This window comes from uncultured Bradyrhizobium sp., assembly GCF_936928535.1.
In the GTDB taxonomy this organism is placed as follows: domain Bacteria; phylum Pseudomonadota; class Alphaproteobacteria; order Rhizobiales; family Xanthobacteraceae; genus Bradyrhizobium.
In genome coordinates, this window is sequence record NZ_CAKZHY010000074.1 from 1 (window position 1) to 46,646 (window position 46,646).

Here is a 46,646-nt window from a genome sequence, read left to right on the forward strand (position 1 = left end):
ATGGTGTTGCGTTGGTAGGTAGTGCCTTTGGCGACAAGTTGAGTTACTCCTTCGGCGCATTTGAAGGCGACAAAATATTCTTCTTCAGTGGTGTGAATGCACAGTCGCAGAATAGTACGGCTGCTACAACAGCACGGGCTTCTGACTCCTTGATGTATGCAGGCCGTGTTCAAGTGGACTTCTGGGATCCAGAACCAGGCTACTACGGCACAGGTAACTACCTGGGTACCAAGGATATTCTGGCTGTAGGTATTGCAGGTCGCTACAAGAAAGACGGTGCAATTTCTGCCGCTGCCGACAAGGGTGATTACTCATCATACAGCGTTGACTTCCTGCTTGAGAAAAAAGGTGTTGGTCCGGGTGCAGTCTCTGTAGAAGCTGCTTACTACGACTATGACACGGATGGCGTATTCCTGAGCGAGCAAGGCAAGGCGTACTCCGCTGGCGCTGGTTATATATTCAACGACACAGTCGGTGTTGGTCGCTTCCAACCTTTTGTTCGGTATCAAAAGTTTGATGCTGACAGCAAAGTTGACACCAAAAAATACGACTTGGGTACGGCTTACATTATTGATGGCTACAACGCCCAGGTCAGTGCTTTCTATTCCAATCTTGATGTGACGGGTGCATCCAAGGTCAATAGCTTCAACGTCGCTATGCAGTTCCAGTTCTAACCTTCAATTAGAGGAGATGCCACAAGATGAAAACCCTTGTAAAACTCGATCTTGATAAAAAGCCATGGGAACAGGACGGCCAGATTCACAATCGCTGGCATCCCGATCTGCCGATGATTGCCATGGTGAAGCCTGGTGATGAATTCCGGGTGGAGTGCATGGATTGGACTGGCGGTCAGATCAAGAACGACGACAGTGCAAACGACATTCGTGATGTGGATCTGTTGCAAGTGCATTACCTGAGTGGCCCGATTGGCGTCGAAGGTGCCGAGCCGGGCGATTTGATGGTGGTGGAGATTCTGGATGTAGGCACGCTGGAAGATTCGCAGTGGGGTTTCAATGGTTTGTTTGCCAAGGAAAATGGCGGTGGTTTCCTGACCGATCATTATCCTGAAGCACGCAAGTCGATCTGGGACTTCCACGGCATTTACACCACTTCGCGCCATGTGCCCAACGTCAAGTTCGCCGGCATCATGCACCCAGGTCTGATCGGTTGCCTGCCATCCCGCGAGTTGCTGGATACCTGGAACAAGCGCGAAGGCGAGCTGATTGCAACAGATCCTGAGCGCGTGCCACCACTGGGCCTGCCACCAAATGCGCAAGCTGCCGTGATGGGCAAGATGACCGGTGAAGCTGCCAAGGCGGCTGCGATGGAGGGTGCGCGTACCGTGCCGCCACGCGACCACGGTGGTAACTGTGACATCAAGAACCTGACCAAGGGTTCCAAGGTATTTTTCCCGGTCTACGTCAAGGATGGCGGTCTCTCCATGGGCGACCTGCACTTCTCGCAGGGCGATGGCGAAATCACGTTCTGCGGCGCGATTGAAATGGCTGGTTACCTCGATATCAAGGTCAGCCTGATCAAGGATGGCGTCAAGAAATACGGCATCAAGAATCCGGTGTTCCAGCCTAGCCCATTGACCCCCAACTATCGCGATTACCTGATTTTTGAAGGTATTTCGGTGGATGAGCAGGGCAAGCAGCATTACCTGGATGTGCATGTGGCTTACCGTCAGGCCTGCCTCAATGCCATCGAGTACCTCAAGAAGTTTGGTTACAGCGGTGCGCAGGCCTTGTCGATTCTGGGCACAGCGCCGGTAGAAGGCCATATCAGTGGCGTGGTGGATATCCCGAATGCGTGCGCCACCTTGTGGTTGCCGACCGAGATCTTTGACTTCGACCTGAAGCCTAATGCCGATGGACCGAAAATCATGGTCGCCAGCGGTCCTGACCTGGCCAAAGCCAGCTGATCAGAACGTCGTCGACTAGCGTAAATAAAGGGGAAGCCGGTATGCCTGTATATGAGTATCACTGTGAAAGTTGTGGCGTGTTTTCTGCACTGCGCAAGATGTCCGAATCCAGCCAGCCTGCCGTCTGCGAAAGCTGTGGCGGCATGGGCGAGCGGATTCTGTCAGCACCCAACCTGGCCATTCTTGGCAAGGCACAGCGCAGCGCTCACGAGCGCAATGAGCCAGGCGTACGCCGTCGCTCCAGTTGCGGGTGCACGGGTTCTCATACCTGCAAGCCATCCGGTGGCGCCACCAAAGAGAAATCAGCAGGTGGTAACAACGGTTTGCAGATGCAAACCAAAAAAACGGCAAGGCCGTGGATGCTGGGGCACTAGCCCCTTTATCCCCGCCTTTGCTGCAAGCAGTTTTTCGTAGGGCAGATAAGGTTAGCTTCACTTTCAACTAGGAGAAATTTATGAGTACCAATGATAGACGTCGATTCATGACTAAAGTGGGCGCCCTGACCGGCGCACTGCTGGCGGTCAGCATGGTTTCCGGCATGGGCAGCGCTTTTGCCGAGGACTTTCCTACTGCCAAGGTGAACACCACCAAGCTGGCCGTGACCGACAAGACCGTCAAGGTCGGTATTCTGCACTCGGCTACCGGCACCATGGCCATCAGTGAAACGGGTTCTATCCAGGCTGAAAAGCTGGCGATTGCCCAGATCAATGAAATGGGTGGCGTACTCGGCCGCAAGATTGAAATCATTCAGGAAGACGGCGCCAGCGACTGGCCGACCTTCGCGGAGAAGGCCAAGAAGCTGCTCGTCAACGACAAGGTTGCGGCCATCATGGGCTGCTGGACTTCGGCCTCGCGCAAGGCCGTGCTGCCGGTCGTCGAGCAGTACAACGGCATGCTCTACTACCCGACCTTCTATGAAGGCCTCGAGCAGTCCAAGAACGTGATCTACACCGGCCAGGAAGCAACCCAGCAGATCCTCGCCGGCCTGAACTGGATCGCCAAGGAGAAGGGCGCCAAGAGCTTCTTCTTCATCGGCTCCGACTACATCTGGCCGCGCACCTCGAACAAGATCGCGCGCAAGCATGTCGAGAACGTGCTGAAGGGCAAGGTCGTCGGCGAGGAGTACTATCCGCTCGGCAACACCCAGTTCAACTCGGTCATCAACAAGATCAAGCTGACCAAGCCCGACGTCATCTTCACCGACGTTGTCGGCGGCTCCAACGTCGCCTTCTACAAGCAGCTCAAGGCCGCCGGTATCGACCTCTCCAAGCAGGCGCTGCTCACGATCTCGGTCACCGAAGACGAAATCGACGGCATCGGCGGCGAGAACATCGCCGGCGCCTATGCCTGCATGAAGTACTTCCAGTCGCTCGACAATCCGAACAACAAGGCTTTCGTGCCCGCGTTCAAGAAGATGTGGGGCGAGAAGACCGTGATCGGAGACGTCACCCAGGCTGCCTATCTCGGCCCGTGGCTGTGGAAGTTGACGGTCGAGAAGGCCGGCTCCTTCGATGTCGACAAGATCGCGGCGGCATCGCCCGGTGTCGAGTTCAAGGGCGCGCCGGAGGGCTATGTCCGCATCCACGAGAATCATCACCTCTGGTCGAAGACCCGGGTGGGACGCGCCAAGCTCGATGGCCAGTTCGAGCTGATCTACGAGACCGCCGACCTCGTCGAGCCGGATCCGTTCCCCAAGGGCTACCAGTAAGCGACACGGCGTCGAGCGCTGTTTCCCTAAAGCTTAAGCAGCTCCCTGGCGTGGACAGCAACTCCACGCCCAAGACCCCCGCGTCGCGAATTTTCTCGCGGGACCCTATTCCCTGACGGAGGACATCGATGTTCGGCGACTATTCGCTTGGTGATCTTGGCTCCATCTTCGTCATGCAGGGCTTTGCAGGACTGATCCTGTTCTCTGTCTACGTCCTGATGGCGCTCGGTCTTGCGATCATCTTCGGCCAGATGGGCGTCATCAACATGGCCCATGGCGAGTTCATGATCCTCGGGGCCTACGTCACCTGGATGACCTCGAACTTCTTCCAATCCTACTTGCCGAGCATGTTCAGCGGCTACTTCTTCCTCGCGATGATATTAGCTTTCGTCGCCTCGGGTGCGCTTGGAATGCTGGTGGAATGGGTGCTGATACGGCACCTCTACAAGCGTCCGCTCGATACGCTGCTTGCGACCTGGGGCCTCAGCCTGATGCTCCAGCAGGCCTATCGCTCGGTGTTCGGCGCGCGCGAGGTCGGTGTCGAACTGCCGCAATGGATGCTCGGTTCGCTACAGGTCACTGATAGCATCGAAGTGCCGATCAACGGCGTCTTCGTGATGTGCCTGACCGTGCTGATCACCATCAGCGTCGCCTATGTCATGTACAAGTCGCGCTGGGGCCGCCAGGTCCGCGCCGTCGTGCAGAACCGCATCATGGCCGGCGCGGTCGGCATCAACACCGAGAAAGTCGATCGCTACACCTTCGGTCTCGGTTGCGGCATCGCCGGCGTCGCCGGCAGCGCCTTCACCATGATCGGCTCGACCGGACCGACCTCGGGCCAGCTCTATATCGTCGACACCTTCCTCGTCGTGGTGTTTGGCGGCGCCGCGAGCTTGCTCGGCACCATCGCCTCGGCCTTCTCGATCTCGCAGACGCAATCCACCCTCGAGTTCTTCATGTCGGGCTCGATGGCCAAGGTGCTGACGCTGCTCGCCGTTGTCGGAATCCTGATGCTGCGGCCGCAGGGACTGTTCGCCCTCAAGGTCCGCAAGTGAGAAACAGAGGCTGATGCAATGACCGACAATCGGTTCTTCAATCGATCGGAGCTCATCGGAATTCTGGCGCTCGCGGTCTTCCTGGTGGTGGTGCTGCCGCTCACGCTCGACGTCTTCAGGCTCAATCTGGTTGCGAAATACCTGACCTATGCCTTCGTCGCGCTGGGACTGGTGATCTGCTGGGGCTATGGCGGCATTCTCAGCCTCGGCCAGGGCGTGTTCTTCGGCCTCGGCGGCTACTGCATGGCGATGTTCCTCAAGCTCGAGGCCTCGAGCGTTGAGAACACCAAGATCCAGTCTACGCCGGGCATCCCCGACTTCATGGACTGGAATCAGATCACGGCGCTGCCGTTCTTCTGGAAGCCGTTTCACAGCCTCACCTTCACCATCGCGGCGATCGTCCTGGTGCCCGGCATCTTCGCCCTGATCATCGGCACCGCGATGTTCAAGCGCCGCGTCGGCGGCACTTACTTCGCCATCATCACCCAGGCGGTCGCGGCGATCCTCACGATCCTAATCGTGGGCCAGCAGGGCTACACCGGCGGCATCAACGGCATGACCGATTTGCGCACGCTGAAGGGATGGGACATCCGGCCCGACCACGCCAAGATCGTGCTGTATTTCTTCGAGGTCGGCTGCCTGTTCGTCTGCATCATGGTCGCGCAGTTCGTCCGGCACTCCAAGCTCGGGCGCATCCTGGTCGCAATGCGCGAAAAGGAAGATCGGGTCCGCTTCTCGGGCTACAGCGTCGCGAACTTCAAGATCTTTGCCTTCTGCATCGCTGCTGTCTTCGCTGCGATCGGTGGTGCGATGTTCGCTCTCAATGTCGGCTTCATGTCACCGTCCTTCGTCGGCATCGTGCCGTCGATCGAAATGGTGATCTACACCGCGGTCGGCGGCCGGCTGTCGATCCTGGGCGCGGTCTACGGCACGCTGCTGGTGAATTTCGCCAAGACCAGTCTCTCAGAGACCTTCCCCGAATTGTGGCTGTTCGGCCTCGGCGGCCTGTTCATCGCCGTGGTGCTCGCGTTCCCGAACGGTCTTGCCGGGATCTGGGGCGATTACGTGCAGCCGCGCATCGATCGCCTGATTTCGTCGCGCAAACCCAAGCCGGAAGGTTGGACCGACAGCTCGGTCGCCGACGGCGCCCCGGCCGAGTGAGGATATCATCATGCTTGTAGGCCACCAGCCAAAAGAGTTCCTGCTCGCGGTCGAAGCCCTGACGGTCTCGTTCGACGGCTTCAAGGCGGTCAACGATCTCTCTTTCTACGTCGACGAGAACGAGATCCGCGTCATCATCGGCCCGAATGGCGCCGGCAAGACCACCGTGCTCGACCTGATCTGCGGCAAGACCAAAGCAACATCAGGCTCGATCCAGTTCCGCGGCAAGGAGCTGACGCGGATGAGGGAGAACGAGATCGTGAAGGTCGGGGTGGGCCGCAAGTTCCAGAACCCGTCGATCTACGACGATCTCACCGTGTTCGAGAATCTCGAGATCTCCTTTCCGCGCGGCCGCTCAGTGTTCGGCGCGCTGACCTTCACCCGCGATGCCGCCGTGCGCGACCGGGTGCACGAAGTCGCCGAGATGATCTTCCTGAAGGACAAGCTGAACATGAGCGCCGATCTGCTCAGCCACGGTCAGAAGCAGTGGCTCGAGATCGGGATGTTGCTGATCCAGGACCCGGATCTGTTGATGCTCGACGAGCCCGTTGCCGGCATGAGCGTGTCCGAACGCGCCAAGACCGCCGAACTCCTCAATCGCATCATCAAGAACCGCTCGGTGCTGGTGATCGAGCACGACATGAAATTCGTCGAGGACATCGCGCACAAGGTCACCGTGCTGCATCAGGGCCAGATCCTCTCGGAGGGGACCATGGAGAAGGTGCAGAACGATCCCAAGGTCATCGAAGTCTATTTGGGACATTGATCATGGTGAACAAGTCTGAAGCGGCCGCGACAGTGCACCTCTCCCCTTGTGGGAGAGGTCGGATCGCGCAAGCGATCCGGGTGAGGGGTATCTCTCCGCGAGTCAAACTGCCTGCCGTATTCGCGGATGCAGACCCCTCATCCGTCGCGGGCTACGCCCGCGCCACCTTCTCCCACAAGGGGAGAAGGGAGAAACACCAAGCCTAAGGAGCAGGTCGATGCTGGCAATTTCCGATCTCCACGTCGCCTACGGCCAGAGCGAGGTGCTGCACGGCCTCAACGTCAAGGTCGCACCCAATGAGATCGTCGCGATCATGGGCCGCAACGGCATGGGCAAGACCACGCTGATGAAGTCGCTGATGGGCATCCTTCCCACCAGGAGCGGTTCGGTGACGATGGACGGCGCCGAGCTCGGCGGCCTGCCGAGCTATGAGCGTGTCGCCAAGGGCCTCGCTTATGTGCCGCAGGGGCGCATGATCTTCTCCACCATGACGGTGAAGGAGAACATCGAGACCGGCCTCGTCGTCTCAGGTGGCGCCGATGTGCCAAGCGATATCTATGAGCTGTTTCCGGTGCTGCTCGAGATGAAGGGCCGTCGCGGCGGCAATCTTTCCGGTGGCCAGCAGCAGCAGCTTGCGATCGCCCGCGCGCTGGCGACCAAGCCCAAGGTGCTGCTGCTGGACGAGCCGACCGAAGGCATCCAGCCATCGATCATCAAGGACATGGCGCGGACGCTGAAGCGCATCCGCGACGAGAAGGGTCTGTCGATCGTCGTGTCCGAACAGGTTTTGAGTTTCGCGCTCGATATCGCCGACCGCGTACTGGTGATCGAGAACGGCGAGATCGTGCGCGACGATCCACGTGACGCCGTCGATGCCGCACAAGTCTCGAAATATCTGTCCGTCTAACCAACCGTAGTAAAGGGGAGCTTCTCGATGCCAGAGACACTGATCAAGGTCGATCTCACCAAGTCGGCTTACGAAAATGACATGGTGCACAACCGCTGGCACCCCGACATCCCGATCGTGGCCTGGGTCAATCCCGGTGACGACTTCATCATCGAGACCTACGATTGGACTGGCGGCTTCATCAAAAACAACGATTCCGCCGACGACGTCCGCGACATCGACCTGTCGATCGTGCACTTCCTGTCCGGCCCGATCGGCGTCAAGGGCGCCGAGCCCGGCGATCTTCTGGTCGTCGATCTGCTCGACGTCGGTCCGATGAAGGAGAGCCTGTGGGGCTTTAACGGCTTCTTCTCCAAGCAGAATGGCGGCGGCTTCCTGACCGACCATTTCCCGCTGGCGCAGAAGTCGATCTGGGACATCAAGGGCCTCTACACCTCGTCGCGCCATGTGCCCGGCGTGAATTTCGCCGGCCTGATCCATCCCGGCCTGATCGGCTGTCTGCCCGACCCGAAGATGCTGGAGACCTGGAACAAGCGCGAGGCAGAGCTGATCTCGACCAATCCGACCCGCGTGCCTGGCTTGGCCAATCCGCCGTTTGCCGCGACCGCGCATGGCGGCCGTGCCAAGGGTGATGTCAAGGCCAAGATCGGCGCGGAAGGCGCGCGCACCGTGCCGCCGCGCGAGCATGGCGGCAATTGCGACATCAAGGATCTCTCCCGCGGTTCGAAGATCTACTTCCCGGTCTATGTGCCGGGCGCGGGTCTCTCGATGGGCGACCTGCACTTTAGCCAGGGCGACGGCGAGATCACCTTCTGCGGTGCGATCGAGATGGCCGGCTGGTTGCATCTGAAGGTCGAAGTGATCAAGGACGGCATGTCGAAATACGGGATCAAGAATCCGATCTTCAAGCCGTCGCCGATCACGCCGAACTACAAGGACTATCTGATCTTCGAAGGCATTTCGGTCGACGAGGCCGGCAAGCAGCATTATCTCGACGTCCACATCGCTTATCGCCAGGCCTGCCTCAACGCGATCGAGTATCTCAAGAAGTTCGGCTACTCCGGCGCCCAGGCCTATTCGATCCTCGGCACCGCACCGTGTCAGGGCCACATCTCGGGCGTGGTCGACGTGCCAAACGCCTGCGCCACGCTGTGGCTGCCGACCGAGATCTTCGACTTCGACGTGATGCCGTCGTCGGCGGGACCGATCAAGCACATTACCGGCGATATCCAGATGCCGATCTCGCCAGACAAATGACGACGCCGCGCTCCCTCTCCCCGTCCTCAAGGGGAGAGGGGCTTTCTCCGCGCGTCCTGTCACCAAATGCGTAGGAATCAATCATGCCGGTCTATGAATATCTCTGTGACAATTGCGGACCCTTTAGGGATCTGCGCCCGATGGCGGAATGCGACGATCCGCAGGACTGCCCGCATTGCGAGGTCTCATCGCCGCGCGTGATCCTGACCGCGCCGAACTTCTTCTGCATGCCGGCGGACAAGCGCAAGGCGCACGCCGTCAACGAGCGCAGCTCGCATGCGCCGCAGACGCTGGCGCAATACAAAGCCTCGCATGGCCCGGGCTGCGGCTGCTGCTCGTCGGGCAAGACCCTCAAGGACAAGAACGGGACGGACAGGAAGAAGCCCGCGCGGCTGATGACCAAGAGCAGGAGTGGCGCCAAGGGCTTTCCCACCGCGCGGCCCTGGATGATCAGCCACTAACCCCAAGCAAAGAAAAAACAGGAGCGTCCACCATGCTTCACGGCGATATCTCCAGCAGCAACGACACCGTCGGCGTCGCGGTCGTCAATTACAAGATGCCCCGCCTGCACACCAAGGCCGAGGTGCTCGACAACGCCCGCAAGATCGCCGACATGCTGGTGGGCATGAAGGCAGGCCTGCCCGGCATGGACCTGGTGATTTTCCCCGAATATTCCACGCAAGGCATCATGTACGACTCCAAGGAGATGTACGAGACGGCCTCCGCCGTGCCCGGTGAGGAGACCGCGATCTTCGCGGAGGCTTGCCGCAAGGCAAAGGTGTGGGGCGTGTTCTCGCTGACCGGCGAACGCCACGAGGAGCACCCGCACAAGGCGCCGTACAACACGCTGATCCTGATGAACGACAAGGGCGAGATCGTCCAGAAATATCGCAAGATCATGCCGTGGGTGCCGATCGAGGGCTGGTACCCCGGCAATTGCACCTATGTCTCCGAAGGTCCGAAGGGGATGAAGGTCAGCCTGATCATCTGCGACGATGGCAATTTCCCGGAGATTTGGCGCGACTGCGCCATGAAGGGTGCCGAGCTGATCGTGCGCTGCCAGGGCTACATGTATCCCGCCAAGGAGCAGCAGGTCCTGATCTCCAAGGCGATGGCCTGGGCCAACAATGTCTATGTCGCGGTCGCCAATGCCGCCGGCTTCGACGGCGTCTACTCTTACTTCGGCCATTCCGCGATCATCGGCTTCGACGGCCGCACGCTCGGCGAATGCGGCGAGGAGGAATACGGCATCCAGTACGCCCAGCTCTCGAAGCATCTGATCCGCGATGCCCGCCGCAACGGCCAGTCGCAGAACCATCTCTACAAGCTGGTTCATCGCGGCTACACCGGCATGATCAATTCTGGCGAGAGCCCGCGCGGCGTCGCGGCCTGTCCCTATGATTTCTACAAGAACTGGATCGCCGATCCCGAAGGCACGCGCGACATGGTCGAGGCGATGACGCGCTCGACCGCGGGCACGGCCGAATGCCCGATCGACGGCATCCCGAACGAGGCCGCGCCGAGCAATTACTAGGAGCGCTTTCGCGGCGTCGACGTTCGGCGACGAGGTCTCGAGCCTCACGCGCACCTCGACCGGCAAGGGTGTCGTCCGCTACAGCTGGTAGGCTCTATCGCTTCGGCTGCGTCGGCTTGCGCGGTGGGCGCGGGGCGGCCGCGGGAGCCGGCGTTCCGCTCATCTTGTTGGCGGCTTCGCTGACATCGAGCAGCGAGCGACGGGTGTCCTCGAGGAAGCTCGCCGATTTCTTCTTCATGGTGTCGGCGAGCTCGTGCAGCCCCTTCACCTTGTCGAACAGCTCGTCGGCCTTGCCGTCGACGAAACCCGGCACCGCGCCCTCGATTTTCGAGACCGCCTTGTCGAAGCCTTCAAATGCATTGTCGACCTTGAGCATCACGGCGTCGATCTCCTCGCCCTTGCCGGTGAGATCGGCGGTGTAGTTCTCGAACGTACGCAGGCCGTCCTTGATCGCGGGCGCGTTGCTGACGATCGTGCGGTCAACGCTATGCAGCGTGTCGACAATGGATTCAGCATCGCTGAGATCGGCGGTCAGCACGGGGATGCCGTCCGAGTCCAGCGGCACCGATGGCGCCGAGGGGGCGCCGCCAATCAGCGAGACCGCGGCAACGCCGGTAAGGCCCTGGAACTCGATGCCGGCGACCGTGTCCTTGCGGATCGGCGCGGTGTTGTCCAGCGACACCAGCGCCACGACCTTGCGCGGACTCTGCAGCTGGATCGACAGGATCTGGCCGGCGGGCACGCCGTCGAAATTGACCGGACCGCCGCGGCGCAGGCCGCTCGCCGAACCGCCTTCGAAAACGACGCGCAATTGGCTGCGGCTCTGGCTGGCCCGCCATTTCTGCACGCCGAGCAGGCCGCCGAACGCGACGGCGATCACCGTCAGCGTCGCCGTTCCGATCACAAGATTGCTCGCGCGTGCCATGAAATCGAGTCTACGGCCAATGCCGGGAAGTTGGAAGGAGGCAGTCATGGTACGTAGGCCGGGTTAGCGAAGCGTAACCCACCCTTGGTCGCCGCATTTCTTGCTGAAAAGGGCGGATTACGCTGCGTTAATTCGCCCTGCGCGACATCAATGGCCGGCGGCGCGCTTCGCGGCGGCGTTGTTCAGCACGATCAACGCGTCGACGGCCACGCCCGTCCTGGCATTGATCAGGAACGGATTGACGTCGATCGAGGCGATCCGGTCGCCGGCATCCGCGATCAAATTGGACAGACCGACCAGCGCCTTTACGGCCGAGGTCTCATGCAGCGCAGGCTTGCCGCGATAGCCGCGCATCTTGATGCCGGCCTTGGTCCGGCCGATCAGAAGCCGCGCCTCGGCCTCGTCCAGCGGGGCGCCGGCGAGAGCCACGTCCTTCATCAGCTCGATATCGATGCCGCCAGTGCCGAACAGCACGACGGGCCCCATCTCGGCATCGAGCGAGGCGCCGACCACGAGCTCGAGATCCGCCTTGACCTGCTGCGCGATCAGGATGCCGTCGAGCTTCGGTTTGCCCTTCAGCTTCTTGACCCGCGCCGTGATGTCGGCAAACGCCTTCTTCACCTCAGCCGCGCTGTTGAGATTCAACACCACACCACCGATGTCGGATTTGTGCAGGATCTCGGCGCTGACGACCTTTGCCACGACCGGAAATCCGATCTGCTTGGCGATCTCTGCGGCTTCCGCGGCGGTCTGCGCGATCGCCTCCTTCGAAACCGGGATGCCATAGGCCTTCAGCAGCCTCTTGGAAGCGACCTCGTCGAGCGCGGCACCGCGCGCCGACTTCAACGCCTTCTCGAGCAGGGCGCGTGCTGCCGGCTTCGAGCTCGAGACGATGTCGGGTACCTCCTTGCGCAGCGTCGCATAGGCGAGCAGCGATTTGATCGCGGTCACCGCACGGTCCATGCCCTGCATCACCGCCAGATGCGGCAACGACTTGCGCAGACCCTTGGTGAATTCGGTGAAGCCGATCGACATCGCGCTGATATAGATCACGGGCTTTCCGGCCCGGCTCGCCATCTCGTTGACGATGCGCAAGTTTCGTTCGCGTTGTTCATGCGGCGTCTTCGGAAACTCGGCGTCGATGATGACGATGTCGATATGGGGATCGTCGATCATCAGCTTGATCGACTTCATGTAGACGGAGGGATCGACCACCGCGGCAAAGCCGGCGTCGAGCGGATTGCCGACGATCGAACCCGGTCCGAGCATCTTGCCGAGCTCACTGCTGACATCGGGGCTCAGTGGCGAGAAATTCAGGCCTTGTGCATAGAAGGCATCGATCAGCATGCCGCGCTTGCCGCCCGACAGCGTCACTGCCGCAAGCCGGTCACCTTTGGGGACGGCAGCGTGGACGAAGCATTCGGTGGTCTCGATCAGTTCGTCGAGGCCGGCCACGCGGATCACACCTTCACGCGTTGCAATCGCATCGAACGTCTCGATCGAGCCGGCGAGTGCGCCGGTGTGTGCCATCGCGGCGGCACGTCCACCCTCCGATGATCCGAGCTTGAGTGCGATCACCGGCTTGCTGGCCGCGCGCGCGGCCTTGCAGGCATCGCGAAACGCCTTGGTATTGCGCACGCCCTCGAGATAGACCACGATCACCTTGACGCTCGGATCCTCGGCGAAATAGCGCATCAGGTCCGGTGTCTCGAGTCCAGTCTCGTTCCCGGTCGTCACCATGTAGCCGACACCGACGCCGCGATCTTCCAGCGCCTGCCTGATCGCCATGACGATGGCACCCGATTGCCCGGCGATCGCCACCGCGCCTTGTTCCATGGTGACGGAGCGGTCGTCGATATTGGTGAAGAGCTTTTCGCCGGCGCTTAAGTTGCCGAGGCAGTTCGGACCCGTGACGGCCAACCCCGTCTCGCGCACCGCCTGTTGCAGCTCAGTGGCGAGCCTCTGGCTCTCCTCATCCTGCAATTCGCTGAAACCCGAGGTGACGATGGTCGCAGACCGCGCACCGGCAGCTGCGGCGTCGCGGATCACCTGCACGGCAAAGCGCGCGGGCACCAGCACGAGGACGTGGTCGGGCTTTTCCGGCAGGCTCGCAAAATCCTTGTAGCAGGGTACGCCCCAGATGCTCTCGCGCTTGGCATTGACAGGATAAAGCCCGCCCTCGAAGCCGTATTTGACCAGATTGTTCCAGATGCGCTCGGCGTAATTGCCCGGCTTGTCGGTCGCGCCCACCAGCACGATGTTGCGTGGATGCAGCATGGCGTGGATGCCCTTGACGATGTCGCCGGCATCTGATGGTGGCGACCATGGTCGGACAGGAACCGACGCTGCAGAGACCTGAGCTTCCATGGCGTGACCTCACGTGTTGTTCTTCTTGGGGCGCGTCAGCCAATCGTATGGTGAGTTGACAGGAGTGGCAACCGGCGGCGCTGCATGCCGTCCGGCGGAATGCGCGGCGCAGCGCGCGCAACAGCGTCGTCCTCAGTAGCGCAGCACGCCCAGTTTGTAGCCGTAATGATAGGCCACCTGCCGGAGCAGATAAGGCGCAATGGCGCGCCTGATCTGTATCTGTGTCGGATCAAATCCGAGGACGCGACGCCGCAGGATGCCCATTTCTTTGACGCCGACGGCGTAGGTTGCCGCCGTCTTCTGTGCGTCATGGATCCGGAAGCAGGAAAGAAACCGCGGCATGCGAACGAATTTGAATCCGGCTGCCTGTGCGCGCAGGATGAAATCCCAGTCCATCGCGAAATGAAAGCTTTCGTCGATTGGACCGATCTTGTCCCACACGCGCTTGCGCCAGAACATCGTCTCCTGCGGAATGTAGTCGGCATATTGCAGTGTCTTGCCATCGTGGGGAGGCAGCACCGCGCGACCAACTTCAAGCCCATCGCTATCGATGAAGATGCGGTTGCCGTAGACGATGTCGACATCGGGATGCGATATGAAATAGTTGACGACATGAGCGAGCGTCCCGGGCAGCAGCATGTCGTCGCTGTTGAGATAGGCCATGATCTCGCAATCGACGCCGGCAAAGCCGAGATTGATGGCGTTGGATTGGCCCTTGTCCGGCTCGCTCTTCCAGCTGATGCTGTTGCCGCGGCTCTTCAGGAGATCAACCGTGCCGTCGATCGAGGCGCCGTCCTGCACGTGATAATGAAGGTTCGGGTAAGCCTGGTTGACGATGCTGTCGATCGTGGCGCCGATATACTGCGCATGGTTGTAGCTCGGCGTGACTATGGCGATCCGGGGCGCCCCCGCAGGGATCGCAGGCGAGGACTTGAACGCGTTGAGGTTGAGCAGGCGCGGCAGATATTGCTCGAAGGTCCACATCGGCGGTCGCCGCCAGAGGCCGCGAAGCGAGGCGCGTCTCTGACCGGCCGCAACGAGAGCCAGGTTCCGCTCCAGCAACGCGACGCGGTTTTCCAGCTGCTCCAAACGATCTTCGAGACGCTGCCTGAACTGTTCGTCCATCTACCCCGTGTTCCCGCCCGGCTCCGCCGCAAAGACCCGCAGGCCTTCTTATAGGTCTACCGACGACGGCGCCAGTTCAGCGGTTTATCACGTCAGGTCCGTCAGTAAGACTTGCGAGGGCAAAAGCAATCTCAAACCTCGCGATTGCGAACGGCTATTCACGATAGTCTATCAAGGTCGCGTGCAGCAGGTAACGTTCGGGGCCGGACGCGATGGCGTCGAATGGCCAGCAAGTCGCAAGGACAAGCTCGAAACCTTGGGTCTCGGGATCGATACCCGATGCGTCGAAACGCACGATCGCCGAGGAATCCGCGCGATAACGAAAGCGGTGGCCGTCACTGCGTGTGACATCGATCACATCACCGATGGCGACATTCCGCAGGAAGCGGAAATGTGTATCGCGATGGGCCGCATAGACGACAACCCCGCGCTCACCGGCATCGACCGTTCGGTGGATGTGACCGGGCCCGAAGGCGAGCGCCTGGCCGCTTGTGCCTTCCAGCACGATCGCGCTGGCGCCGATCCGCTTCACCTCGATCCGCGCCACCGGCCAGGTGTCGGCCCAGGACCATGGCTTGACCGGCTGACCGGTCGCAATGCTCCGTTCGAACGCACGCTCCAGTAGCACCTGCGCGAGCCAAGCCTTGGCGTGGATGTAGGCGCCATCACCGAACAGGATCGTTCCAACCAGCGCCAGGATCAGCGGCGAGATGACGCGGGGCATTGCTTCAATTCCCGTGATTGCGAGGAGCCCTTGCGACGAAGCAATCCAGACTGCCTCAGCGGATGGATTTCTGGATTGCTTCGCTTTGCTCGCAATGACGAATTCGGTTGAGACGGCGTGTTCCAAAAAAAGGCGCGCGCAGCCGTTGGTTTCGGGACGGGCAGCCGCGCGCGCCAAGCAAGAGGAGTTCGGGGTGCTCCTCTCTCAAGCGGCGTCAGTGAGCAAGGTCTGACGCCGGTTGAACACGAACAGGATCAGGGCGAGCACGATCAGGATCAGGCCTGCGATCATCTTGAGTTCCGCAGAGGTCGCAGTTTTCGGCAGGCGGATCGTGTCCGAGGTAACAGGTGCCGGTCGCCTTGCCGCGGGCTGGCCCGCATCGGCGCGGCGCTCGCGCAGCTGTGTCGGCGTTTGCTGCGGCCGTTCGCCGAACACCTTCGCGAAATCCCAGCCCGCCGGCAGGTTGATCGGAAGCTCGCTGAGCTTGAGCGGCGCCCCCTCGGGACGGCTCGGCGTCTTGTCGACGGCGATGAGGCTGGTCAGCCGCGTGACGATCTGGTGGTCGAGCGCCAGTGCAAGGACCGTCTTGTCCGCGTCCTCCGGGGTCATCTCGTGCAGCGTCCGCGCCACCTCCGCATCGCTGATCTTGCGCCTGGCCCAAAGCTTCGACAGGCCCTTGCCTTCAGCGGCACTCTTCAAGGGCAGCGTCACCGACCACGGACGGTCGCCGACACGACCCTTGATCTCCAGCGAGCCGACGAGCTTGTCGAGCTTCGCGGCAAGCACCAGCGGCTCGTCGTGATAGACGTCCGGGATGATTGCCGGCGTGACGTCGGCCTTCGCATCGGAGAACTTCGCGGTGAGGCCTGTTACGGCAGGGTTCTCCAGCTTGGCAAACAGGCCGCGCATACGTTCCTCGACCTGATCGACGGAGCCGATATGAGTGAAGGCCCCGCGGCCGAGCTCGGCGGCGCGCGTCATCAGATAGGTGTTGGGCGCGGAGCCGATGCCGACCATGAAGATGCGGGACCGGCCGCGCATCGCCGTGATGGTCTCGAACAATTGCTGCTCGTTGCCGATCGCGCCGTCGGTCAGGAAGACGATCTGGCGAACCAAGTTGGTGTCGGCGATCTTGTCGGTCAGTGCGGCGCGCATCGCCGGCACCATTTCGGTGCCGCCACGCGCCTGCAATGTGCTGACGAAGGAGGTGGCTTCGCCGACATGCGCGGCGTCGGCCGGCACCGAGGTCGGAAACAGCACGTCCATGGTGTCGTCGAAGCGGATCACGTTGAAGCGATCGTTCGGCTGCAGGCGGCCGAGCGCATAAAGCAGGCTCGCCTTGGCCTGCTCGATCGAGGTGCCGCCCATCGAGCCGGAATTGTCGATCACGAACACCACCTCACGCGGCAGCGGCTTCTGGGCTGCCTGCTCGGCGGCCGGCGGCGTGACAAAGGCCAGCAGGTAGTCGGCATCGCCGACATGCTCGCGGAACAGCCCGACTGACGGCGCTTTTTCAGCTTCTGGCTTCCAGGTGAGCTCGAAGTCGCGGTCGGCGGGCACGGTGCCGCCAGCAAGCGTCACGACACGCGTTGCATTGTCGGGGCTTTCGATCTTGACGTTGTGGTGGTGGCTCTTCACCTCGCCGAGCGCGAAGCCGGCTTTCAGGTGCACCGTGATGCTGGTCGGATTGATCTTCGCGCTCTTCGCTGGATCAAGCACCGGCGACGCGATGCGGTCACGGTCGGGCACCGGGTCGAAATGGGTCGCGCCCCAACCGGAGCCGTCGTTGCGAAAATCGACGCTCTGCACGATCGGCGCCGGATTGTAGCGCGGTCCGACCACGAGCGGGACGCGCAGCGAATATTCGTTGCCGGATTGATGCACCGGCTCCTGATATTCGATCTGCACCAGCACGGTTTCGCCGGGGCCGATATTGGCGACCGAGTTGGTGAAGATGTTGGGCCTCTCCTGCTCGGTGAGCGCAGCCTTCTGTCCGGTGCGGCGCGCCTCTTCATAGATCACGCGGGCCTGCCGGCGTTCCCTGATATCGCCGACAATGACGCGGTCACCGACCACCATCTTCAGCGTGTCGACGGCGCCGTCGCTGGCCAGCGGATAGACATAGGTTGCCTCGGCCCAATCCTTGGTCGGGTTGCGGAAGATTTGGGTGACGCGCGTGCGCAGCGTCGGGCCTGAGACCGTGATGTCGATGTCGGTCCCGAGCCGGATGGCCTCGGTCGTGGCGCCGTCCTCTTTCAGCAGGAGGGTGCCGGACTTGGCATCGCCGGGCTGGAGCAGGCTGGCCTGCGCTGATGTCGCCGACCAGGAGGTCTCGAAGCTCACCAACAGGGCCACGAAACTGACCAGGAGCACGGCAATGCTTTGCGCCAGGAGGAATAGCCCCACCTTGATCAGCCTGCCGAGCCAAGGGTGTTCGTCAGGGTGTTCGTCGCGATCGACCGTGTCGTAATTGTCCATTTGGCCTGCTCCCGAAGCATGTTTGACGCCGCTGAGCATCGGTCGGGAGGGCCTGATCTTGCGAGCAGAACGATCGGCAATGTTCCGCAGCGGCCGGCCGGTCCGGGCGGTCGGCTTGGCGGCCATGTCCGGTTTTGTGCTGACTTGTCCGCCCTGCTAGACTGTCGGCCGTGGAGCAGGGTTAATAATGCAGACGCAAGACAAGCTCTCTGACGGGCAGCTTTCGGACGAGCAAAGCCGCGAGGTCGCGGAGACGATCCGCGAGGAAATCGCCAGGCGCCGGATCTCGCGGCAGGCGTTGGCCGAGCAGGCCAAGCTCAGCCTGTCGACGCTGGAGAAGGCGCTCGGTGGCCGGCGCCCGTTCACGCTGGCGACCACGGTCCGGCTCGAGCAGGCCTTGGGCGTGTCCTTGCGCAAGAGCACCGCCACGCCGGCGCCCCCCGCGGGTAACGACGTCGCGCCCGACGGTCTCGGCTCCTATTCGCATCGCGCAGTGACCTGGCTCGAGGGCGTCTACATCACCCTGCGGCCGTCCTTTGGCGACAAGGATGCGATTTTCGCCTATCGCACCGAAATCGTCTGGGAGCCGAAAGTCTCCTCACTGGTCTTCCGCGAGGGCGAGCGGACCGATGCCGCCTATGAACACACCGGCGAAGTTGCCGTGCCGCATCAATCCGGCTTCATCTATCTCGTCATCAACAAGCACGGACAGCATCGCGTCATCACGGTCTCGCGGCCAACCGTGACGGGTGCGATGTACGGCATCATTTCGACGCTGCGTGCCGGCACCGGCTCCCAGCTGATGCCGGTCGCGGCGCCAATTGCCTATGTTCCTGTTGACAACGTCAAGGAGCCGGCGCTCGGACGGATCATGCCCGATCATCCCAACCATGCGCTGTATCTGAGCCACCTGCGCCGCACGGTGGAGGAGCCATTTGCACTCTTCCTGTCGGTCTAGTCTGTCCCGCGAACGAAATGGTCCGGTATCTGGCGCGGATCCGTCTATAAGGCGATCATGCTGGACGTCACTGTAACATCCGACGGCGCAGGCCCTCTGTTCTCGATCATCATCCCGCTCGAGTTTCACCGCGGGCAATGGGAGCAGTCCTGGCTTGGCTGGACGTCGCAGACGGCGGACAAGTCTCTCTACGAGATCATTCTCGTCGTGCCACCGGATTTCACCGCCCACGCGGAGCTGAAAGAACTCGCCGCAGGCAAGGCCCGCCTCGAGTTCGCAGATCCCGTGCACGATATCGGCCTCTGCGCGGCCGGCGCGGCCAGGGCTCGCGGCCGCTATTTGTTCTTCACGGAATCGCATTGCTGGCCCGAGCCCGACGTAATCGCGCTCTGCATCCGCGCGATCGATGATCATCCCGACTGGGCCGGGTTCTCCTGCCGCTCGGTCCCGATCTGCCACAACCGCCTGTCCGAGGCGGAGGCTGCGATGTACCAGGCCGATATCGAATTCGGCATGACGCAGCATCCCTGGCGGAAGGTGCTCGACCAGTGCTTCGTGACGCGGCGCGACGTCTACCTGGAATGCGGCGGCTTGCGTGAAGAGCTCGGTCATTTCGCGGAATGGATGCTCGCCGCAGCATACCATGCGCGAGGCTACGCCGTCGGCTATCTCGAGGAAGCGCGCTTCCATCACTACTACATCGGTCGGATCAGCGAGTTGAAGACGTTCACGCTCGATTTCATCCAGGGCGAGAGTCGATTTCTCAGCGAGGATCGACGCGATCCCGGTAGCGAACTGATCGAAATTCCCTTTGAATGGATAGATCGGGATAATTTCGATCGTCGGCTCGCGTTCAACGCATTGAATGCGCTGGCGCGCTACAGCCTTCCCCGTCTGCGTTGGAGGTGGCCCGGCGAGGAACTGCGTGCCCTGCGGCGCTGGAGCGGGCCGGCGCTGTTCGGTGATCTCCCTGCGCGCATTGCGGCTTTCTTTGCCGTCGCGCATGCGCGCCTGGTGCTATCAACGCTGGCTTTGGTCGGGTCGCGCGATGCCATCGCGCGATGGATGAAGCGCTACATCGCGGCGCTGATCCGGCTTGAGCGACTGGCATCCATTCGCCGCCTTGGCGCGCGGCCCCGGCCTGCACGGAAATTGCTCGGCGGGCAGGTGCTTGCGCAGATCGGATTTCACGAGCTGGAATCCGCGGCGGGGCACACATTTCGCTGGAGCGAGCCGCAAGCGGCGGTTCGCATCAGCGGCGCACCGGGACGCAACACGGTCTGCATCCACACGGCTGCGCTGGGTATGCTGCTCGCCGCAACCGGTACGCAGTTCTATCTCGACGGCAAGCGGATCGATTCTGCCAGAATCGACGTCGGTTGTGACCGCTACACGCTGAGCCTCGATCTGCCGCCATCGGGCATTGGCATCTTGGCCTGGGCCTGCGCCGTATTCAGAGGCGTCGGTGACGTGCGTCGTCTCGGTCTGTCGGTGGTGGCCATCGAGGTCAATCTGGACGCGGGCGATCGCGTTCAAAAAGATAGCGGCCCTTCGGCCGCTATCTCGCACGCGACACTGGCTTCCGACCGAAACTAGCCGCCGACCTCCGCGCTGATGATGTCGCCGAACAGCTCCCACTGGCCGCTCTTGAACCGCCACATCTTCAACTGCTCGATCGGAGCGAAATCGCTGGCCGACGTGTTGATCCTGATCCCGGGAATCAGCGTATCCGGGACAAAGTCCTTCAGGTTCGCAGCCTGCTTCATCACGTTCTCGCGGGTGAGATTATCACCGACCTGCTTCAGCACCTGCACCATCGTCTGGGCCGCGGCGTAGCCGTAAACCAAATTGGTGTCCGAGATGTTGGCGCCGGGCATGTATTTGTCGATGAAGGCCAGGAACTTCTTCATGCCCTCATTGCCCTTCCACTGCGGATCGGATGCATCCATCAGATAACCGGCCGAGAGCACGCCTTCGGACGCCTCAAAGCCGGCCGGCTTCATCACCGCGCCGATCGAGACCGACACGTCGGTCATCAGGTGCATCGGCTTCCAGCCGAGCTCGGCGATCTTCTTGATCGCCTGCGCCGCAAATTTCGGGGTCGAGATATTCACGAAGACGTCGGCGCCGGTGTCCTTGAGCTTGACGATGTGGGCGTCGATCGAGGGCTCCGAGGTCTCGTAGCTCTCCTCGGCCACGATCAGCTTCGAGGCCTTGTCGCCGAATACGTCCTTGATGCCCGCGAGGTAGTCTTTGCCGAAATCGTCATTGGCATAGAAGATCGCGACCTTCGCGTCCGGCTTCTCCTTCAGGATGTACTTGGCGAAGATCCGTGCTTCGACCCGGTAGCTGGGCTGAAAGCCCATCGTCCACGGGAAGTTTTTCGGGTCGTTCCACTTGCTGGCGCCGGTCGCGAGGAAGAGCTGCGGCACCTTCTTGGAGTTTTGATATTTCTGCACCGCGGTCTGGGTCGGCGTGCCCAGCGCGTTGAACACCAGGAAGACCTCATCACTCTCGATCAGCTTGCGGATCTGCTCCACCGTCTTCGGCGGCGAGTAGCCGTCATCGTAGGAGATGAAGTTGATCTTGCGGCCGTTGATGCCGCCCTGGTCGTTGATCATCTTGAAATAGGCTTCCTCGGTCTTGCCGATGATGCCGTAGGCCGACGCTGGGCCGGAATAAGCCTCGACATTGCCGATCTTGATCTCGGTGTCGGTGACGCCGGTGTCGTAGGCCTTCTGGGCGAAAGCGCTCTGGGTCGAGAGCAGCGTCAATGCCGTTGCTGCGGCAAGCAGCGAGAGTTTCTTGTTCATGAAAATTCCTTGGGGTTTCTTTGGCGATTCTTCTGGGTTGGAGCAGGCACGTCGAAAAGCCAAGGCGCCCGCGAAGGGCGCCTTGATCAGGCGTTGGCGACTTTCTTGTCGACCTCGGAAGCCACCGAGAATTCCTTGCGCAGGGTAGGCTTGTGGATCTTGCCAGTGGCGTTGCGCGGCAGGGCATCGATGAAACGGATCTTGCGCGGGCATTTGAAGCGCGCGAGATTGGCCGCGCAATGCGCGAAGACATCGGCCTCGGTCAGCCGCTGGCCTGGCTTCACCGCAACAATCGCGAGGCCCACCTCGCCCCACTGCGGATCGGGAATGCCGATCACGGCGGCCTCGGCAATCGCCGTAATCTGATGCAGAACGTTCTCCACCTCGGCCGGATAGACGTTCTCACCGCCGGAGATGTACATGTCCTTCCAGCGGTCGACGATGTAATAGAACCCATCCTCATCGACGCGGGTCGCGTCGCCAGTGTGCAGCCAGCCGTCCGTGAAGGACGATTTGTTCGCCTCCGGCCTGTTCCAGTAGCCGGGTGTGATGTTCGGTCCCTTGACCCAGAGTTCGCCGAGCTCGCCGACATCGGCATCGCTGCCGTCGGGGCGCACGATGCGCACCTGCGTGTGCAGCACCGGTTTGCCGGCGGAGCCGGCCTTGCGTGCCGCATCTTCGCGATCGAGCACCAGCACGGCCGGCGAGGTCTCGGTCATGCCGTAACCCTGCTGGAGCGCGACGCCGCGCGCCTCCCACACCTTCAGCAGCGGCACCGGCATCGGAGCACCACCGACGCCGCAGACGATCAACCGGGAGAGATCGGATGTCGCGAAGGCCGGGTGTTGCGCCATGAACTGATAGATCGCCGGCACACCGAAGAACGCGTTGATGCCCAGCGCGGGATCGTTGATCAGGCCAAGCGCCGCGCAGGGATCGAAGGCGCGCATGATCATCACGGTGCCGCCGGCATGCAGCACGGGGTTGGTGTAGCAATTCAGCCCGCCGGTGTGGAACAGCGGCAGCACGGTGAGCTGCACCGAGGCCGGTCCGATACAAGCCGGCCCGCCAAGATTGACGCAATTCCAGAAGGTCATGCCATGGGTGATGGTCGCGCCTTTGGGATGACCCGTCGTGCCCGACGTGTACATGATGGTCGAGACATCATCGAGCGTGACCTCTTCAGCACGCTCCAGCGGCTTGGCGGTCGGGATGCCGGCTTCATAGGCGCCACAGGGGCCGAGTAGAAGGCTGGTCGCGACGTTGCAAAGCTTGGCGACGGTGAGCGCCGTCTCGGCCAAATCAGCATCGTGTATCATCACCTTGGGCGCGCAGTCGCCGGTGATGAACTGAAGCTCGGGAACGGTGAGGCGGGTGTTCAGCGGCACGAAGACGGCCCCTAGCCGTCCGCAGGCAAACTGCACCTCCAGCGTATCGGTCGTGTTCAGCGCCAGCACAGCGACGCGGTCGCCACGCGAGACGTTCAGCGCGTGACGCAAGAACGAAGCAAGGCGTGAGATGCGGGCGTCGAACTCCGAATAGGTGAAGCGGCGCTCGCTCGCAAGATCGATGGCCGCGACCTTGCCGGGCGCGCGGCGGGCATGATGAGCGATCCAGTCGTAGTAACGAACGGCCAACACTCCCTCCCTTGTCCTCCTTGGCGAACTTGTGCCGCCCGAGCTTTATTGCTGTGCACCATGCCCGGCGTGGCCCTGGGAGGCCCGCCGGAGTTTGTGCGCAGCAGTCTTTTTTTGATTTGGAGTTGGCCCGCGAGGGGTGAAAATCGTCTTGCGTTGAGTTGCTAGATCAATGCCGCGCCAAGCTGCTTCCGCGAAGCCAGCCACTCGGCGCAAGTGAGCCGCCGATGTTCCAGCCATGGTGGACCGGCAGGAGTCGCCGAAAGCGAAAGCGCAATGAAGAGCCCGTTCTACACCGCCGAGCACGACGCCTTCCGCGACGTCATGCGCCGCTTCGTCGACAAGGAGATCGCCCCGTTCGCCCACGAGTGGGATGAAGCCGGGGAATTCCCCCGCATGCTCTATCGCAAGGCAGCCGAGATCGGGCTGCTGGGGCTCGGATTCCCGGAAGAATATGGCGGGATCGCCGCCGACCAGTTCATGAAGATCGTCGCGAGCCAGGAACTGGCGCGCGCCGGCGCCGGCGGCGTCAGCGCCAGCCTGATGAGCCACACCATCGGCTCGCCGCCGATCGCGCGTGCGGCGCGCCCCGAGATCAAGGCGCGCGTGCTGCCGCAGGTGCTCTCGGGCGAGAAGATCTCCGCGCTCGCGATCACCGAGCCGGGCGGCGGTTCAGACGTGGCAAACCTCCGCACCAGGGCCAAGCGTGACGGCAATCACTACGTCGTGAGTGGCGAGAAGACCTTCATCACGTCGGGGATGCGCGCCGACTATCTGACCGTTGCGGTGCGTACCGGCGGCGAGGGCGCCGGTGGCGTCAGCCTGCTGCTGATCGAGGGCGACACGCCCGGCCTGTCGCGCACCAAGCTGAAGAAGATGGGCTGGTGGGCCTCCGATACCGCCACGCTGCATTTCGACGACTGCCGCGTACCGGCCGAGAACCTGATCGGCGAGGAGGGGCAGGGCTTCAAGATCATCATGCAAAACTTCAACAGCGAGCGGATGGGCATGGCCGCAGGCTGCACCGCCTTTGCCCGCGTCTGCCTCGACGAGGCGGTCGCCTACGCGAAGGAGCGCAAGACCTTTGGCAAGCCGCTCGCCCAGCATCAGGTCATCAGGCACAAGATCGTCGATATGGCGCAGAAGGTCGCAGCGTCCCAGGCGATGCTGGAAATGCTGGCCTGGCGGCTCGAGCAGGGCGAGAGCCCGGTGGCGGAAATCTGCATGATGAAGAACCAGGCGACGCAGACCATGGCGTTCTGCGCCTCGGAAGCCGTGCAGATCTTTGGCGGCGCCGGTTTCATGCGCGGCATCAAGGCCGAGCGCATCTACCGCGAGGTCAAGGTCAACGCCATCGGCGGCGGCACCGAGGAGATCATGAAGGATCTGGCGTCGCGGCAGATGGGCTTGTGATGACCGTCCTCCCGGGGCGCGCCTAGCGCGAACCCGGGACCTAGAGAGATGAGTCCTAATACATCGAGATTCCTGGTTCGCGCTGCGCGCGCCCCGGAATGACGAGGGGAAAGAATGCTGTTCACCGCCGACCACGACGACATCCGCCGTTCCCTGCAGAAATTCATCGCCAACGAGATCAACCCTCACGTCAATGAGTGGGAGAAGGCCGACATCTTCCCCGCGCATGAGCTGTTCAAGAAGATGGGCAGCCTCGGTTTCCTCGGTCTGAACAAGCCGGTCGAGTTCGGTGGCTCCGGCCTTGATTATTCCTACGCGCTGATGATGGCGGAGGAGTTGGGTGCCATCACCTGCGGCGGTGTGCCGATGGCGATCGGGGTGCAGACCGACATGGCGACGCCGGCGCTGGCGCGGTTCGGCTCGGACGAGGTCCGGCGTGAGTTTCTGGCGCCTTCGATCTCAGGCGATTATGTCGCCTGCATCGGTGTCTCCGAGCCCGGCGCCGGCTCGGACGTCGCCTCGATCAAGACCAGTGCACGCTCTGACGGCGACGACTACCTGATCACCGGCGGCAAGATGTGGATCACCAACGGCACGCAGGCCGACTGGATCTGCCTGCTCGCCAACACCGGCGACGGCCCGGTTCACCGCAACAAGTCACTGATCTGCGTGCCCATGAAGAGCAAGGGCGTCACCGTCGCCCGCAAGCTCGACAAGATGGGCATGCGCTCCTCGGATACCGCGCAAATCTTCTTCGACAATGTCCGCGTGCCCAAGCGCAACCGGATCGGCGAGGAGGGCAAGGGCTTTACCTATCAGATGATCCAGTTCCAGGAGGAGCGGCTCTGGGGCGCGGCGGCCTGCCTGAAGGCGCATGAATACATCATCGATCAGACCATCGACTACACGCGCAACCGCAAAGCCTTCGGCCAAAGCATCCTCGACAATCAGGTCGTGCACTTCAAGCTCGCGGAGATGCAGACCGAGGTCGAGCTGTTGCGTGCGCTGATCTATCGCGCGGCGGAGCAGCTCGTTGCCGGCGAGGACGTCACAAGGCTTGCGACCATGGCCAAGCTGAAGGCCGGCCGTCTCGGCCGCGAACTCACCGACGCCTGCTTGCAATATTGGGGCGGAATGGGCTTTACCAACGAGACGCCGGTCAGCCGCGCCTATCGCGACAGTCGCCTGACCTCGATCGGCGGCGGCGCCGACGAGGTCATGCTGATGGTGCTGTGCAAGATGATGGGGACGCTGCCCGGCAGCAAAGGGAACGCCTGATGATCACGCTCTATCACTGCGACGCCGCGCGCTCGTTCCGTCCGCTCTGGATGCTGGAGGAGATGGGGCTGCCCTATGAGCTGAAGATGCTGCCGTTCCCGCCGCGCGTCTTCGCCAAGGAATATCTCGCGCTCAATCCGCTCGGCACGATTCCCTTCATGGTCGACGGCGAGACCAAGATGACGGAATCATCCGGTATCTGCCACTATCTCGGGGTCGTCTACGGCCCGACGCCGTTGATGGTCGGACCGGAGGATCCGGCTTATGGCGCCTTCCTGAACTGGATGTATTTCAGTGACGCCACGTTAACCTTCCCGCAAACCCTGGTGCTCCGCTACACCCAGCTCGAGCCGGAAGAGCGCCGCAATCCGCAGGTTGCCACCGACTACGCCAAGTGGTTTTTGGGACGGCTGCGCGCGGTTGAGGCCGCGACCGCCAATACCGAAACCTTGTGCGCGGGGCGCTTCACCGCTGCCGACATCGTCATCGGTTACGCGCTTCGTCTTGCCGACAATATCGGCCTTGCCAAGGATTTCGGCCCAAATGTCGCAGCCTATTGGGCGCGCTTGCAGCAGCGCGACGGTTTCAGGCGAGCGGTTGCCGCGGAGCAGAAGGCCGGCACGGAGCAGAATGTTGCGCCGCGCGTAAGGGCGTAAACATTCCGCAGGATGGGACTGGGGTCTCATCGCGGTTCCGGGACGACTGATCGTCGTCCTGAAACGGTAATCTTTTGCGCGCGATGACAGCGCTACCTCGTCGTGACAGCGCCCAAATTTCCGCTAAGGTGACCTCCGTCCGCAGCGGCCAGAGAGCCGCGCGAGGAGGGTACCCCATGGAAGATAAGGGTCGCGAATCCGACCATTTGATGCTGATCACGCCGGAGCGGGTCTTCTACGCCGGCTTGCTCGGTCGGCCCCGTAAGCGGACCCCAGGTTGCTGTCACGTCTATGTCGCGGTGAAGGGCAGCCTGCATATGACCATCGACGACGTTCTCGCTACTGGCGAGCTGTTCGTCACACTGCCGAACCAGCGGCACTCCATTGCCGGCGACTACCGCACCGCAATCAGCGTGACGCTCGAGCCTGAGAGCATGCCTGATGGCGTGCTGGAAGATCTGGCTCGGCGGCTGATGGGGCCTGACCGGGCCGCTTATGCCCGAAAGATCCTCGCCGCCTACGCGCTGCTGCGCCAGCGCCGCTATGGCGACATCACCACCGCCGAATTCGACGAGATGTGTTTTGGCGAAGCGCTGCCACGGCGCGTGCTCGATCCCAGGGTGATGCGAGCGGTCGCCCGCATCGGACGCTTCTCCGGCGAGCCGGTGACGGCGGATACGTGCGCTGCGGAAGCAGGTCTCTCCGCCTCGCGCTTCCTGCACCTGTTCAAGGAAGAGACCGGCATCTCGTTCCGCTCCTTCCGCGCCTGGAAGCGTGCCCGGCATCTGCTGCACTTCGCCAACCAGGATCTCAACCTCGCCCATCTCGCGCAGGACATCGGCTATCCCGATTCCACGCATTTCAGCCATTCGATCCGCCGCTTCTACGGCCTGAAGCCGCGCGCGATCTTCGTCGGCTCGCGGGACCTTGCGATCTATCGCAGCACCGAGACGGTGCGGGAGCTCGCGGAGGCGGGTTGACGAAGGTCTCGTAGGGTGGGCAAAGGCGCTTTTGCGCCGTGCCCACCAACTCTCGGCAATTGGTAAAGATGGTGGGCACGCTTCGCTTTGCCCACCCTACGAATTCGTCGTTTTTCCCAGCTTCTCCGCGCAAGAAGCCGCATGCCCTGCATCACATGATCGCAAGCGTTGAATTCAACGTTGCGAGACATCACTGGCATGAGCGACAAGGCCGTCATCACCTGCGCCCTGAACGGCGTGCTCACCGACCCCAAGCAGCACAACGTGCCCGTGACGCCCGAGCAGATGGCGCGGGAGGCCAAGGCTGCGTTCGATGCGGGCGCGTCCATCATGCACATCCATCTGCGCCAGCAGGCGCCGAACAAGGGCCATCTGCCGTCCTGGGAGGTCGCCGTCAGCAAGGACATCCAGCAGGCGATCCGCGAAGCCTGCCCCGGCGTCATCATAAACCACACCTCGGGCGTGTCAGGCCCGAACTACTCCGGCGCTCTTGATTGCATCCGCGAGACCCGACCGGAGATCGCCGCCTGCAACGCCGGTTCGCTGAATTATCTGAAAGTGAAGGCCGACAACAGTTGGGCCTGGCCGCCGATGATGTTCGACAACGCGGTCGAGAAAGTGAAGGACTATCTCGACGTCATGAACGCGGTCGGCACCATTCCCGAGTTCGAATGCTTCGACGTCGGCATCGTCCGCTGCGTCGGCATGTATCACCAGGTCGGCATGTACAAGGGTCCGCTCGAATATAATTTCGTGATGGGCGTCGCGTCGGGCATGCCTGCTGACCCCGAGCTGCTGCCGATCCTGCTCAAGCTGAAACGCCCCGAAGCGCATTGGCAGGTCACCGCGATCGGCCGCGAGGAGATCTGGCCGCTGCACCAGCGCTGCGCCGAGCTCGGCGGTCACTTGCGCACCGGCCTAGAGGACGCCTTCTATCTCGCCGACGGCAAGAAGGTGACCTCGAACGGCCAGCTGATCGAAGCCATCGCCGCCTGCGCCCGCCGCGCCGGGCGCGAGATCGCGAGCCCCGCCGAGGCGCGGAAGATCTTTGGGACGAACCGCTAATCGTCGTTCCGGGGTGCGCGCAGCGCGAACCCGGAACCTCGAGATTCCGGGTTCGATGCTGCGCATCGCCCCGGAATGACGGAGTAAAACTGTGTCCATTCTCGAAAACACCATCTCCCCCGCCAGCGCCGCCTACCAGGCCAACCGCGACGGCATGCTCGCGCTGATCGACCGCATGCGCTCGCTGGAAGAGCGCACGCGGGCCGCATCGGCCGCGGCGAAAGATCGCTTCCACAAGCGGGGCCAGCTGCTGCCGCGTGAGCGCGTCGCGCTGGTGCTCGATCCCGGCGCGCCCTTCATCGAGCTGTCGACGCTGGCCGGCTACATGTTCGACGTGCCGGATGCCGGCAAGAGCGTGCCGGGCGGCGGCGTCATCGCCGGCATCGGCTTTGTCTCGGGCATCCGCTGCATGGTCAGCGCCAGCGATTCCGGCATCGATGCCGGCGCGCTCCAGCCCTACGGTCTCGACAAGACCCTGCGGGCGCAGGAGCTCGCGCTGGAGAACAAGCTGCCTTATGTGCAGCTGGTCGAAAGCGCCGGGGCCAATTTGCTGCGCTACCGCGTCGAGGATTTTGTTCGCGGTGGCAACATCTTTCGCAATCTCGCGCGCCTCTCGGCAGCGGGCCTCCCGGTGGTCACCGTCACGCACGGCTCGTCCACCGCCGGCGGCGCCTATCAGACCGGCCTCTCCGACTACATCGTCATGGTCCGCGGGCGCACCCGCGCGTTCCTTGCGGGGCCACCGCTGCTGAAGGCCGCAACCGGCGAGATTGCGACCGAGGAAGAGCTCGGCGGCGCCGAGATGCACACGCAGGTATCTGGCCTTGGCGATTATCTCGCCGAGGACGATCGCGACGCCCTGCGCATCGCCCGCGAAATCATGGCGGCGCTGCAATGGGAGCGGCCGGGTCGGGCCTCGCCGCAATTCGAGCCGCCGCGCTACGATCAGGACGAATTGCTCGGCATCATGCCGATGGATCACAAGCGCCCGGTCGACATGAAGCAGGTGATCGCCCGCATCATCGACGATTCCGATTTCACCGAGATGGCGCCGAACTACGGCCCGGCCACCGTCTGCGGTCATGCCCGCATCGAGGGCCAGGCGATCGGCATCATCACCAACAATGGTCCTCTTGACCCCGCCGGTGCCAACAAGGCGACACACTTCATTCAGGCCTGCTGCCAGACCCGCACGCCGATCCTCTATCTCAACAACACCACCGGCTACATAGTCGGCAAGGCCTATGAAGAGGCCGGCATGATCAAGCACGGTTCCAAGATGATCCAGGCGGTGACCTCGGCCACCGTGCCGCAGATCACCATCTATTGCGGCGCCTCGTTCGGCGCCGGCAATTACGGCATGTGCGGCCGCGGCTTCCATCCGCGCTTTTGCTTCTCCTGGCCCAACGCCAAGACCGCGGTGATGGGCGGCGAGCAGGCCGCTGAGACCATGGCGATCGTGACCGAGGCTGCCGCCGCGCGCCGTGGCAAGCCGGTCGAGAAGGCCAAGCTCGAGGCCATGAAGGCGCAGATCATCGACGTCTTTGATGGCCAGATGGACGTGTTCTCGACTAGCGCCCGCGTGCTCGACGACGGTGTGATCGATCCGCGCGACACCCGCGCGGTGCTCTCGGAGGTGCTCGCGATCTGCCGCGAAGGAGATGCGCGCACGCCTCAGCGCATGCAGTTTTCGGTGGCCCGCCCATGAGAAACGGATCAGTGCAGCACCGGTCGTTCTCCAGGGTCTTGATCGCCAATCGCGGCGAGATCGCGCTCCGCGTCATGCGTAGCGCGCGAAAGCTCGGCCTCGGTGTCGTCGCGGTCTATTCGGATGCGGACCGCGATGCGTTGCATGTGCGGCAGGCCGATCAGGCCGTGCGCATCGGAGAAGCCTTGCCGGCGCAATCCTATCTCAACATTCCCGCCATCATCGCAGCCGCCAAGGCGAGTGGCGCAGATGCCGTCCACCCCGGTTACGGCTTCCTCGCGGAGAACGAGGAGTTTGCGCAGGCCTGCAAGGATGCGGGCCTCGTCTTCATCGGCCCGTCGCCGCAGGCGATCGAGGCGATGGGCAACAAGGCCGGCGCCAAGGAGATCATGAAAAAGGCCGGCGTGCCCGTCGTATCAGGCTATCAGGGCGCGGATCAGGGCGACGAGGTCATGCTGGCGGAGGCCAGGAAGATCGGCTTCCCTGTGATGATCAAGGCGGTGGCCGGCGGCGGTGGCCGCGGCATGCGGCTCGTCAATGATGCCGCATCTTTCCCCGATGCCTTGCGTAGCGCACGGTCGGAAGCGAAGGCCGCGTTCGGCGATCCCACGGTCATCCTCGAACGCGCCATTCAAAATCCCCGGCATATCGAGATCCAGGTGTTCGGCGACATCAATGGCAATGCGATCCATCTCGGCGAACGCGATTGCTCGGTGCAGCGTCGGCACCAAAAGCTGATCGAGGAGGCACCGTCACCGGCGGTGACGCCGGAGCTGCGGGCAAAAATGGGCGAGGTCGCCGTCGCGGCCGTGAAGGCGCTGCGCTATGAGGGCGCCGGCACGCTGGAATTTCTGCTCGATGCGAGCGGTGAGTTCTACTTCATGGAGATGAACACGCGTCTCCAGGTCGAGCACCCCGTGACGGAGGCGATCACGGGACTCGATCTCGTCGAGCTGCAATTGCGCATAGCGCGCGGCGAGGCGTTGCCGATCGAGCAGCAGGACATCAAGTTTTCCGGTCACGCCATCGAGGTGCGGCTCTGCTCCGAAGACGCTGCGCAGGATTTCATGCCGCAGTCCGGCCGGATGGCGCGCTGGCAGGTCCCTGATGGCATCCGTGTCGAGCACGCGCTGCAATCCGGCTCGGAGATCCCGCCATTCTACGATTCCATGATCGCCAAGGTGATCAGCCACGGTGCCACGCGCGAGGAGGCGAGGGGGCGGCTCATCGCCGGGCTGGAGCAGCTCACGGCGCTCGGCGTGACGACCAACCAGGCGTTCCTGATGTCGTGCCTGCGCCATCAGGGTTTTGCCAGGGGCGAGGCGACGACGGCTTTCATCGGCATGCATCGCGACGCGCTGCTGGCGCCGCGCCCGGACGCTGCCTTCGGCACGTCGCTGGCGGGCCTCGTGCTCTACGTCACCAATCCGTGCGCGCCAACATGGCGGAGCGGCCGGAGCCTGTCGGCGACGTTCCCCTTGCCGGCGAAAATCGAGATCGGCGGGCGCGCGCATGAGCTCGAAATCACCCGCGAACGCGACGGCAGCTACATTGTCGCTACCGACGGCCGCCAGGACAAGTTCGAGATCGAGCAGCTCGATGACGACGCGATCCGCTTCCGTCAGGACGGGGTGATGGACAGCGCAAAAGTCCAGCGTGACGGCGACCGATTGTACATCCAGCATCGCGGCATCCCGCTCGCGATCACCGATCTCACGCTCGCAGCGCCGAAGGCTGCCGCAAGCAATGGCGGCGACGGCAAGGTCCGAGCCGCCATGAACGGCCGGGTTGTCGCGGTGCTGGTCAAGCCGGGCGACCGCGTCATCGCCGGTCAGCCGGTGCTGACGCTGGAAGCGATGAAGATGGAGCACGTCCACAAGGCCGGCATCGACGGCGTCGTCGCCGCGATCGACGTCGCTGAGGGCGAGCAGGTTACCACCGGCAGGATCGTCGCCGAGATCGAGGCGCAGTCGCCGCAGCTAAACAAGAAATGTGAATAATTACAAAGTGTTCCATGCCGACGCGCATCTACGCGCGAGGGGTATTGAACATTGTTCATTTTACTGCTAGTGATGTTGAACGAAGTTCAATCTGCCTGGAGGCCCGCATGTCGCGTCCAAATGACCCTGCCCAAGTGACCGTCGCCATACTGCCCGCGGTGTTCTCTCGATTTTCGTTCGCGCCGCTGCAAGCGCGCGAAAAATACCTGCTCGCGGCACTCGCTGTCCTGGCGTTGATCGCGTTCTTTGCCCCCGCGCTGCCGGCGGCCGGCTGGCACATCCCGCACTTCGTCGACACCCGCGCCTGGCTCGACGTCCCCAACGCTGGCGACGTGCTCAGCAACCTCGCCTTCCTCGCGATGGGTGTCTGGGGCTTGGAGCAGCTGCGCGCCAGCAGCGATGCGCCCGTCGGTTCCAGCTGGTTCTTCGTGGGCCTGATCCTCACCTGCCTCGGCTCCGGCTTCTATCACCTCGACCCCGACATGCCGCAACGGCTCATCGCCGACCGCCTCGGCATGGCGGTGGCTTTCGCAGGCTTCCTCGGTATCGCCACCAGCGAGCGCATCAGCATGCGCGCGGGCGAGGCGGTGCTGGTGCTGACGATGGTCGCGGGTCTGCTCGCGGCCTGGGTGGCCCGCGACAATCTCACGCCATGGGCGGTGGTGCAATACGGCGGCATGGCGCTCGCCGTGGCATTGGCGCTGGCGAAGCCGCGAGCCGGCGCGCTCGGTGTGCCGCTCGGTGGCGTGATTGTCTTCTACGTGCTGGCCAAGCTCTTCGAGCTGGGCGATGCGACCATATTCGAAGCGACCGGGCACGTGGTCTCGGGTCACACGCTCAAGCATTTGGCCGCAGCGCTGGCAGCCTGGCCGGTGATCAACGCGCTCCGATCTACTGGCTCCGTCCCGTCCCGTCATTGAGCAAGCACGCGACCTGATGCCCGTCGCCGATCAGCGCCGGGCGCTCGGTCTTGCACCGCTCCATCGCAAACCGGCAGCGCGTGTGAAAGGCGCAGCCGGACGGCGGATCGACGGGGCTCGGCACATCGCCGTCCACCAGCGGCACGAGCTTTTTCGCCAGCGGATTGGCGATCGGCACCGAGGCGAGTAGCGCCTGCGTGTAGGGATGGCGAGGATTGCTGAACAACTCGTCCTTGTCGGCGATCTCGACGATTCGGCCGAGATACATCACCGCAACGCGGTGGCTGATATGGGCGACGACAGCGAGGTCGTGCGCGATGAAGAGATAGGAGAAGCCGTGCTGCTTCTGCAGATCGATCAAGAGATTGATCACCTGCGCCTGGATCGAGACGTCGAGTGCCGATACCGGCTCGTCGCAGACGATCAGGCGCGGCTCCAGCGCCAGCGCCCGCGCGATGCAGATGCGTTGGCGCTGGCCGCCGGAGAATTGATGCGGGAAGTTGCGCATCTGGTCGGGACGCAAGCCCACCTGCTCGAACAGCTTTGCGACGCGCGCTTCCAGCGCCCTGCCGGTCGCGAGCCCGTGGACCGCGATCGGCTCGCCGACGATGTCGCCCGCGGTCATGCGTGGGTTGAGCGAGGCGAACGGATCCTGGAACACGATCTGCATCGAACGGCGATGCGGCCGCAGCGCCGTCTTGGACAGGTGTGTGATGTCCTCGCCATCGAGACGGATCTGGCCCGAGGTCGGTTCGATCAGCCGCAGCACGCTGCGCGCCACCGTCGATTTGCCGCAACCGGATTCGCCGACGAGGCCGAGCGTCTCGCCGGTCCCAACCGAGAACGAGACCCCGTCGACTGAATGCACGGTGCCGACCTGCCGGCGCAGCACGCCCGCGCGCACCGGATAATGTTTCTTGAGGTCGGTGACCTCGAGCAGAACCTCGCTCATGCCACCTCCGCCACTTCAGCCGCGCGCCAGCAGGCGGCAAGGTGGCCGCCGCCCCAATCGGCCAGAGGCGGATATTCGGCTTCGCAGCGTTTCACGGCAAGCTTGCATCGTGGGGCGAAAGCGCAGCCTGCGGGCAGCCGCACCAGGGAGGGGACCGTGCCGGGAATTTCGTTCAGCCGCTCCTGCGCGGCGACGCCGGGTGTGGGCACTGCGGGAATTGAGGCCATCAGTCCGCGCGTATAGGGATGCTTGGGCGCGGCGAACAGCGCCTCGACGCTGGCTTCCTCGACCTTGCGCCCCGCATACATCACGATCACTCGCTGCGCGGTCTGCGCAACGACGCCGAGATCGTGCGTGATCAGCACGAGTCCGGTGCCGAGCTCTTTCTGGAGATCGAGGATCAGCGCCAGGATTTGCGCCTGGATGGTGACGTCGAGCGCGGTGGTCGGCTCGTCCGCGATCAGCAGGACCGGCCGGCATGCCAGCGCCATCGCGATCATCGCGCGCTGGCGCATGCCACCGGAGAGCTGATGCGGATATTCGCGCGCGCGCCGCGCCGGCTCGGGGATGCGGACCAGGCGCAGCATCTCGACCGCGATGTTGTGCGCCTCCTTGGCCGACACGTGCCTGTGCAGCCGCACGGCCTCGACGATCTGATCGCCGATCCGGATCACCGGGTTGAGCGAGGTCATCGGCTCCTGGAAGATCATGGAGATGCGGTTTCCCCGGATCTTGCGCATCTCCGCCTCGTCCAGTGCCAGCAGATCGGTGCCCTCGAGCGAGACGGAGCCACCGACGATACGCCCGGGCGGGTCGGGCACGAGCCGCATCAGCGATAGCGCCGTGACGCTCTTGCCGCAGCCGGATTCACCGACGATGGCCAGTGTCTCGCCCCGCTTCACGGTAAAGGAGACATCATCCACGGCTTTGAACAGGCCGGAATTGGTGAAGAACACCGTCCTCAGGTTCTTCACGTCGAGCACAAGATCGGAGGTGTCAGCCATCAGCCGCGCTGCCGGGGATCGAGGATGTCGCGCAGGGCGTCGCCGAACAGATTGGCGCCGAACACGGCGAGGCTGATGGCGATGCCCGGAAAGATCACCAGCCACGGCGCGGTGCGGACATATTCGGCGGCGGACTCGGAGAGCATGCGACCCCAGGACGGGTAGGGCTCGGGGATGCCGAGACCCAGGAAGGAAAGCGAGGCCTCGGTGAGGATGGTCGAGCCCAGCTGCGCGGTCGCCAGCACGATCAGCGGCGCCAGCGTGTTCGGCAGCACGTGGCGCAGCGCGATCCGCACCTCGCTCATGCCGATCGATTTCGCAGCCTCGACGAACGGCTGCTCGCGCAGCGCCAGCGTATTGGCGCGGGTGACGCGCGCCACCGTCGGGATCAGCGGAATGGCGATGGCGAGGATCACATTCGGCAGTGAGGGCCCGAGCGCGGCCGTCATGACCAGCGCGAGCACCAGCAGCGGCAACGCCTGGAGCACGTCGGAGACACGCTGGAAGACGAGATCGACCCAGCCCGCGAGGTAGCCGGACGTCAGTCCCACGATCACGCCAATCGAGCCGCCGAGTGCGGTCGAACCAAGACCGACCGCGAGCGAGATCCGCGCGCCATGGATGATGCGGCTGAACACGTCGCGGCCGAACGAATCCGTTCCCATCCAGTGCGCCAAGCTCGGGCGCGCCAGCGCATGCGCGGCGTCGACCGACAGGGGATCATAGCGCGCGATGAAGTCGGCGAAGATCGCTGTCAGCACGAACACTGTCATGATGGTCAGTCCGGCCGCGCCCAGCACGTGCCGCTGCGCCAGAAACAGCACGCGCCGCCATCCGCCGGTGGCATGCGCACCGGCCCGCCTCAGCTCAACGTCGAAGTCGATCGCAGCCAAGCTGATCTCCTAATCCGTGTACCTGATCCGCGGGTCGAACACGGCATACAGCATGTCGACGATGAAATTCGCGCTCACCACCACGACGGCGATCAACATCACGAGGTTCTGCACGATCGGATAATCGCGCCAGCGGATCGCCTCGACCAGGAAGCGGGCAACGCCTGGGATGTTGAACACCGTCTCGGTGACGATGAGGCCGCCGATCAGGAACGCCGCCTCGATGCCGATCACGGTGATGACGGGCAGGATCGCGTTCTTCAGCGCATGGTGATAGTTCACCGCGGCATCCGAGGCGCCCTTGGCGCGCGCGGTGCGGATATAATCCTGCCGCAGCACCTCCAGCATCGAGGATCGCGTGATGCGCATGGTCAGCGCTGAGCTGCGGAAGCCGACCACCATCGCCGGAATGCAATAGGTTGCGAATGCCTCGCCAAGACTCTGCGGATTGGGATTGAAGATCGGCATCTGCCCAAACATGGCGACGGACGCGGTCAGCACCAGCAGGCCGAGCCAGAACGAGGGCAGCGACAATCCGCTCAGGCTCACCACGCGCAAGGCATAGTCGATCCGCGAGCCCTGTTTGACCGCGCTGATGACGCCGAGCGGAATGCCGATCGAAGCCGAGAACAGCAGCGCCAGGCCGGCGAGCCGCGCGGTGATCGGGATTCGCGGCAGGATTTCCTGCAGCGCCGGCTTCTCGGAGACGTAGGAGTAGCCGAGATCGCCGTGCAGCAAGCCGCCGATCCAGTGCAGATATTGCACCACCAGCGGCTGGTCGATGCCGAGCTGCTTTTCCAGATCGACCTTGTCGGCAGGATCGACATAGCCGGCCGCGGCGAACAGGATGTCGACGATGTTGCCCGGGACGATGCGCAGCAGGAAGAAGATGACGATCGAGATCCCGAACAGGGTCACGAGCATCAGGAACAGGCGCCGCACCAGATAGGCAAACATTCGCGCCCTCCGCGAGCCGCTAGTCTTCAGCCTGTCGCACTATTTGTCCAGCCACACGTCCTCGTAGCGAAAGCCGTTGTAGGAGCTGTTCGACATGATCGTGATCCCCTTGACATAGGGCTGCCAGCAGGTCCCGGCCCGTGCATGGAAGATGATCGGACGGGCAACGTCCTCCTGCAGCTTCTTGTCGATGTCCCAGACCAGTTGCTTGCGCTTGCCGGTGTCGATCTCCTGCGACTGCACGTCGAACAGCTTCTCGATGTCCTTGTTGCAGTAATTGGTGTAGTTCCGCTCCGAGCCGCAGGAATAGTTCTCGTAGAAGGACTGGTCCGGATCGTCGACGGAATTGCCGGTCAAATTGAGGCCGAGCATGTAGTCCTTGCGCGCGACTTTCGGGAACCAGTTCGCGGTCTCCACGACGTCGAGTTCGCCGTCGATATAGATGCTCTTGAGCTGGTCGATCAGGATCACCGCGGGATCGCGATATTCCGCGAGATTGCGTGTCGAAACCTTCACGGCCAGATGCTTGTCGGGGCCGAAACCCGCCTTCTGCATCAGCTTCTTCGCTTCTTCGCGGTTCGCGTTGACGTCCGGACCGTAGCCGGGAATGGTTTCGAGCTTGTCCTTGGGCATGCCCCAGATGCCCTGCGGCGGCGGCAGCATGGTGCCGCCGATGTCGGCCTGGCCTTCGAACAGGATATCGACGAAGGCCTTGCGGTCGAGTGCCAGCGACATCGCACGGCGGACATCGATGTTGTCGAACGGCGCCGAGCTCGAATTGACGATGATGTTGGTCGAGACGTTGGTCGGCTCGACGACGCAGACCGCGTTCGGCGCCTGCGACTTGATGTCGTTCAGGAGCGGAATGGTGATATGCGTCGGAAACGTCATGTCGAACTTTCCGGCGACGAAGGCGAGTATGGCAGTCGAGCGGTTCGGGATGATCGTGTATTCGATGCCGTCGAGATAGGGCAGGCCCTTCTTCCAGTAGTCCGGATTTTTCGTCAGCTTGATCGATTCATTGGCCTTGAACTCGACGAATTTGTAGGGACCGGTTCCGATCGGATGGGTGCGCATGTCCGCCGGCGAGACGTGGCAGGGATAGATCGGCGTATAGCCGGAGGCGAGCATCGCCAGCAGCGAGGGCTGCGGCCGCTTCAGGTTGAAGGAGACCTCGAAGTCGCCGTTTGGCGTGACGTCGTCGACCTCGCTGTACCAGGCCTTGCGCGGATTCTGCCGGAGCTTCTGCTGCGACTTGCCCATCAGCAGATCGAATGTGCATTTGACGTCGGCCGACGTGAACGGCTTGCCGTCGTGCCATTTGACGCCCTGGCGCAGCTTGAACGTGAGTTTCTTGTTGTCGCCGCTCCAGGACCAGCTTTCGGCCAGCTCAGGCCTGAGCGTATCAGGGCTGTTCTGCGCGATGTGCTGATCGTAGATGACGAGATTGTTGAACACGCCCATGAAGGGCACGTTGACCGAATAGGTCGCGCCCTCGAGGATCGATGCATTCGCCGGACTGTCGCGATGATACATCCGCAGGATTCCGCCCTGCTTGGGCTCGCCGGCGAAGGTCGTGGTCGAAAACGCCAGCAAAGACAACGCCGCCGTCACGGCGAGTGCCCGCACGCTCCGCATCCTCAGTCCTCCCTGGACATTAGTCTTGGGCCATTTGTGACCTGTTTGACCGGACGATAGCCGAGGCGCATGGACGGAAGCAACCGGCTGGTGCCCGTTACGGCCTTGGCAATTTGGATGACCTATCGCCGCAGGCGCTGCACACTTTCACAATGTGAGAGTGCGGGTGCGAAGGGTTCCGAAAGCGGATGTTGTGCGGAGTTGGACTCCGCCCTCGTCCTGGCCCCCGTGCGCAATTGCGCACTAGGCCAGGACGACATGGGGGCTCACACGATCCTTGACGTCTTGTTGCCCCAGTACCGGTCCCTCAGAAGCCGCTTGTACAGTTTCCCCGTCGGCAGCCTCGGCAATTCCTTCTCGAAATCCACCGAGCGCGGCACCTTCTGCCGCGACAGCGATTGGCTGCAGAAGGCGATCAGCTCTTCGGCAAGCGCCTCGTCCGGTTTCACGCCCGGCATCGGCTGCACCACGGCCTTCACTTCTTCGCCGAGATCGGGGTTGGGCACGCCGAACACGGCGGCATCGGCGACCTTCGGATGGGTGATCAGCAGATTCTCGCATTCCTGCGGATAGATGTTCACGCCGCCGGAAATGATCATGAAGGTGGCGCGGTCGGTGAGATATAGGAAGCGGTCCTCGTCGACATAGCCGACATCGCCGACCGTGCTCATGCTGCCGTCGGCCGAGCGCGCCTCCTTCGTCTTCTCCGGGTCGTTGAAATATTCGAACGGCGACCCCGTCTTGAACCAGACCTGGCCGGGCGTGCCCGTTGGGCACGGCCGCATGTCCTCGTCGAGAATATGCAGATCGCCGAGCAGCACCTTGCCGACGGTGCCGCGATGAGCGAGCCATTCCTCGCTGTTGCAGGCGGTGAAGCCGAGGCCTTCGGTGGCCCCGTAATATTCGTGGATGATCGGCCCCCACCATTTGATGATGTCGTCCTTGACCAATGCGGGGCAGGGCGCGGCGGCATGGATCGCGATCTCGAGCGAGGAGAGGTCGTAGCGCTTGCGCACCTCTTCCGGCAGCTTCAGCATCCGAGAGAACATCGTCGGCACCAGCTGGGTGTGGGTGATGCCCCATTGCTGCACCAGCTGGAGGTAACGCTCGGGATCGAAATGCTCCATGATGATCACGGTGCCGCCCATGCGGATCGTGAGATTCACGGCGGCCTGCGGCGCGGAGTGATAGAGCGGCGCCGGTGACAGATAGACCATGCCCTCGCGGTAGTGCCAGAGCTTGGTGAGAAAATCGAACAGCGGCAGATTGTGCTTCGGCGGCTCCTCCGGCAGCGGCCGCAAAATGCCCTTCGGCCGTCCCGTCGTGCCGGACGAATAGAGCATGGCCGTGCCGAGCCACTCATCCGCGATCGGCGTCTTCGGCAAATCGGCGGTGACGTCGGCCAGGCCGACGATGCGGTCGCTCTCGCCGGGGCCATCGGCGACGATGCAGAGCTTGACGTCCGGGCAGGCCTGGATCGCCTCGCGCGCGATGTCGAGCTTTGCCACCGACGTGATCAGGATCTTCGACTGGCTGTTGACGAGGAGATAAGCGAGCTCGCCTGCCGTCAGGAAAGAGTTGATGCAGGTGTAGTACAGGCCGGACCGCTCGCCCGCGCCGCAGGCTTCGAGATATCTGGAGTTGTTCTCCATGAAGATCGAGTAGTGATCGAGCCGCTTCAATCCGTGCTTGCGAAACAGGTGCGCCAGCCGGTTGCTCCGCGCGTCCAGCTCGCGATAGGTGACGGCCTCGCCGGTCGCCGCCATGATGAAGGCGGGTTGCAGCGGACGCAGCCGAGCATGCAGACCTGGGTACATCAGTCCTCCGGGATTAGATCATGCGGCCAGATCGAGGATTTCGCGGATCTGCGCCGGGCTCTCGATCTTGCGCGGATTGCGGGGGATCCAGTTCGTCCGCATCGCCTGTTCGGCGATGAGGCCGAAATTTTCAGGCGTGACGCGGACATCGGCAAGACGACGCGGCATGCCGAGCGAGCGGATGAAGGCATCGAGCACGTCGGCGGCGTTATGGCCGGGAAAGCCCATCGCAGCCGCCACGATCATCTGGCGCTCGGCATTGACGCTCGCATTCCAGCGCATCACCGCCGGCAGCATGACGCAGGACGTGTGGCCATGCGGCACGTCGAAGGCCGCGCCGAGCACATAGCCGATGCCGTGGCTCGCGCCCATCGGCACACCGGCGGCAAGCGCGCCCATCGACAGCCAAGTGCCGATCTGCGCGTCCATGCGCGCGTCGAGATCCCTGGGGTCGGCCTTCACCCGCGGCAGCGCGTCGGCGAGCATGGCGAGGCCCTTCACCGACTGCGCGTCGGCGTAAGGGTGCGTCTCGTGCGAGCAGATCGCCTCGACGCAATGGTCGATGGCGCGGATGCCGGTCGAGAGAAACAGCCATTCGGGCGTGTGCACGGTGATGGCGGGATCGAGGATGGTGGCACGCGGCACGGCGAGCGGATGGCGCAACATCTGCTTCACATGCGTGCTGCGGTCGGTCACGCCGGCGATCGACGAAAACTCGCCGCCGGCGATCGTGGTCGGCACGCTGACCTGTCGCACGGTCGGCGCGGTCATCTCGGGCGCGACGCCCTTGTGCACGCGGATGCCTTCGATGCCGGCGATATCGTCGATGCCATTGGCAAGGCAGAGCTGCACCGCCTTGGCGCCGTCGGTGATCGAGCCGCCGCCCACGGTGACGATGAGGTCGGCACCGGCGTCGCGCGCGGCATTGGTGGCGGCGATGACGGCCTCGCGCGGCGTGTGCGCCGGCATCGCATCGAACAGCCCGGCGCAGCGGGGGCCCAGCGCCCGCACGATCTTGGCGATTTCGTCGGTCTCTCGGTTCAGCGTGCCCGAGACCATCAGGAAGGCGCGGCGGGTTCCCAGCCGGTCCATCTGCGCGAGGATGGCCTCAGCCGCCGGATGCCCGAACACGACCTCCTCGATCGCGCCGTAAACGACACGTCCCTTGTGCACGCCTGTCCTCCCCGGACAATTCGTCTTGTTTTGTAAGGGCTAATCTAGCGGAGCCCGCCGGATCAGTCATGTGCGAAGACGCTGGAGCTTTGCTTACCCTCCAGGGGAGGGTAAAGCGCGACGCCGGGCATCCCGCCCGCGCTCATTCATGCACACTCACGAATAAATCCAATCGCACCCGCGGGCCAATCGCCGTGCCCACGCGCCCGCCTCCCTCTGTCAACCCGTCATCAGGCTAGGGAATTCTGCCGTGCATTTGCGCATGCCGTAGTCTTGAAGATTTCATCATCGCCACCCATCTTGTGCCGCCCGCAGGTAGAAGACTACCCTGCATTTTCCGCGGCTTTCATGCGAGGACTTGGGATGAGTGGATCGGACGGAAGCGAGCAATTTGTCAAAACGCACGATTTCGTTCGGCCCCGGCCTTATGACAAACTTTATGCCAACAAGCCTTACGCGCTAGCGGGTCTTGTTGCAGCGGCCGTCGCGCTCAGCGGTTGCGGACAACCGACCTCCCAGGCCGCTGCGCCGCCGCCTCCGCCGGTGACGGTCGCCCAGCCGGTCAAGCGCACCGTCACTGACTGGGACGACTTCACCGGTCGCTTCGAGGCGGTCGAGGAGGTGCAGGTGCGCCCCCGCGTCGGCGGCTTCGTCAACTCGGTCGAGTTCCAGGACGGTGCCATCGTGCACCAGGGCGATCTGCTCTACGTCATCGACCCGCGCCCGTTCGAGGCGGTGGCCGAGCAGGCGGACGGCCAGCTCTCCGACGCCCGCGCCAAGGTGGAGCTTGCCAAGCGCGAGCTCGATCGCGGGTTGAACCTGGTGCAGACCAGCGCGGTCTCCGAGCAGGTGGTCGACCAGCGCCGAGAGGCCCTGCAAGCCGCGCACGCCGCCGAGACCCAGGCCGAGGGCGCATTGAAGGCCGCCCGGCTCAACATCGAATTCACCCATGTCACGGCGCCGCTGACCGGCCGCGTCAGCCGCCATTTGGTCAGCCCCGGCAACCTCGTGCAGGGCAGCGACACCGGCACCTCGACGCTGCTGACCTCGATCGTCTCGCTCGACCCAATCTACATCTATTTCGACATGGATGAGACGACCTTCATCAAATACAGCAAGCTCTGGTTCGAAGGTAAGCGCCCGAGTTCGCGCGACACCGCGAACCCGGTGCAGGTGACGCTCGCGGGCGAGACCAAGCCGTCGCATGACGGTTCGATCAACTTCCTCGACAACCGCCTCGACGTGTCCACGGGAACGTTGCGCAGCCGCGCCGTGGTCAAGAACACCGATCTGTCGATCCTGCCCGGTCAGTTCGGCCGCGTCCGCCTGATCGGCAGCGCGCCATACGAAGCGCTGCTGATCCCGGATACCGCTGTTGCGACCGACCAGTCGCGCAAGATCGTCTTCGTGGTGAAGCCCGACGACACTGTCGAAGCGCGGCCCGTGGTGCTTGGGCCGCTCGATGATGGCCTGCGCGTCATTCGCGAAGGGCTGCACGCGGATGACCGCGTCATTGTCAACGGCATCCAGCGCGCCCGTGTCGGCGCCAAGGTCGCCCCGTCTTCCGCTCCAGCGCCGGTCGGTAACAAGTCATGAATCTTGGCCGCCTGTCCATCAATCAGCCCATCCTCGCGATGGTGTTGTCGATCGTTCTCCTGATCGTCGGTACGCTCGCCTATTCGACGCTGCCGATCTCCGAATATCCGCAAGTGGTGCCGCCGACCGTCGTCGTCACCACGCAATATCCCGGCGCCTCGGCGCAAACCGTGTCCGACACCGTCGCCGCTCCGATCGAGCAGCAGATCAACGGCGTCGAGGACATGCTGTATCTCTACAGCCAGGCGACCTCGAACGGCCAGCTCACCATCACCGTCACCTTCAAGCTAGGTACCGATCTCGACAAGGCGCAGGTGCTGGTCCAGAACCGCGTCGCGATCGCGCAGCCGCAGCTGCCCGACGAGGTGCAGCGCAACGGCGTCGTCACCCGCAAGAACTCGCCCGACATCCTGATGGTCGTGTTCATGCTGTCGCCCGACGACACCTTCGACCAGCTCTATATCTCCAACTATGCATTGCTGCAGGTCCGTGACCAGCTGCTGCGCATCGACGGCGTCGGCGACATCCAGATCTTCGGCGCGCGCGACTATTCGATGCGGCTCTGGCTCGATCCGGACCGCATTGCCAATCTCGGTCTGACCTCGACCGAAGTGCTGGCCGCGATCCGCGCCCAGAACGTTCAGATCGCCGGCGGCCAGATCGCCGAGCCGCCGATTGCCGACCGCGCCTTCCAGCCCAATCTCGTGTTTACAGGACGGCTGAACGACAAGAAGCAGTTCGAGGACATCCTGATCAAGGCCGGCTCGGACGGCCGCACCGTGCGCCTGCGCGACGTCGCCCGCATCGAGCTTGGCGCGCTGGCCTATTCGACCAACAGCTTCCTGCTGCGCAAATCCGCGGTCGCCATGCTGGTCACGCAGCGGCCGGGCTCGAATGCGCTCGCGACGGCGAAAAACATCTCCGATACCATGGCGAAGCTCAAGCAGAGCTTTCCCAAAGGTCTCGATTACAATATCGGCTACAACCCGACCGAGTTCATCGCCCAGTCCGTTCACGAGCTGATCAAGACCATCTACGAGGCCATGCTGCTCGTGGTCGTCGTCGTGCTGGTGTTCCTGCAGGGCTGGCGTCCCGCGATCATTCCGATCATCGCGATTCCCGTGTCGCTGGTCGGCACCTTCGCGGTAATGGCGGCGCTCGGCTTCTCCATCAACAATCTCACCTTGTTCGGCCTAGTGCTCGCCGTCGGCATCGTGGTCGACGACGCCATCGTCGTGGTCGAGAATGTCGAGCGGCACCTCGCGCATGGCCTCAGTCGGCGCGATGCGGCGCTGAAGACGATGGAGGAGGTTGGCGGCGCACTGGTCTCGATTGCGCTGGTGCTGTGTGCGGTGTTCGTGCCGACGGCGTTCCTCGGGGGTATCTCCGGGCAGTTCTTCCAGCAATTCGCGGTGACCATCGCGGTTGCGACCGCGATCTCCTGCTTCTGCTCGCTGACGCTGTCGCCGGCGCTGGCCTCGCAGATCCTCACCCCGCACGAGGAGAAGCGGCCGCCGGCCGCCTGGAATCTGATCGCGCGGGGTTGGAACGCCTTCACGGGTGCCTTCAACCGTTTGTTCGACCGGCTCGCGCATGGCTACGCCAGCGCCGCCAATTTCGTGATCCGGCACTCCGTGGTGATGCTGCTGATCTACGTCGTGCTGATCGGCAGCGCCGGTTGGCTGATCGGGACCACGCCGCAAGGCTTCATCCCGGCGCAGGATCGCGGCTACGTCATCATCTCGGTGCAATTGCCGGGCGCGGCGTCGCTGGCGCGCACCACCGAGATCGTGCGCGAGATCGAGCGGATTTCGCTGGATACGCCGGGTATCGTTCGCGTCGCCGCTTTTGCAGGCTTCTCGGGTGCGACGCGCACGCAGGCCGGCAATGCTGCCGCGCTATTCCCGGTGTTCGAAGAACCCGAGGTGCGTCTGAAGAAGGGGCTGACGGCGAACGCGATCACAGGCGAACTGCGCAAGCGTCTCTCCGCGATCCAGGGCGCCTTCATCATCGTCATCCCGCCGCCGGCCGTGCCGGGCATCGGCACCGGCGGCGGCTTCACCATCCGCATCCAGGACCGCCAGGGCCGCGGGCCGGAGCTGCTCGCGGCGGCCACCGACGAGCTTGTCGCGGCGGCGCGCAAATCGCCCTCGCTTCTCGCCCCCTCGGTGTTCTCGCCGTTCTCGGCCAACACGCCGCAGCTGTTCGTCGACATCGACCGCACCAAGGCGCAGAAGCTCGGCGTGCCCATCGCCAACATCAACGACACGATCCAGACCTATTTCGGATCGACCTATGTCAACGACTTCAACCTGTTCGGCCGCACCTATCACGTCACCGCGCAGGCTGATTTCCCGTTCCGCAAGGAGCCCGCCGACCTCGCGCGGTTGCGGACGCGCAACGCCTCCGGCGACATGGTGATGCTCGGCAGCGTGGTCGACTTCAGGGATGTCTCGGGTCCTGATCGCGTCGCGCGCTATAACCTCTATGCGGCGTCCGAGCTGCAGGGTGAGCCGGCGCCGGGCGTGAGCTCGACCACCGCGCTCAATGCCATCAAGAAGCTCGCCGACGACACTTTGCCGAGCGGCTTCAGCTTCGAATGGACCGATCTCTCGTACCAGCAGATCACCGGCGGCAATGCCGGCCTCTATGTGTTTCCGATCTGCGTGCTGTTCGTCTATCTCGTGCTCGCCGCGCAATATGGCAGCTGGACGCTGCCGTTCGCGGTGATCCTGATCGTGCCGATGTGCCTGTTAGCTGCCACCATCGGCGTGCGTATCATGGGCCAGGACGTCAACATCCTCACCCAGATCGGCTTTGTCGTGCTGGTGGGGTTGGCGGCGAAGAACGCGATCCTGATCGTCGAGTTCGCGCGGGACATCGAGAAGGAGGGCAAGCCGCGGCTGGAGGCCGTGATCGAGGCCTGCCGATTGCGCCTGCGGCCGATCCTGATGACGTCCTTCGCCTTCATTCTCGGCGTGCTGCCGCTGGTGGTCTCGTCCGGCTCCGGCTCCGAGATGCGCCAGGCCGTCGGCGTCGCCGTGTTCTTCGGCATGATCGGCGTGACGCTGTTCGGCCTGCTGTTCACGCCGATCTTCTATGTGGTCGTGCGGAACCTGGCGGAAGGGCGGAACGAGGGGAAGAAGCCGGAGGCGGTGGCTTGATGCTGCATCTGTGACGTGCGGTGCATCCACAACCTCGATGTCGTCCCGGCGAAGGCCGGGACCCATATGTGGACGGCCCCCGTGGCACAAGAG

Annotated in this window: 36 protein-coding genes and 1 pseudogene; 23 read left to right on the plus strand and 14 right to left on the minus strand. The window is 63.1% G+C overall.

Features of this window, described 5'->3' with window-relative positions; translation table 11 throughout:
* From Q0687_RS11060 to Q0687_RS11110, 11 genes and pseudogenes are all read left to right on the plus strand, one after another.
* Nucleotides 1–674 (plus strand): annotated as a pseudogene (locus Q0687_RS11060) (porin); the annotation flags it as partial.
* Between the two features lie 26 nt (nt 675–700).
* Complete coding sequence (gene fmdA, locus Q0687_RS11065; protein ID WP_015829545.1) at nt 701–1,924, plus strand: formamidase; 1,224 nt, start codon at nt 701–703, stop codon at nt 1,922–1,924.
* Nucleotides 1,925–1,965: 41 nt separating this feature from the next.
* Complete coding sequence (locus Q0687_RS11070; protein ID WP_298875980.1) at nt 1,966–2,298, plus strand: zinc ribbon domain-containing protein; 333 nt, start codon at nt 1,966–1,968, stop codon at nt 2,296–2,298.
* A gap of 152 nt (nt 2,299–2,450) precedes the next feature.
* On the plus strand, nt 2,451–3,632 hold the full coding sequence (gene urtA, locus Q0687_RS11075; RefSeq protein ID WP_298876087.1) for an urea ABC transporter substrate-binding protein: 1,182 nt from the start codon (nt 2,451–2,453) through the stop codon (nt 3,630–3,632).
* A gap of 128 nt (nt 3,633–3,760) precedes the next feature.
* A complete protein-coding gene (gene urtB, locus Q0687_RS11080) occupies nt 3,761–4,687 on the plus strand; it encodes an urea ABC transporter permease subunit UrtB (protein ID WP_298875983.1) in 927 nt (308 codons plus the stop codon).
* Between the two features lie 18 nt (nt 4,688–4,705).
* Complete coding sequence (gene urtC / locus Q0687_RS11085) at nt 4,706–5,848, plus strand: urea ABC transporter permease subunit UrtC (RefSeq protein WP_298875986.1); 1,143 nt, start codon at nt 4,706–4,708, stop codon at nt 5,846–5,848.
* 10 nt (nt 5,849–5,858) lie between these two features.
* Nucleotides 5,859–6,614 carry an urea ABC transporter ATP-binding protein UrtD gene (urtD, locus tag Q0687_RS11090; RefSeq protein ID WP_298875992.1) on the plus strand — a complete coding sequence of 252 codons (756 nt, stop codon included), beginning with the start codon at nt 5,859–5,861 and terminating at the stop codon, nt 6,612–6,614.
* Nucleotides 6,615–6,831: 217 nt separating this feature from the next.
* Nucleotides 6,832–7,521: an urea ABC transporter ATP-binding subunit UrtE gene (gene urtE / locus Q0687_RS11095; RefSeq protein WP_298875995.1), complete on the plus strand. Its 690-nt coding sequence runs from the start codon at nt 6,832–6,834 to the stop codon at nt 7,519–7,521.
* Nucleotides 7,522–7,548: 27 nt separating this feature from the next.
* On the plus strand, nt 7,549–8,778 hold the full coding sequence (gene fmdA, locus Q0687_RS11100) for a formamidase (RefSeq protein ID WP_298875999.1): 1,230 nt from the start codon (nt 7,549–7,551) through the stop codon (nt 8,776–8,778).
* 83 nt (nt 8,779–8,861) lie between these two features.
* A complete protein-coding gene (locus tag Q0687_RS11105; protein ID WP_298876001.1) occupies nt 8,862–9,239 on the plus strand; it encodes a zinc ribbon domain-containing protein in 378 nt (125 codons plus the stop codon).
* A gap of 32 nt (nt 9,240–9,271) precedes the next feature.
* Entirely contained in the window at nt 9,272–10,312 is a 1,041-nt protein-coding gene (locus Q0687_RS11110) for an aliphatic amidase (RefSeq protein WP_212241148.1), read from the plus strand.
* Nucleotides 10,313–10,406: 94 nt separating this feature from the next.
* On the opposite strand, the gene Q0687_RS11115 is transcribed toward Q0687_RS11110, so the two are convergent.
* From Q0687_RS11115 to Q0687_RS11135, 5 genes are all read right to left on the minus strand, one after another.
* Nucleotides 10,407–11,237, minus strand: a complete 831-nt coding sequence (locus Q0687_RS11115; protein ID WP_298876010.1) for an MlaD family protein — start codon at nt 11,235–11,237, stop codon at nt 10,407–10,409.
* A 147-nt stretch (nt 11,238–11,384) separates the two neighbouring features.
* Nucleotides 11,385–13,604 (minus strand): acetate--CoA ligase family protein, encoded by a 2,220-nt coding sequence (locus tag Q0687_RS11120; RefSeq protein WP_298876013.1) that lies wholly within the window; start codon nt 13,602–13,604, stop codon nt 11,385–11,387.
* A 132-nt stretch (nt 13,605–13,736) separates the two neighbouring features.
* Nucleotides 13,737–14,729, minus strand: coding sequence for a glycosyltransferase (locus Q0687_RS11125; protein ID WP_298876016.1), 993 nt, complete (start codon nt 14,727–14,729; stop codon nt 13,737–13,739).
* A 154-nt stretch (nt 14,730–14,883) separates the two neighbouring features.
* Nucleotides 14,884–15,453 (minus strand): class GN sortase, encoded by a 570-nt coding sequence (locus tag Q0687_RS11130; protein WP_298876021.1) that lies wholly within the window; start codon nt 15,451–15,453, stop codon nt 14,884–14,886.
* Nucleotides 15,454–15,657: 204 nt separating this feature from the next.
* Nucleotides 15,658–17,931: a marine proteobacterial sortase target protein gene (locus tag Q0687_RS11135; protein WP_298876024.1), complete on the minus strand. Its 2,274-nt coding sequence runs from the start codon at nt 17,929–17,931 to the stop codon at nt 15,658–15,660.
* Between the two features lie 187 nt (nt 17,932–18,118).
* On the opposite strand from Q0687_RS11135, the gene Q0687_RS11140 reads away from it, so the two are divergent.
* Nucleotides 18,119–18,889: a helix-turn-helix transcriptional regulator gene (locus Q0687_RS11140; protein ID WP_298876028.1), complete on the plus strand. Its 771-nt coding sequence runs from the start codon at nt 18,119–18,121 to the stop codon at nt 18,887–18,889.
* 57 nt (nt 18,890–18,946) lie between these two features.
* Nucleotides 18,947–20,485, plus strand: a complete 1,539-nt coding sequence (locus Q0687_RS11145; RefSeq protein ID WP_298876031.1) for a hypothetical protein — start codon at nt 18,947–18,949, stop codon at nt 20,483–20,485.
* On the opposite strand, the gene Q0687_RS11150 is transcribed toward Q0687_RS11145, so the two are convergent.
* Nucleotides 20,482–21,702, minus strand: coding sequence for an ABC transporter substrate-binding protein (locus Q0687_RS11150; protein ID WP_298876034.1), 1,221 nt, complete (start codon nt 21,700–21,702; stop codon nt 20,482–20,484). The genes Q0687_RS11145 and Q0687_RS11150 overlap by 4 nt on opposite strands.
* An 86-nt stretch (nt 21,703–21,788) precedes the next feature.
* Nucleotides 21,789–23,339: a long-chain fatty acid--CoA ligase gene (locus Q0687_RS11155; RefSeq protein WP_298876036.1), complete on the minus strand. Its 1,551-nt coding sequence runs from the start codon at nt 23,337–23,339 to the stop codon at nt 21,789–21,791.
* A 276-nt stretch (nt 23,340–23,615) separates the two neighbouring features.
* Here Q0687_RS11155 and Q0687_RS11160 point away from each other — a divergent pair, with 276 nt between their 5' ends.
* From Q0687_RS11160 to Q0687_RS11195, 8 genes are all read left to right on the plus strand, one after another.
* Nucleotides 23,616–24,752: an acyl-CoA dehydrogenase family protein gene (locus tag Q0687_RS11160; protein WP_298876039.1), complete on the plus strand. Its 1,137-nt coding sequence runs from the start codon at nt 23,616–23,618 to the stop codon at nt 24,750–24,752.
* Nucleotides 24,753–24,866: 114 nt separating this feature from the next.
* Nucleotides 24,867–26,030: an acyl-CoA dehydrogenase family protein gene (locus tag Q0687_RS11165; protein WP_298876042.1), complete on the plus strand. Its 1,164-nt coding sequence runs from the start codon at nt 24,867–24,869 to the stop codon at nt 26,028–26,030.
* Nucleotides 26,030–26,686 carry a glutathione S-transferase family protein gene (locus tag Q0687_RS11170; RefSeq protein WP_298876044.1) on the plus strand — a complete coding sequence of 219 codons (657 nt, stop codon included), beginning with the start codon at nt 26,030–26,032 and terminating at the stop codon, nt 26,684–26,686. Before Q0687_RS11165 ends, Q0687_RS11170 begins: the two co-directional genes overlap by 1 nt.
* 176 nt (nt 26,687–26,862) lie before the next feature.
* On the plus strand, nt 26,863–27,666 hold the full coding sequence (locus tag Q0687_RS11175) for an AraC family transcriptional regulator (RefSeq protein WP_298876046.1): 804 nt from the start codon (nt 26,863–26,865) through the stop codon (nt 27,664–27,666).
* 198 nt (nt 27,667–27,864) lie between these two features.
* A complete protein-coding gene (locus tag Q0687_RS11180; RefSeq protein ID WP_298876049.1) occupies nt 27,865–28,731 on the plus strand; it encodes a 3-keto-5-aminohexanoate cleavage protein in 867 nt (288 codons plus the stop codon).
* A 91-nt stretch (nt 28,732–28,822) separates the two neighbouring features.
* Complete coding sequence (locus tag Q0687_RS11185; RefSeq protein ID WP_298876052.1) at nt 28,823–30,439, plus strand: acyl-CoA carboxylase subunit beta; 1,617 nt, start codon at nt 28,823–28,825, stop codon at nt 30,437–30,439.
* On the plus strand, nt 30,436–32,439 hold the full coding sequence (locus Q0687_RS11190; RefSeq protein ID WP_298876055.1) for an acetyl-CoA carboxylase biotin carboxylase subunit: 2,004 nt from the start codon (nt 30,436–30,438) through the stop codon (nt 32,437–32,439). Before Q0687_RS11185 ends, Q0687_RS11190 begins: the two co-directional genes overlap by 4 nt.
* A gap of 107 nt (nt 32,440–32,546) precedes the next feature.
* Complete coding sequence (locus Q0687_RS11195) at nt 32,547–33,359, plus strand: hypothetical protein (RefSeq protein ID WP_298876058.1); 813 nt, start codon at nt 32,547–32,549, stop codon at nt 33,357–33,359.
* Here the strand turns inward: Q0687_RS11195 and Q0687_RS11200 are convergent.
* The 7 genes from Q0687_RS11200 to Q0687_RS11230 form a co-directional block, all read right to left on the minus strand.
* Nucleotides 33,331–34,311 carry a dipeptide ABC transporter ATP-binding protein gene (locus Q0687_RS11200; protein WP_298876061.1) on the minus strand — a complete coding sequence of 327 codons (981 nt, stop codon included), beginning with the start codon at nt 34,309–34,311 and terminating at the stop codon, nt 33,331–33,333. The genes Q0687_RS11195 and Q0687_RS11200 overlap by 29 nt on opposite strands.
* Nucleotides 34,308–35,315, minus strand: coding sequence for an ABC transporter ATP-binding protein (locus Q0687_RS11205; RefSeq protein ID WP_298876063.1), 1,008 nt, complete (start codon nt 35,313–35,315; stop codon nt 34,308–34,310). Before Q0687_RS11205 ends, Q0687_RS11200 begins: the two co-directional genes overlap by 4 nt.
* Nucleotides 35,315–36,208: an ABC transporter permease gene (locus tag Q0687_RS11210; RefSeq protein WP_298876066.1), complete on the minus strand. Its 894-nt coding sequence runs from the start codon at nt 36,206–36,208 to the stop codon at nt 35,315–35,317. Before Q0687_RS11210 ends, Q0687_RS11205 begins: the two co-directional genes overlap by 1 nt.
* A 9-nt stretch (nt 36,209–36,217) precedes the next feature.
* Nucleotides 36,218–37,165 carry an ABC transporter permease gene (locus Q0687_RS11215; RefSeq protein WP_298876069.1) on the minus strand — a complete coding sequence of 316 codons (948 nt, stop codon included), beginning with the start codon at nt 37,163–37,165 and terminating at the stop codon, nt 36,218–36,220.
* Between the two features lie 39 nt (nt 37,166–37,204).
* The gene (locus Q0687_RS11220; protein WP_298876072.1) at nt 37,205–38,803 is read right to left on the minus strand and encodes an ABC transporter substrate-binding protein; all 1,599 of its coding nucleotides are present in this window, start codon (nt 38,801–38,803) and stop codon (nt 37,205–37,207) included.
* 266 nt (nt 38,804–39,069) lie between these two features.
* Complete coding sequence (locus Q0687_RS11225; RefSeq protein ID WP_298876075.1) at nt 39,070–40,620, minus strand: AMP-binding protein; 1,551 nt, start codon at nt 40,618–40,620, stop codon at nt 39,070–39,072.
* An 18-nt stretch (nt 40,621–40,638) separates the two neighbouring features.
* Nucleotides 40,639–41,793, minus strand: coding sequence for an iron-containing alcohol dehydrogenase (locus Q0687_RS11230; RefSeq protein ID WP_298876078.1), 1,155 nt, complete (start codon nt 41,791–41,793; stop codon nt 40,639–40,641).
* A 363-nt stretch (nt 41,794–42,156) separates the two neighbouring features.
* On the opposite strand from Q0687_RS11230, the gene Q0687_RS11235 reads away from it, so the two are divergent.
* Entirely contained in the window at nt 42,157–43,389 is a 1,233-nt protein-coding gene (locus Q0687_RS11235) for an efflux RND transporter periplasmic adaptor subunit (protein WP_298876081.1), read from the plus strand.
* A complete protein-coding gene (locus Q0687_RS11240) occupies nt 43,386–46,553 on the plus strand; it encodes a multidrug efflux RND transporter permease subunit (RefSeq protein WP_298876084.1) in 3,168 nt (1,055 codons plus the stop codon). Before Q0687_RS11235 ends, Q0687_RS11240 begins: the two co-directional genes overlap by 4 nt.
* Nucleotides 46,554–46,646: the final 93 nt, after the last annotated feature.

What these genes read in the sequence shown, in the direction of transcription:
- fmdA (WP_015829545.1), top strand. Translation starts at nt 701, where the DNA reads ATGAAAACCCTTGTAAAACTCGATCTTGATAAAAAGCCATGGGAACAG.
- Q0687_RS11070 (WP_298875980.1), top strand. Translation starts at nt 1,966, where the DNA reads ATGCCTGTATATGAGTATCACTGTGAAAGTTGTGGCGTGTTTTCTGCA.
- urtA (WP_298876087.1), top strand. Translation starts at nt 2,451, where the DNA reads ATGGTTTCCGGCATGGGCAGCGCTTTTGCCGAGGACTTTCCTACTGCC.
- urtB (WP_298875983.1), top strand. Translation starts at nt 3,761, where the DNA reads ATGTTCGGCGACTATTCGCTTGGTGATCTTGGCTCCATCTTCGTCATG.
- urtC (WP_298875986.1), top strand. Translation starts at nt 4,706, where the DNA reads ATGACCGACAATCGGTTCTTCAATCGATCGGAGCTCATCGGAATTCTG.
- urtD (WP_298875992.1), top strand. Translation starts at nt 5,859, where the DNA reads ATGCTTGTAGGCCACCAGCCAAAAGAGTTCCTGCTCGCGGTCGAAGCC.
- urtE (WP_298875995.1), top strand. Translation starts at nt 6,832, where the DNA reads ATGCTGGCAATTTCCGATCTCCACGTCGCCTACGGCCAGAGCGAGGTG.
- fmdA (WP_298875999.1), top strand. Translation starts at nt 7,549, where the DNA reads ATGCCAGAGACACTGATCAAGGTCGATCTCACCAAGTCGGCTTACGAA.
- Q0687_RS11105 (WP_298876001.1), top strand. Translation starts at nt 8,862, where the DNA reads ATGCCGGTCTATGAATATCTCTGTGACAATTGCGGACCCTTTAGGGAT.
- Q0687_RS11110 (WP_212241148.1), top strand. Translation starts at nt 9,272, where the DNA reads ATGCTTCACGGCGATATCTCCAGCAGCAACGACACCGTCGGCGTCGCG.
- Q0687_RS11115 (WP_298876010.1), bottom strand. Translation starts at nt 11,237, where the DNA reads ATGGCACGCGCGAGCAATCTTGTGATCGGAACGGCGACGCTGACGGTG.
- Q0687_RS11120 (WP_298876013.1), bottom strand. Translation starts at nt 13,604, where the DNA reads ATGGAAGCTCAGGTCTCTGCAGCGTCGGTTCCTGTCCGACCATGGTCG.
- Q0687_RS11125 (WP_298876016.1), bottom strand. Translation starts at nt 14,729, where the DNA reads ATGGACGAACAGTTCAGGCAGCGTCTCGAAGATCGTTTGGAGCAGCTG.
- Q0687_RS11130 (WP_298876021.1), bottom strand. Translation starts at nt 15,453, where the DNA reads ATGCCCCGCGTCATCTCGCCGCTGATCCTGGCGCTGGTTGGAACGATC.
- Q0687_RS11135 (WP_298876024.1), bottom strand. Translation starts at nt 17,931, where the DNA reads ATGGACAATTACGACACGGTCGATCGCGACGAACACCCTGACGAACAC.
- Q0687_RS11140 (WP_298876028.1), top strand. Translation starts at nt 18,119, where the DNA reads ATGCAGACGCAAGACAAGCTCTCTGACGGGCAGCTTTCGGACGAGCAA.
- Q0687_RS11145 (WP_298876031.1), top strand. Translation starts at nt 18,947, where the DNA reads ATGCTGGACGTCACTGTAACATCCGACGGCGCAGGCCCTCTGTTCTCG.
- Q0687_RS11150 (WP_298876034.1), bottom strand. Translation starts at nt 21,702, where the DNA reads ATGAACAAGAAACTCTCGCTGCTTGCCGCAGCAACGGCATTGACGCTG.
- Q0687_RS11160 (WP_298876039.1), top strand. Translation starts at nt 23,616, where the DNA reads ATGAAGAGCCCGTTCTACACCGCCGAGCACGACGCCTTCCGCGACGTC.
- Q0687_RS11165 (WP_298876042.1), top strand. Translation starts at nt 24,867, where the DNA reads ATGCTGTTCACCGCCGACCACGACGACATCCGCCGTTCCCTGCAGAAA.
- Q0687_RS11170 (WP_298876044.1), top strand. Translation starts at nt 26,030, where the DNA reads ATGATCACGCTCTATCACTGCGACGCCGCGCGCTCGTTCCGTCCGCTC.
- Q0687_RS11175 (WP_298876046.1), top strand. Translation starts at nt 26,863, where the DNA reads ATGGAAGATAAGGGTCGCGAATCCGACCATTTGATGCTGATCACGCCG.
- Q0687_RS11180 (WP_298876049.1), top strand. Translation starts at nt 27,865, where the DNA reads ATGAGCGACAAGGCCGTCATCACCTGCGCCCTGAACGGCGTGCTCACC.
- Q0687_RS11190 (WP_298876055.1), top strand. Translation starts at nt 30,436, where the DNA reads ATGAGAAACGGATCAGTGCAGCACCGGTCGTTCTCCAGGGTCTTGATC.
- Q0687_RS11195 (WP_298876058.1), top strand. Translation starts at nt 32,547, where the DNA reads ATGTCGCGTCCAAATGACCCTGCCCAAGTGACCGTCGCCATACTGCCC.
- Q0687_RS11200 (WP_298876061.1), bottom strand. Translation starts at nt 34,311, where the DNA reads ATGAGCGAGGTTCTGCTCGAGGTCACCGACCTCAAGAAACATTATCCG.
- Q0687_RS11205 (WP_298876063.1), bottom strand. Translation starts at nt 35,315, where the DNA reads ATGGCTGACACCTCCGATCTTGTGCTCGACGTGAAGAACCTGAGGACG.
- Q0687_RS11215 (WP_298876069.1), bottom strand. Translation starts at nt 37,165, where the DNA reads ATGTTTGCCTATCTGGTGCGGCGCCTGTTCCTGATGCTCGTGACCCTG.
- Q0687_RS11220 (WP_298876072.1), bottom strand. Translation starts at nt 38,803, where the DNA reads ATGCGGAGCGTGCGGGCACTCGCCGTGACGGCGGCGTTGTCTTTGCTG.
- Q0687_RS11225 (WP_298876075.1), bottom strand. Translation starts at nt 40,620, where the DNA reads ATGTACCCAGGTCTGCATGCTCGGCTGCGTCCGCTGCAACCCGCCTTC.
- Q0687_RS11235 (WP_298876081.1), top strand. Translation starts at nt 42,157, where the DNA reads ATGAGTGGATCGGACGGAAGCGAGCAATTTGTCAAAACGCACGATTTC.
- Q0687_RS11240 (WP_298876084.1), top strand. Translation starts at nt 43,386, where the DNA reads ATGAATCTTGGCCGCCTGTCCATCAATCAGCCCATCCTCGCGATGGTG.